This window comes from Oerskovia sp. NPDC060338 (assembly GCF_042726295.1).
GTDB classification, from domain to species: Bacteria; Actinomycetota; Actinomycetes; order Actinomycetales; family Cellulomonadaceae; genus Oerskovia; species Oerskovia merdavium.
Genome location: NZ_JBHXCQ010000007.1, coordinates 187,044 through 244,714 on the forward strand (window position 1 = coordinate 187,044; position 57,671 = coordinate 244,714).

Annotated in this window: 45 protein-coding genes, 1 tRNA gene and 1 pseudogene (1 of these 47 only partly in view); 36 read left to right on the top strand and 11 right to left on the bottom strand. The window is 72.3% G+C overall.

Going from position 1 to position 57,671, the window contains the following annotated elements:
* Positions 1-61: 61 nt before the first annotated feature.
* On the bottom strand, positions 62-976 hold the full coding sequence (locus ACFWGN_RS10680) for an aldose 1-epimerase family protein (RefSeq protein ID WP_377616824.1): 915 nt from the start codon (positions 974-976) through the stop codon (positions 62-64).
* 146 nt (positions 977-1,122) lie between these two features.
* Between ACFWGN_RS10680 and ACFWGN_RS10685 the strand changes: the two genes are divergently transcribed.
* On the top strand, positions 1,123-2,118 hold the full coding sequence (locus tag ACFWGN_RS10685) for an aldo/keto reductase (RefSeq protein ID WP_377616826.1): 996 nt from the start codon (positions 1,123-1,125) through the stop codon (positions 2,116-2,118).
* A gap of 83 nt (positions 2,119-2,201) precedes the next feature.
* Here ACFWGN_RS10685 and ACFWGN_RS10690 read toward each other — a convergent pair whose 3' ends face one another.
* The 3 genes from ACFWGN_RS10690 to ACFWGN_RS10700 form a co-directional block, all read right to left on the bottom strand.
* Positions 2,202-6,047: a multifunctional oxoglutarate decarboxylase/oxoglutarate dehydrogenase thiamine pyrophosphate-binding subunit/dihydrolipoyllysine-residue succinyltransferase subunit gene (locus ACFWGN_RS10690; RefSeq protein WP_377616827.1), complete on the bottom strand. Its 3,846-nt coding sequence runs from the start codon at positions 6,045-6,047 to the stop codon at positions 2,202-2,204.
* 253 nt (positions 6,048-6,300) lie between these two features.
* Positions 6,301-7,467 (bottom strand): ATP-binding protein, encoded by a 1,167-nt coding sequence (locus ACFWGN_RS10695; protein ID WP_377616828.1) that lies wholly within the window; start codon positions 7,465-7,467, stop codon positions 6,301-6,303.
* A complete protein-coding gene (locus ACFWGN_RS10700; protein WP_225219744.1) occupies positions 7,464-8,228 on the bottom strand; it encodes a response regulator transcription factor in 765 nt (254 codons plus the stop codon). Before ACFWGN_RS10700 ends, ACFWGN_RS10695 begins: the two co-directional genes overlap by 4 nt.
* Before the next feature lie 183 nt (positions 8,229-8,411).
* On the opposite strand from ACFWGN_RS10700, the gene ACFWGN_RS10705 reads away from it, so the two are divergent.
* From ACFWGN_RS10705 to ACFWGN_RS10715, 3 genes are all read left to right on the top strand, one after another.
* On the top strand, positions 8,412-9,905 hold the full coding sequence (locus tag ACFWGN_RS10705; RefSeq protein WP_377616829.1) for a hemolysin family protein: 1,494 nt from the start codon (positions 8,412-8,414) through the stop codon (positions 9,903-9,905).
* Positions 9,902-10,996 carry a hemolysin family protein gene (locus ACFWGN_RS10710; protein WP_377616830.1) on the top strand — a complete coding sequence of 365 codons (1,095 nt, stop codon included), beginning with the start codon at positions 9,902-9,904 and terminating at the stop codon, positions 10,994-10,996. Before ACFWGN_RS10705 ends, ACFWGN_RS10710 begins: the two co-directional genes overlap by 4 nt.
* 205 nt (positions 10,997-11,201) lie before the next feature.
* Positions 11,202-11,996, top strand: coding sequence for a M15 family metallopeptidase (locus ACFWGN_RS10715; protein ID WP_377616831.1), 795 nt, complete (start codon positions 11,202-11,204; stop codon positions 11,994-11,996).
* Between the two features lie 72 nt (positions 11,997-12,068).
* On the opposite strand, the gene ACFWGN_RS10720 is transcribed toward ACFWGN_RS10715, so the two are convergent.
* The gene (locus ACFWGN_RS10720) at positions 12,069-13,769 is read right to left on the bottom strand and encodes a cation:proton antiporter (RefSeq protein ID WP_377616832.1); all 1,701 of its coding nucleotides are present in this window, start codon (positions 13,767-13,769) and stop codon (positions 12,069-12,071) included.
* A 201-nt stretch (positions 13,770-13,970) separates the two neighbouring features.
* Here ACFWGN_RS10720 and ACFWGN_RS10725 point away from each other — a divergent pair, with 201 nt between their 5' ends.
* Entirely contained in the window at positions 13,971-14,615 is a 645-nt protein-coding gene (locus tag ACFWGN_RS10725) for a hypothetical protein (protein WP_377616833.1), read from the top strand.
* A gap of 72 nt (positions 14,616-14,687) precedes the next feature.
* Here ACFWGN_RS10725 and ACFWGN_RS10730 read toward each other — a convergent pair whose 3' ends face one another.
* The 3 genes from ACFWGN_RS10730 to ACFWGN_RS10740 form a co-directional block, all read right to left on the bottom strand.
* Entirely contained in the window at positions 14,688-15,314 is a 627-nt protein-coding gene (locus ACFWGN_RS10730; protein WP_377616834.1) for a CYTH domain-containing protein, read from the bottom strand.
* Positions 15,315-15,336: 22 nt separating this feature from the next.
* Positions 15,337-16,500 carry a N(5)-(carboxyethyl)ornithine synthase gene (locus ACFWGN_RS10735; RefSeq protein WP_377616835.1) on the bottom strand — a complete coding sequence of 388 codons (1,164 nt, stop codon included), beginning with the start codon at positions 16,498-16,500 and terminating at the stop codon, positions 15,337-15,339.
* Between the two features lie 147 nt (positions 16,501-16,647).
* Positions 16,648-16,720: transfer RNA gene (locus tag ACFWGN_RS10740), tRNA-Arg, on the bottom strand.
* Positions 16,721-16,906: 186 nt separating this feature from the next.
* On the opposite strand from ACFWGN_RS10740, the gene ACFWGN_RS10745 reads away from it, so the two are divergent.
* From ACFWGN_RS10745 to ACFWGN_RS10875, 27 genes are all read left to right on the top strand, one after another.
* Entirely contained in the window at positions 16,907-18,193 is a 1,287-nt protein-coding gene (locus ACFWGN_RS10745) for a CynX/NimT family MFS transporter (protein ID WP_377616836.1), read from the top strand.
* 152 nt (positions 18,194-18,345) lie between these two features.
* Entirely contained in the window at positions 18,346-20,040 is a 1,695-nt protein-coding gene (gene argS, locus ACFWGN_RS10750) for an arginine--tRNA ligase (RefSeq protein ID WP_377616837.1), read from the top strand.
* Positions 20,037-21,503, top strand: a complete 1,467-nt coding sequence (lysA, locus tag ACFWGN_RS10755) for a diaminopimelate decarboxylase (protein ID WP_377616838.1) — start codon at positions 20,037-20,039, stop codon at positions 21,501-21,503. Before argS ends, lysA begins: the two co-directional genes overlap by 4 nt.
* 231 nt (positions 21,504-21,734) lie before the next feature.
* Positions 21,735-23,093: a homoserine dehydrogenase gene (locus ACFWGN_RS10760; RefSeq protein ID WP_377616839.1), complete on the top strand. Its 1,359-nt coding sequence runs from the start codon at positions 21,735-21,737 to the stop codon at positions 23,091-23,093.
* Complete coding sequence (gene thrC, locus ACFWGN_RS10765; RefSeq protein ID WP_377616840.1) at positions 23,093-24,196, top strand: threonine synthase; 1,104 nt, start codon at positions 23,093-23,095, stop codon at positions 24,194-24,196. The genes ACFWGN_RS10760 and thrC overlap by 1 nt, the downstream gene beginning before the upstream one ends.
* A gap of 103 nt (positions 24,197-24,299) precedes the next feature.
* Positions 24,300-25,265, top strand: a complete 966-nt coding sequence (gene thrB / locus ACFWGN_RS10770; RefSeq protein WP_377616841.1) for a homoserine kinase — start codon at positions 24,300-24,302, stop codon at positions 25,263-25,265.
* A gap of 364 nt (positions 25,266-25,629) precedes the next feature.
* Positions 25,630-27,714 carry a transcription termination factor Rho gene (gene rho / locus ACFWGN_RS10775; RefSeq protein WP_377616842.1) on the top strand — a complete coding sequence of 695 codons (2,085 nt, stop codon included), beginning with the start codon at positions 25,630-25,632 and terminating at the stop codon, positions 27,712-27,714.
* A gap of 162 nt (positions 27,715-27,876) precedes the next feature.
* A complete protein-coding gene (rpmE, locus tag ACFWGN_RS10780; RefSeq protein WP_056646165.1) occupies positions 27,877-28,095 on the top strand; it encodes a 50S ribosomal protein L31 in 219 nt (72 codons plus the stop codon).
* Positions 28,096-28,302: 207 nt separating this feature from the next.
* The gene (prfA, locus tag ACFWGN_RS10785) at positions 28,303-29,391 is read left to right on the top strand and encodes a peptide chain release factor 1 (protein ID WP_377616843.1); all 1,089 of its coding nucleotides are present in this window, start codon (positions 28,303-28,305) and stop codon (positions 29,389-29,391) included.
* A 47-nt stretch (positions 29,392-29,438) separates the two neighbouring features.
* Positions 29,439-30,428 carry a peptide chain release factor N(5)-glutamine methyltransferase gene (prmC, locus tag ACFWGN_RS10790; protein WP_377616864.1) on the top strand — a complete coding sequence of 330 codons (990 nt, stop codon included), beginning with the start codon at positions 29,439-29,441 and terminating at the stop codon, positions 30,426-30,428.
* Positions 30,429-30,433: 5 nt separating this feature from the next.
* A complete protein-coding gene (locus tag ACFWGN_RS10795) occupies positions 30,434-31,249 on the top strand; it encodes an L-threonylcarbamoyladenylate synthase (protein ID WP_377616844.1) in 816 nt (271 codons plus the stop codon).
* Entirely contained in the window at positions 31,246-32,535 is a 1,290-nt protein-coding gene (locus tag ACFWGN_RS10800; protein WP_377616845.1) for an MraY family glycosyltransferase, read from the top strand. Before ACFWGN_RS10795 ends, ACFWGN_RS10800 begins: the two co-directional genes overlap by 4 nt.
* Positions 32,532-33,038 carry a hypothetical protein gene (locus ACFWGN_RS10805; protein ID WP_377616846.1) on the top strand — a complete coding sequence of 169 codons (507 nt, stop codon included), beginning with the start codon at positions 32,532-32,534 and terminating at the stop codon, positions 33,036-33,038. Before ACFWGN_RS10800 ends, ACFWGN_RS10805 begins: the two co-directional genes overlap by 4 nt.
* A 290-nt stretch (positions 33,039-33,328) precedes the next feature.
* A complete protein-coding gene (atpB, locus tag ACFWGN_RS10810) occupies positions 33,329-34,075 on the top strand; it encodes a F0F1 ATP synthase subunit A (protein ID WP_377616865.1) in 747 nt (248 codons plus the stop codon).
* A gap of 117 nt (positions 34,076-34,192) precedes the next feature.
* Entirely contained in the window at positions 34,193-34,420 is a 228-nt protein-coding gene (atpE, locus tag ACFWGN_RS10815) for an ATP synthase F0 subunit C (RefSeq protein ID WP_030149959.1), read from the top strand.
* Positions 34,420-35,013, top strand: coding sequence for a F0F1 ATP synthase subunit B (locus ACFWGN_RS10820; protein ID WP_377616847.1), 594 nt, complete (start codon positions 34,420-34,422; stop codon positions 35,011-35,013). The genes atpE and ACFWGN_RS10820 overlap by 1 nt, the downstream gene beginning before the upstream one ends.
* Positions 35,013-35,828, top strand: coding sequence for a F0F1 ATP synthase subunit delta (locus tag ACFWGN_RS10825; RefSeq protein WP_377616848.1), 816 nt, complete (start codon positions 35,013-35,015; stop codon positions 35,826-35,828). Before ACFWGN_RS10820 ends, ACFWGN_RS10825 begins: the two co-directional genes overlap by 1 nt.
* 134 nt (positions 35,829-35,962) lie before the next feature.
* Complete coding sequence (atpA, locus tag ACFWGN_RS10830; RefSeq protein ID WP_377616849.1) at positions 35,963-37,594, top strand: F0F1 ATP synthase subunit alpha; 1,632 nt, start codon at positions 35,963-35,965, stop codon at positions 37,592-37,594.
* 1 nt (position 37,595) lies between these two features.
* A complete protein-coding gene (locus tag ACFWGN_RS10835; RefSeq protein WP_056646186.1) occupies positions 37,596-38,492 on the top strand; it encodes a F0F1 ATP synthase subunit gamma in 897 nt (298 codons plus the stop codon).
* Between the two features lie 85 nt (positions 38,493-38,577).
* Positions 38,578-40,059 carry a F0F1 ATP synthase subunit beta gene (gene atpD / locus ACFWGN_RS10840; RefSeq protein ID WP_191800002.1) on the top strand — a complete coding sequence of 494 codons (1,482 nt, stop codon included), beginning with the start codon at positions 38,578-38,580 and terminating at the stop codon, positions 40,057-40,059.
* Between the two features lie 88 nt (positions 40,060-40,147).
* Entirely contained in the window at positions 40,148-40,432 is a 285-nt protein-coding gene (locus tag ACFWGN_RS10845) for a F0F1 ATP synthase subunit epsilon (RefSeq protein ID WP_056646193.1), read from the top strand.
* Positions 40,433-40,450: 18 nt separating this feature from the next.
* On the top strand, positions 40,451-40,867 hold the full coding sequence (locus ACFWGN_RS10850) for a DUF2550 domain-containing protein (RefSeq protein WP_191799999.1): 417 nt from the start codon (positions 40,451-40,453) through the stop codon (positions 40,865-40,867).
* Positions 40,868-41,062: 195 nt separating this feature from the next.
* The gene (gene nucS, locus ACFWGN_RS10855; protein ID WP_056646199.1) at positions 41,063-41,758 is read left to right on the top strand and encodes an endonuclease NucS; all 696 of its coding nucleotides are present in this window, start codon (positions 41,063-41,065) and stop codon (positions 41,756-41,758) included.
* A 97-nt stretch (positions 41,759-41,855) separates the two neighbouring features.
* Positions 41,856-42,518, top strand: coding sequence for a TetR family transcriptional regulator (locus ACFWGN_RS10860; RefSeq protein ID WP_377616850.1), 663 nt, complete (start codon positions 41,856-41,858; stop codon positions 42,516-42,518).
* 1 nt (position 42,519) lies between these two features.
* Entirely contained in the window at positions 42,520-43,509 is a 990-nt protein-coding gene (locus ACFWGN_RS10865; RefSeq protein WP_377616851.1) for a YndJ family protein, read from the top strand.
* Positions 43,506-44,030: a DUF1990 family protein gene (locus ACFWGN_RS10870; RefSeq protein ID WP_377616852.1), complete on the top strand. Its 525-nt coding sequence runs from the start codon at positions 43,506-43,508 to the stop codon at positions 44,028-44,030. Before ACFWGN_RS10865 ends, ACFWGN_RS10870 begins: the two co-directional genes overlap by 4 nt.
* Positions 44,031-44,115: 85 nt before the next feature.
* Positions 44,116-45,414: an N-acetylglucosamine-6-phosphate deacetylase gene (locus tag ACFWGN_RS10875; protein WP_377616853.1), complete on the top strand. Its 1,299-nt coding sequence runs from the start codon at positions 44,116-44,118 to the stop codon at positions 45,412-45,414.
* Between the two features lie 22 nt (positions 45,415-45,436).
* On the opposite strand, the gene ACFWGN_RS10880 is transcribed toward ACFWGN_RS10875, so the two are convergent.
* Positions 45,437-48,445 carry a glycoside hydrolase family 3 C-terminal domain-containing protein gene (locus tag ACFWGN_RS10880; protein ID WP_377616854.1) on the bottom strand — a complete coding sequence of 1,003 codons (3,009 nt, stop codon included), beginning with the start codon at positions 48,443-48,445 and terminating at the stop codon, positions 45,437-45,439.
* Positions 48,446-48,723: 278 nt separating this feature from the next.
* Between ACFWGN_RS10880 and ACFWGN_RS10885 the strand changes: the two genes are divergently transcribed.
* The 3 genes from ACFWGN_RS10885 (at position 48,724) to ACFWGN_RS10895 (ending at position 52,468) form a co-directional block, all read left to right on the top strand.
* A complete protein-coding gene (locus tag ACFWGN_RS10885) occupies positions 48,724-50,385 on the top strand; it encodes a sugar ABC transporter substrate-binding protein (RefSeq protein ID WP_377616855.1) in 1,662 nt (553 codons plus the stop codon).
* Between the two features lie 107 nt (positions 50,386-50,492).
* Positions 50,493-51,446 carry an ABC transporter permease gene (locus ACFWGN_RS10890; protein ID WP_377616866.1) on the top strand — a complete coding sequence of 318 codons (954 nt, stop codon included), beginning with the start codon at positions 50,493-50,495 and terminating at the stop codon, positions 51,444-51,446.
* Positions 51,443-52,468, top strand: a complete 1,026-nt coding sequence (locus ACFWGN_RS10895; protein ID WP_377616856.1) for a carbohydrate ABC transporter permease — start codon at positions 51,443-51,445, stop codon at positions 52,466-52,468. Before ACFWGN_RS10890 ends, ACFWGN_RS10895 begins: the two co-directional genes overlap by 4 nt.
* A gap of 28 nt (positions 52,469-52,496) precedes the next feature.
* Here the strand turns inward: ACFWGN_RS10895 and ACFWGN_RS10900 are convergent, their stop codons facing one another.
* Positions 52,497-53,501: a LacI family DNA-binding transcriptional regulator gene (locus tag ACFWGN_RS10900; protein WP_377616867.1), complete on the bottom strand. Its 1,005-nt coding sequence runs from the start codon at positions 53,499-53,501 to the stop codon at positions 52,497-52,499.
* 207 nt (positions 53,502-53,708) lie between these two features.
* Positions 53,709-56,381, bottom strand: a pseudogene (locus ACFWGN_RS10905) (glycoside hydrolase N-terminal domain-containing protein); the annotation flags it as partial.
* 148 nt (positions 56,382-56,529) lie between these two features.
* On the opposite strand from ACFWGN_RS10905, the gene ACFWGN_RS10910 reads away from it, so the two are divergent.
* Positions 56,530-57,671 carry the 5' portion of a beta-galactosidase gene (locus ACFWGN_RS10910; protein WP_377616857.1) on the top strand. It continues 1,036 nt past the right edge of the window, so the window shows 1,142 of its 2,178 coding nt (coding positions 1-1,142); the start codon lies at positions 56,530-56,532; its stop codon lies off the right edge, out of view.

Genomic DNA, 57,671 nt, shown 5'->3' on the forward strand with positions numbered 1-57,671 from the left:
CAACTGGTGCCGGAGGCGACCATGAGGGCGGCCGCCGCCGGCACCTGTCGGGCCCGACGGTTCAGAGCAGCGTGGCGCCCCACGTCGCCTCGTGCGACGCGCCCGGGGCGAGTCGCACCAGGCGGTCGCCCGAGCGGAACGCGTCCGCGATGCAGCTCATGGGCTCGGCTGCGACGCCCGTGCGGCGGTACGCCGTGGCCGACACGTGGTCGCCCGTGCAGACCTGCCACGTGTCCATCGAGGAGTCCATCCAGACCGCGGCCGTCCGGCCGTCGGGTGCGCCGAGCCGCATCCAGGACAGGCCGTCCTCGTCGCGCAGGACGTCGACGTAGGCGTCGTCGAGGTCGATCCCGGCCAGCAGCCGCGGCTCGCGCAGGTCGAAGTCGCCGGCCGCGGGCTCGGTGCCCGTGGGCAGGAGCCGCTCGTCCGTGGTGACCCGGGTGCTCGCGTCGAGGCGCAGCGTGCACTCGTCGACCGACGCGTCGCCGGGCGAGAGCCACGGGTGGAACCCGACGCCGTAGGGGGCGTCGGTGCCGCCCACGTTCGTCGCACGGGTCGTGACGCGCAGGCCCGTGTCGGTCAGCGCGTAGGTCACGCGTGCGACGAGGTCGAACGGGTAGCCGGGGGTCGGGACGAGGTGCAGCTCGAGCGTCACGGCCGACGCGGACTGCTCGACGACGTCCCAGCGCTCCCAGCACACCAGGCCGTGGATCGCCGTGTTCCGCGGTACCTCGGTGATCGGGAGCTGGAGCTCGGCGCCGTCGAACTCGTACTGCCCGTCACGGAGCCGGTTGGGCCAGGGGAGCAGCACCGCTCCGTGGGAAGCGGGGGCGAGCTCGGCCTCCGAGAAGGGGGTGAAGACGTCGCGCCCCCCGACCGTGTACTCGCGGATCGCCGCGCCGACCTCCGTGACGGTGACGTGGTGGTCTCCGTGCTCGATACGGATCTGGGCGCCCGAGGGTGGTTTGATGTTCACGATCACATACGTTACTGGGTGCGGAACACCGCGCGAGCAGCCACAGTAGAACCCGGTCGTGCTGCCCGCAGGGGCAGCCGACCGAGCGACGCACCGTCCCCGGCCCCCGGGCGACGGGAGCACCACCGCAGGACGAGGAGGAACACATGGAACGAGGAGTGCTCGGACGCACGGGAAGGCTGGTCTCGGTCGTCGGGCTCGGCACCTGGCAGCTCGGCGCGGACTGGGGAGAGGTCAGCGAGGACGACGCGCGCGCCGTCCTCGACGCCTCGGCCGAGTCGGGCGTGACCTTCTTCGACACCGCCGACGTCTACGGAGACGGCCGCAGCGAGGAGATCATCGGCTCCTACCTGGCGGACAACCCCGGCGCGGGGATCACGGTCGCGACCAAGATGGGCCGTCGGGCACCGCAGGTGCCCGAGAGCTACACGCTCGCGAACTTCCGCGAGTGGACCGACCGGTCGCGACGGAACCTGCGGACGGACCGGCTCGACCTCGTCCAGCTCCACTGCCCGCCCTCCTCGGTCGTCGACGACGACCAGGTCTACGACGCGCTCGACACGCTCGTGGCCGAGGGCGCGATCGCGGCCTACGGCGTGAGCGTCGAGACCGTCGACGAGGCGCTCGCGGCGATCGCCCGGCCGGGGACCGCGACCGTGCAGATCATCCTCAACCCGTTCCGGCTCAAGCCGCTCGACGAGGTGCTCCCCGCGGCCTCCGACGCGGGCGTCGGGATCATCGCCCGCGTCCCGCTCGCCTCGGGCCTGCTGACCGGCAAGTACACGCGCGAGACGACGTTCGCGGAGAACGACCACCGGAGCTTCAACCGGGACGGCTCGGCGTTCGACGTCGGCGAGACCTTCTCCGGGGTCGACTTCGAGACCGGGGTCACGGCTGCGGGGGAGTTCACCGCGCTCGTGCACGACGTGCTCGGCCCGGACGTCAGCCCCGCGCAGGCAGCGATCGCCTGGATCTGGCAGCAGCCGGGGGTCTCGACCGTGATCCCCGGTGCGCGCAACGTCCAGCAGGCCACGGCCAACGCGGCGGCGGGGTCGGCCGAGGTCCTCGGTCCGCTCTTCACGTCCGGTATCCGCGAGATCTACGACCGCTACCTGCGGGAGTCGATCCACGCGCGCTGGTAGGTCCGGGCCCCCGCGACGACGAAGGCCGCCTCCCCGTCCGGGGAGGCGGCCTTCGTCGTGCAGCGCTCAGCGAGCGCGTCCGGTCAGCGGGCGAAGGCCTGCTCGACGAGGACGGCCTGCTGGGCCTGGTGCTTCTTCGCGGTACCCGCGGCGGTCGAGGCCGAGGCGGGGCGCGAGACGACGCGCACGCGCGGCAGGTCCTCGGGCAGGTTCAGGTGGACGAACGACCACGCACCCTGGTTCTCCGGCTCGTCCTGGACCCACACCACGTCGGCTCCCGCGTACTTGGCGAGCTCCGTGCGGATGCCGTCCACGTCGAGCGGGTAGAGCTGCTCGAGGCGCACGATCGCGGTCCTGTCGTCACCGCGCTTGGTCCGCTCGGCGAGCAGGTCGTAGTAGACGCGACCCGTGCAGAGCAGGACCCGGTCCACGTTCGCCGGGTTCACCGAGGCGTCCCCGATCACGGGCTCGAACGTGCCCGTCGTGAAGTCCTCGACCGCCGAGGCAGCGGCCTTGAGGCGCAGCAGCTGCTTGGGCGTGAAGACCACGAGCGGGCGGCGCGGGCGAGCGTACGCCTGCTGACGCAGCAGGTGGAAGTACGACGCGGGCGTCGACGGCTGGGCCACCGTGAGGTTGTTCTCGGCGCACAGCTGGAGGAAACGCTCGATGCGGGCCGACGAGTGGTCGGGTCCCTGGCCCTCGTAGCCGTGCGGCAGGAGCATGACGACCGAGGAGTTCTGCCCCCACTTCTGCTCGGCCGACGAGATGAACTCGTCGATGACGGTCTGGGCGCCGTTGACGAAGTCGCCGAACTGCGCCTCCCACAGCACCAGGGCGTCGGGACGCTCGACCGAGTAGCCGTACTCGAAGCCCAGGGCCGCGTACTCGCTCAGCGAGGAGTCGTAGACCCAGAACTTCGCCTGGTCCGCCGACAGGTACAGCAGCGGGGTCCACTCGGCGCCGGTCTCGCGGTCGTGCAGCACCGCGTGACGCTGCACGAACGTGCCGCGACGCGAGTCCTGCCCGGCCAGGCGCACCGGGGTGCCCTCGACCAGGAGCGAGCCGAACGCGAGCAGCTCGCCGTAGCCCCAGTCGATGCCGCCGTTCGCGGACATCTGGTGGCGCTTCTCGAGCAGCTGCGCGAGCTTGGGGTGGACCGTGAAGCCCTCGGGCGGGGCCACGTGCACCTGGCCGACCCGCTCGATGACCGACTGGTCGATCGCGGTCTTCCAACCGACCATGGTGCCGGCGTCCTCGCGCTGGGACTCGGGACGCTCGAGGCCCGCGACGGGCTCCGAGGACGGCGACGGGGTGAAGCCGCCCTCCTTGGTCTCGGTGAACACGCGCTCGAGCTGGGCCTGGTAGTCCTGCAGGACATGCTCCGCCTCTTCGAGCGTGATGTCGCCGCGAGCGACCAGGTTCTCGGTGTAGAGCTTGCGGACCGAGCGCTTGGCCTCGATGAGGTTGTACATGAGCGGCTGCGTCATCGAGGGGTCGTCGCCCTCGTTGTGACCGCGGCGGCGGTAGCAGATCATGTCGATGATCACGTCGCGGTCGAACTGCTCGCGGAACGCGAAGGCGAGCTCCGCGACGCGCACGCAGGCCTCGGGGTCGTCACCGTTCACGTGGAAGATCGGGACCTGGTAGCCCTTGGCGACGTCCGTCGAGTACAGCGTGGAGCGCGACGAGGACGGGCCCGTGGTGAAGCCGACCTGGTTGTTGATGATCACGTGGATGGTGCCACCGGTGCGGTAGCCGCGCAGCTGTGCGAGGTTCAGGACCTCGGGGACCACGCCCTGGCCCGCGAAGGCCGCGTCGCCGTGGATGAGGATCGGCAGCACGGAGAAGCCGTCGCCACCCAGGTCGATGCGGTCCTGCTTGGCGCGCACGATGCCCTCGAGCACCGGGTCGACCGCCTCGAGGTGCGAGGGGTTCGCCGCGAGGTAGACGCGCGTCTGCGCACCCGACTCGGCCGAGAACGTGCCCTCGGTGCCGAGGTGGTACTTGACGTCACCCGAGCCCTGGACGCTCTTGGGGTCCTGGTTGCCCTCGAACTCCGCGAAGATCTGCGCGTAGCTCTTGCCGGCGATGTTCGCCAGGACGTTGAGGCGACCGCGGTGGGCCATGCCGATGCAGACCTCGTCCAGGCCGCCGTCGGCAGCCTTGGACAGGACGGCGTCGAGCAGCGGGATGACGGACTCGCCGCCCTCGAGCGAGAAGCGCTTCTGGCCGACGAACTTGGTCTGCAGGAACGTCTCGAACGCCTCTGCCGAGTTCAGGCGGCGCAGGATGCGCAGCTGGTCCTCGCGCGGCGTGCGGGCGTAGCCCGACTCGAGGCGTTCCTGGAGCCAACGACGCTGGGCGCGGTCGGCCAGGTGCATGTACTCGATGCCGATCGAGCGGCAGTAGGAGTCGCGCAGCAGCCCGAGGATGTCGCGCAGCGTGGACTTGGTCTTGCCGCCGAACCCGCCGGTCGGGAAGGTGCGGTCCAGGTCCCACAGCGTGAGGTCGTGCGTCTGCACGTCCAGGTCGGGGTGCTTGCGCTGACGGTAGGCGAGCGGGTCCGTGTCGGCCATGAGGTGGCCGCGCGAGCGGAACGAGTGGATGAGCTCGGCGATCTTGGCGGGCTTGGCCGCCTCGATCTCGGCGTCCGTCGTGTTGTCGCGGGTCCAGCGGACCGGCTCGTAGGGGATCCGCAGGGCGGCGAAGACGCGGTCGTAGAACCCGTCCTCGCCGATCAGCTTGGTCCCGAGGATGCGCAGGAACTCACCGGACTGCGCGCCCTGGATGATGCGGTGGTCGTAGGTCGAGGTGATCGTCAGGACCTTCGAGACGCCCAGGCGGGCGAGCTGCTCGACCGAGGCGCCCGCGAACTCCGCGGGGTAGTCCATGGCGCCGACGCCGATGATGGTGCCCTGACCCTGCATGAGGCGGGGGACCGAGTGCACGGTCCCGATCCCGCCCGGGTTGGTCAGCGAGATCGTGGTGCCCGCGAAGTCGTCGACCGTGAGCTTGTTGCCGCGGGCCCGTCGCACGAGGTCCTCGTAGGCGGCCCAGAACTGCGCGAAGTCCATCTGCTCGGCGCTCTTGACGCTCGGCACGAGGAGCTGGCGGGTGCCGTCCGGCTTGGCGAGGTCGATCGCGAGACCGAAGTTGACGTGCGCGGGGTTCTTGACCGCCGGCTTGCCGTCGATCTGCGTGTAGCTCGCGTTCATCGCGGGCATCTCGGTCAGCGCCTCGACGAGCGCGAAGCCGATCAGGTGCGTGAACGAGATCTTGCCGCCGCGCCCGCGGGCGAGGTGGTTGTTGATGACGATGCGGTTGTCGACCATGAGCTTGGCCGGCACGGCGCGCACCGAGGTCGCCGTGGGGACCTCGAGGCTGGCTTCCATGTTGACCACGACGCGGGCGGCCGGGCCGCGGAGCTTCTGCACGTCGTCGCCGGTCTCCGGCGAGTCGGAGCGGGACGGCGCGGTGGCGACCGCTGCGTACGGTGCGGTCGCAGGCTGCGCCGTGGCGACCGGGCGCGTGGCCTTGATCGCGGCGATCGCCGCGTTGACGGTCGGGTCCGCGGGGACGACGGGCGACCGGCGTCGCTGAGCCGACTCGCCGGCTGCCGAGCCGTCGGTCGCGGGGGTCGGGATCGCTGCGGCGACCGGCGGCGCTGCCGGGGCCTTCGCGGGGATCTGGACGGCGGGAGCAGGGCCGTCCGCGGCGGGAGCCGGCGCACCGTTCACGGGAGCGGGGCTCCCGTTCGCCTCGGGCGACTTCTCCCCGGGACGGTAGTCCGCGAAGAAGTCCCACCACGCGGGGTCGACCGCGTTCTTGTCCTGGAGGTATTGCTCGTACAGCTCGTCGACAAGCCATTCGTTGGCGCCGAACACAGAACTAGCTGCGCTGATCGACTCTGACTCAGCCTTCGGGGACACGCGAGGATCGCCCACTTTCACCACTGATCGTCATTGGATACCGGGTACCTAGTCGGCACCGGACCCGTCAAGCCTAGGCCCTCGGGAGTGGTGTTGGGCGCCCCTGGACCCCAGTCGGCGCAAGGCGTCCGGTCGTTCTTCACCGGATGTCTACCTGAGGCAAACGGGGGGCAACGACGACCTGTTCACCGGCCAAAGACGAGGCCGGTTAGGCCATCGCCGGGTATGCACCGCGACCGATGTGACGAAGGTCTCACTTGCCGGCGACGGGCCCGTGGTCGTCGTCGACGTCGCGTCCGGGGGCACGGGGCTCACCCAGCGCCGTGCCCAGGATCTCGGGCAGGTCGTCCGGGAGGCCCGTCGTGTGCGGGTGGGAGGTGGCAGGGAACGTCAGGCGCATGGTCGCCCCCTGCTGCGAGTCGGCGACCTCGATCCGGCCGCCGTGCAGGTCCACGGCCCAGCGGACGATCGCCAGGCCGATCCCCGTGCCGCCCGTCGAGGTGTGCCCGTGCGAGGGGGCGTTGCCGCGCGCGAACCGCTCGAAGATCCGCTCGCGGTCCTTCTTGGCGATGCCGGGCCCCTGGTCGATGACCTCGATGACGACGTCGTCGTCCACGGGGTAGGCCTCGAGCCGGATCTCGCCGTTCTGCGGGGAGTGGCGGATCGCGTTCTGGAGCAGGTTCGTGACGATCTGGCGCAGCCGCTCGGGGTCGGCCGGGAGCGTCAGGTCCTCGGGTGTCACGTCGATCACGTACTGGAGGTGCTTGCCGGCCTCGACCATGGAGACCGCGTCGGCGTTCTCCTCGAGGAAGTCGCCGAGCGGGACGTCCTGGATGTTGAGCGCCGCGGCTCCGGCCTCGATCCGGGACAGGTCGAGCAGGTAGGTCACGAGCCGGGTCAGGCGCTCGGTCTGCGCGAGGGCCATCTCCATGGTCGCGGGGTTCGCCTCGCTCACGCCGTCGACCACGTTCTCGAGCTGGGCCTGGAGCGCCGCGATGGGGGTCCGCAGCTCGTGCGACACGTTGGCGATGAGCTCGCGCCGCATCTGGTCGGACGAGGCGAGGTCCTCGGCCATGATGTTGAACGCGACCGCGAGCTGGCCCACCTCGTCGCGGCTCGTGGCCCGCACGCGGCGCGTGTAGTCGCCGTCGGCCATCGAGCGTGCGGCGGCCGTCATCTCCCGCAGGGGCGAGGTCATGCCGCGCGCCAGGATCTGGGTGAGCAGGAGCGACAGCACGATCGCGAGCGGGAACGTCCGCGTGGGGCCGAGCTTGTTCTGCTGGCCCAGCCACGTGATGAGGACCGCGAGCGTGACGGTCGCGAAGACCAGGACGCCGAGCTTGATCTTCAGCGACCGGAACGAGTCGAGGGGCCGGACGTCCGGGAGGTGGGGGCGCAGGGTCCGGGGGCCTGAGGTCACGCGACCGGGGGCTCGAACGCGTAGCCGACGCCGTGGACCGTGCGGATCAGGTCCGGGCCGAGCTTGCGGCGCAGCGCCTTGATGTGGGAGTCGACCGTGCGGGTCCCGCTCGCGTCGGCCCAGTCCCAGACCTCGGCGAGGAGGCGCTCGCGCGTCAGGACGGTCTTGGGGGAGCTGGCGAGCATGACGAGCAGCTCGAACTCGGTGGGGGTCAGGTGCACCTCTTCGCCGGCCCGGTGCACGCGGCGCTGGGCGCGGTCGATCACGACGTCGCCCACGACCATGGGCGGGTCCGTGGGGGTCGACGTCGCGGCCTGGGCCGCGCGGTCCACGCGCCGCAGGAGCGCCTTGACCCGGGCGACCAGCTCGCGCATCGAGAAGGGCTTGGTCATGTAGTCGTCGGCCCCCACGCCGAGCCCGATCAGCATGTCGGTCTCGTCGTCGCGTGCGGTGAGCATGAGGATCGGTACGGGCTGCTCGGCCTGGATGCGGCGCGTGACCTCGAGCCCGTCGATCCCCGGGAGCATGACGTCGAGAACGATCACGTCCGGGCGCAGGCGGGTCGCCGCCTCGACTCCCGAGAGACCGTCGCGCGCCACCTCGACGCGCCAGCCCTCGGCGCTGAGCCGCTGGGCGATCGCGGTGGCGATCGCCGGCTCGTCCTCGACGACGAGGATGTTCGCGGCCTGCTGCGCGGGCGTACCCGCAGGTCCGGCCCCGCTCGTCGCGCCGCTGCCGGTGGGGAATGCGCTGGCTGTCATGGCACCAGCGTGGCACAAACCGGCCGGTGATGGTCGGAGGTCGCGGCGAGACCGGGGGATGTCGGGCATCCGTCCCGTCTCGAGGGCCGGTCCCGGGTGCGCTTTCCGGATGGACGGTGGCCCGGCGGCGGATAACATCGTTGCCACGATGAAGAGCAAACCCCGATATCTGTGGAGCACCCCGTGGTAGGCGACTGGTTGATGGTCGCGCTGGGGGTGCTCCTGACCGCAGGGACCGCCGTCTTCGTGGCGAGCGAGTTCGCCCTCGTCACCCTGGACCCCGCCGTGCTGTCCAAGACCGGTGACGGGGAACGGGACGGCGAGGGGGCCACGGCCGCCGAGACGCGCAGCAGCCGGCGCGACCGCAGCGTCCGGGCCGGCCTCAAGCACCTGTCGACCGAGCTGTCCTCGGCGCAGGTGGGCATCACCATCACCACGATCCTGCTGGGCTACACGGCGCAGCCCGCGCTGGCGAACCTGATCGGCGACGCGCTGGGGAGCACTGCGCTCGGCGCCGGCGCTGCCACGGTCCTCGCCGTGGTCCTCGCGCTGGTGGTCGTCAACCTCTTCTCGATGCTGTTCGGCGAGCTCATCCCCAAGAACTTCGCGCTCTCGCTCCCGTACCAGACCGCGCGGCAGGTCGTCCCGGTCCAGCGCCAGTTCACCAAGCTCTTCCGGCCCGTCATCTCGGTGCTCAACGGGTCGGCCAACGCGATCCTGCGTCGCCTGGGGGTCGAGCCGCGCGAGGAGCTGTCGGGCGCCCGGTCGGCCTCCGAGCTCGCGGCGCTCGTCAAGCGCTCCGCCCAGGAGGGCACCCTGAACACGTCGGTCGCCACGCTCCTGACCAACTCGATCGAGCTCGACGAGCTCAGTGCCGTCGATGTCATGACCGACCGCATGCGCATGGTCGTGCTGCGCCGCGAGGACACGGCCGAGGACGTCGTGGCCCTGGCCCGCACCTCGGGGCACTCGCGCTTCCCGGTGATCGGGGAGGACCGCGACGACGTCGTCGGGCTGGTGCACCTGCGCCGCGCGATCGGCGTGCCGCACGAGCGTCGCTCCGAGGTCCCCGCGGCCGCGCTCATGGTCGACGCGCCGCGCGTCCCGGAGACCGTCGCGCTGGGCCCGCTGCTGGTCGAGCTGCGCGGCTTCGGCCTGCAGATGGCCGTGGTCGTCGACGAGTACGGCGGCACCTCGGGCGTGGTGACGCTCGAGGACGTCGTCGAGGAGCTGGTCGGCGACGTCGCGGACGAGCACGACCCGCGGCGGGCGGGGGTGGCGCGCAGCGCGGACGGCTCGTGGATCGTGCCCGGTGTCCTGCGGCCCGACGAGCTCGTCGAGTCGACGGGGCTCGAGGTCCCCGAGGACGGTGCCTACGAGACGCTCGGCGGCCTCGTCATGGCGGACCTCGGGCGGGTGCCCGTGGCCGGCGACGAGGTCCGCGCGGGCGACGTGGTGCTGCGCGTCGAGGCCATGGAGGGGCGCCGCGTCGAGCGTCTGCGGGTCCGGCTCGAGTCGCCCGGCGGCGACCTGGACGGCGCCCCTGACGACGGTCCCGCGCAGGGGCCGGGGAGCGAGCGGCCGGGCACGACCCGCTGGCCCGCTCCCGAGCGACCGCCGGGTGCGCGCCCGCGTTCGGGTGAGCAGGGCTCCGAACCTGCCGGAGGTGCACGATGAGCACGACCGCAGCACTGATCCTCGCCGTCGTCCTCCTGGCGGCCAACGCGTTCTTCGTGGGCGCGGAGTTCGCCATCCTCTCGGCCCGTCGCAGCTCGATCGAGCCGCTCGCCGCGCAGGGCAACCGGCGCGCGCAGACGGTCCTGTGGGCCATGGAGCACGTCTCGCTCATGCTCGCGTGCGCCCAGCTGGGCGTCACGGTCTGCTCCGTGGGCCTGGGTGTGGTCGCGGAGCCCGCGGTCGCGCACCTTCTCGAGGTGCCGCTGCACGCGCTCGGCGTGAGCCAGGCGTTCGTCCACCCGATCGCGTTCGTGGTCGCGCTCGCGATCGTCGTCTACCTGCACGTGGTCCTGGGCGAGATGGTCCCCAAGAACCTCGCGGTCGCCGGGCCGGAGAAGGCCGTCATGTGGTTCGGCCCGCCGCTCGTGGTCCTGGGGCGTGTCCTCAAGCCCATCATCGTCGCGCTCAACTGGCTCGCGAACCACGTGGTCCGCTGGGCCGGGGTCGAGCCCAAGGACGAGGTCGCGTCGGTCTTCACGGCCGAGGAGGTCCAGTCGATCGTCGAGCACTCGCAGGCCGAGGGCCTGCTGCGCGACGAGCAGGGGCTGCTCTCGGGCGCCATCGAGTTCTCGGAGCGCACGGCCGCGGAGGTCATGGTCCCGGTCGACCGGCTCGTGACCGTGGTCGAGGGCTGCACGCCCGACGAGATCGAGCGCCTGGTCGCGAAGACCGGTTTCAGCCGGTTCCCCGTGGCCGACGCACGGGGCGAGCTGGTCGGGTACCTGCACCTCAAGGACGTGCTCTACGCGAGCGGCGAGGACCGGTTCCGGCCGGTCCCGTCCTGGCGCGTGCGTGCGCTCGCGACGGCCGAGCCGGGCGACGAGATCGAGGACGCCCTGCGCGCCATGCAGCAGTCGGGGGCGCACCTGGCCCGCGTGGACGCGGTCTCCGTCCAGGGCTCCGCGGGCTCGGTGCCCGACGACGGGGCGTCCGCGGGTGCGCAGGGCGCCGTGGGAGTCGTCTTCCTCGAGGACATCCTCGAGGAGCTCGTGGGCGAGGTGCGGGACGCGATGCAGCGCCGCGTGCACTGAGCGGCGCTCCCTCCGGGCCCCTGAACTGGGGACTTGGTTTCCCCGTCACCCGCCGTTATTGTTTCGTTGCTTCGTTCGCACGGTTCCTCCTGCAACGGGAGGGTCGTCCGGTCTGCGAGGCTGGGCGCGGTCCACGCGCTCGTCGGTCCTGGTCGTCCAGGGGCCGCCTGCGGGCGGCCGGGCGGTCGCTCGGAGTGGAGGCTTGGTGGAGTCGTCGTCCTCGACCTCCGACTCACGCCGCTCCCGACGCGAGGCGGAGACCGGTCACAAGGGCCGTCGTCGGGCCGAGGTCCCCTCCCACCAGCGCTGGGCGCCCCGCATGGCCGTCCTCGGGACCCTGGCGGTCGCGACGATCGCCATGCCCCTCTCCGCGGGGGCTCAGGACGGCCCGGTCTCTCCCTATGCCCCGGACGGCAAGCCCGTCGGGCCCACGGCCCTTGACCTGGTGAGCGCGCCCGTCGCTGCTGAACCCACGTCCGAGTACGTGGCGTCGGCGCCCAAGATCGAGGGCCGGGCCCAGGCCGCGAGCCGTTCGGTCGAGCGCGCGCCGCTCCCGAACTGCGACCCGAGCGTCGAGGTCACGAGCAGCAACGGCAAGCTCACGGGGCACGAGCTGTGCGACCTGTGGCAGGCGGGCGAGTCGCTGCGTCCGGACGCCGCGGTCGCGCTGTCCGCCATGAACGAGTCGTTCCGCGCGACGTTCGGTCGGGACATCTGCCTCGTGTCGAGCTACCGGACCCTGGCGTCCCAGGTCTCGCTCAAGGGCACGCGGGGCGGCTTCGCGGCCAAGCCGGGCACGTCGTTCCACGGCTGGGGCCTGGCGATCGACCTGTGCTCGACCGAGACGGGCAACCGGGAGGTCTACTCCTGGATCAACAAGAACGGCGAGCTGTACGGCTGGGCCAACCCCTCGTGGGCCAAGCGCGGCGGCGGCGGAGCGTACGAGCCGTGGCACTTCGAGTTCACCGAGGGCGTCGTCGCGCTCGGCGGCCTCACCTGAGCCGTCCCGCCTGAGCGGCGCGTGCCGTGCGCCCGCCGCGTGCCCGTGACGGACACTCCCGCGCGCGGGCCGTCAGATCCGGTTGACCCACGACTCGGCCAGCGCCTCGGCCTCGATGTCCAGCTCGCGCAGGATCCTGCGCATCACGGCCTCGTTGAGGCGACCCGCGTCCCGTTCGTCGACGAGCACCTGACGCTGGGCCCTGTTCATGTCGGCACGCAGGGCGTTGAGCCGGCGCAGGTCCTCCGAACCGTCGCCGGGCCGGGCCACGGGATAGGCGCGACCGCCCGTGGGGTGAGCGCGGACCGGGACCAACTCGACCGGCTCCTCGGCCTCGGACTCGGGGGACAGGAGCCGGGCCGCGGCCTGGGCGCGGCCCAGGATCGCGGCGGACATGGCCGCACGCGTCGCCTCGGCCTTCTCCTCGCCGATCGCGGGAGCCCATGCCTTCGTGGCGCGCGAGATGGCCTCGGCCTGGGCCTCGGCCATGAGGCGTCGGACGCGCGCCTCCTCCGCGGCGTCGCTCGCGGCCTCGTCCTCCCCGCCGACCCCCAGCCTCCGAATGACCCAGGGGAGGGTCACGCCCTGGAGCAGGAGGGTGCCGATCGCTACCGTGAAGGCCGCGAGCTGGATCGTGGCACGGCCGGGGAACTCGGCGCCGCCGAGCGTCACGGGGATGGCGGCCGCGGCGGCGAGCGTCACGACGCCGCGCATCCCGGCCGCCGACACCACGAGCGACTCGCGCCAGCCGAGCTCGTCGGCCCGGGAACGTTTGGACCCGGGCAGGTGCACGCGGTCGAGCCAGGACGTGGCGAACACGTACACGGGACGGATCGCCATGGTGACCGCGAGGGCGGCGAGGGACACCCAGACGGCCGTGCGGAGCCCTTCGTCGGACGTCACGACCGTCTCGACCACGAACTTGAGCTGGAGGCCGATGAGCGCGAACGTGATGGCCTCGAGCAGCAGGTCGAGGCTGTCCCACAGCGGCTCCTCGACGAGACGGGTCTCGTAGCCCGCGGTCGGCGCGGTGTGCCCCAGGTAGAGGCCTGCGGCCACGACCGCGAGCACGCCCGAGCCGCTGAGCTCCTCGGCGATCCAGTAGGCCGCGAACGGGAGGATGATGCCTGCGACGCTCGTCAGGAGCGGGTCGGCGAGCCGTAGCCGGGCGGCGTGCATGCCGATGCCCATGACGAGCCCGATCCCCACGCCGACCACGACCGCGAGCGCGAAGACCCCGATGCCCTCGGTCCACACCCAGGCTCCCGTCGCGACCCCCGCGAGGGCGACCTTGTAGAGCGTGAGCGAGGTCGCGTCGTTGATGAGGCTCTCGCCGCCCAGGAGCGTCATGACGCGGCGGGGCAGGCCGAGCCGCCGGCCGACCGCGGCGGCCGAGACCGCGTCGGGCGGGGCGACCACGGCGCCCAGGACGAGCGCCGCGGCGAACGGGAGGTCGGGGAGCAGGATCGTCGCGACCCAGGCCACGGCGAGCGCCGTGACGACCACGAGCCCGACGCCCAGGCGCACGATCGCGTTGAGCGACGTGCGGAAGTCCTGGTACGAGCTCCCGTTGGCCGCCGAGAAGAGCAGCGGCGGGAGGATGATGCCCAGCAGCACCTCGGGGGGCAGCTCGATGTGGGGGACCACGGGGATCAGGGAGACGCCCAGGCCCACCACGACGAGCAGGAGGGGAGCGGGCAGGTCCCAGTGCCGCGCGACGGCCGTGACGGCCAGGGCACCGGTGATGACCAGGAGTACGACGGCCTCGTCCATGCCCTGCATTCTCCGCCCGGGTGGGCGGGGAGGCGCGGGGGACGGCCCGACGGCGTGTCCCCGCCGGTCCCGCACCGAGCCGGAGTGTCAACTACCTCTTGACAGGACAGTGGTGTCAAGCCAGGGTTGACGCATGGTGAACAGGCGAGCAGAAGGCCCGACCGGCGCTCCGGCGTCGGGCATCGACGAGAGCCGCGCGCGGTGAGCGGCGCACCCGCCTGGGGCAGCCTCGAACCGCGCGACCCCCGGTCGCTCGACGACCTGCTCGCCGAGGCCGTGGCGGCCGCGGACCCCGGTATCGGCGACCGCATCGCGACCCAGCCCGCCGCGCACCTCGAGCTCGTCGCCCTCACGGCCCGCGCCCACCTCGCGACCGAGGAGCTGCTCGCGACGGCCGTGTCGTCGGCCCGCTCCGCGGGGCACAGCTGGGAGGCCGTGGGGTCGGCCCTCGGTATCACGCGACAGGCGGCCCAGCAGCGGTTCGGGCGACCAGCCGGCCCTGGTGACGGGGCCCCGGGCCTCGTGGGCGACCTGGTCGCCGGGGCCGTCCCCGGGGACACCCGGACCCTGGCCCCCGTCACGGCCGTGACCGAGATGGCCGCGCTCGACGCCTACGGGCGGCACGGGTGGCGCTCGATCGGGTTCGGTGCGGCGTTCCACACCATCGAGCGGACCACCCAGCAGTGGGAGCACAAGCGCGTCTACGTCCTGGGGGCGAGCAGGTTCGGGCTCGAGGCCGAGGGGTGGGAGCGGATCGGGACCTGGTTCCCGTGGGTCTACTACGCGCGCGGCCTGGGGACCGCACCCGTCGGTGACCGCGGACCGGTCGCGGACGACGTGCCCTGAGCGGCGAAGGTCCGTGCACGGGCCGCGCTCGCCCCGTGCGCGGCCCAGGCGCCGTCGCCCTGGCCTGCCCGGCTACTCGCCGGGCAGGCGTGCGTTGTGCCCGAAGTCCTGGCGGAAGCGCGGCCCGGACACCGCGAGCTCGGCCGCGAAGGAGGCCGCCCACCCCGAGTACGGGGTGTGCGAGAGGTAGTCGTTGGAGAAGCGGCGGTCGTCGGTGATCTCGGTGAGGCAGAACGACGGGATCTGCAGGTCCACGACCGGCCCCGAGCGCTCGCACTCCGCGATGACCAGGGGATGGTTGGCGCCGCCGAACACGTCGATGACCCAGCCGTCCGCGCCCAACCAGGCCGAGTAGCGCGTCTTGACGATGCGACCGCCGCCGCGCCGGATCATCTCGACCCCGACGTTGACGTCGATCTCGCGCTCGGCCTCGTACCGGGTGCCGCCGTTCGTGGGGCCCTTGACCGTGAGTGCGCAGAAGTCGAACGAGTGCTCGTCCAGGACGTGCAGCGGGGAGGTGCTTGCGGCGAGCGTCGCGTCGGTCGCGCTCGCCTGGACCCGCAGGCGGATCGCGTAGCCGTCCTGCGCCAGGAAGTAGCTCTGCACGATCAGGGCAGGCGCGTCGAGCAGGTCGACCGGGACGTCCTTCACGAGGAAGCGACGCTCGAACTCGAAGTCTCCGTTACCGCCGTCGGTCATGGGACATACCGTACGCGCTCGCTCACGCGGGGTCCGTGACCGGGCGGTGCGGGTACGCGGCCTCGCGGTGCTGGAACTCGAGCACCGCCGGGTTGAGGACCACCCCGTCGCGGATCTCGATCGCGCGGCGGACCGTCTCGTTCTCGTCCCAGCCCGCGGGTCCGGCCATGACGGCCGGGAGGAACGGCAGCACGGCAGAGCTGATCTCCCAGGTCGCCGAGTTCCACAGGTAGGACGGGCTGTGGTCGACCGCGTAGTAGTTGATGCTCTCGCCGACGGTGACGAGCGGCTCGGCGAACGTCGTGGAGCGCGCCCAGTCGAACGCCATGCCGTCGTCGCACGAGACGTCGACGATCAGGCTGCCGGGCCGGAAGGCGCCCAGGTCCTCGGTGCGCAGGTACAGCAGGGGCGCGTTGGGGTCCTGGAGCGTGCAGTTGACGACGATGTCGCTCTCGGCGAGGAACGGCGCGAGCGGGAGGCGGCCCTCGTCGGTGAGGACCTCGCTGAGGTACGGCTCGTCGTCGTGGTCGAACTGGACGATCTGCGCCGAGTGGATGGGCGCGGCGACAGCGGCGACCCGGCGGTTGGTCAGCACGCGGACGTCGTGGATGCCGTGCGCGTTGAGCGCCGTGACGGCCCCGCGCGCCGTGGCGCCGAACCCGATCACGACCGCGGTCAGGCGCCGGCCGTAGTCGCCCGTCGAGCCGCACAGCTCGAGCGCGTGCAGCACCGAGCAGTAGCCGGCCATCTCGTTGTTCTTGTGGAAGACGTGCAGGCCGAACCCGCCGTCGGCGGCCCAGTGGTGCATGGCCTCGAACGCGACGAGCGTGAGCCTCTTGTCGATCGCGAGCTGCGTCAGCTCACGGTCCTGGACGCAGTGCGCCCAGCCCCAGAGGGTCTGGCCGGGTCGCAGGTCCTCCAGGTCCTCGAGCTGCGGCTTGGGCAGCAGGACCACGTCGGCGGCCTCGACGACCTCGGCGCGCGTGCCCAGCGCTCGCACCCAGGGCGCGATCTGCTCGTCGCTCACCCCGAAGCGCTCGCCGTAGCCGCGCTCGACGACGATCCGGGCCCGCAGCCCGGGTGCGATCCGTTCGAGGTGGTCCGGATGGAGGGGGAGCCTGCGCTCGTCGGGCTTCCGTGACGCTCCGAGGAGGCCCAGGATGGAGTCGTTCGATGCTGTTGTCACGCTTGTCCCGTCAACGAGACCACGGTGGCCCAGTAGTGCGGACGTTACACGGGTGCCGGCGGGGCAGGGACCACCCGGGTGGTGGGCTCGGTGGTCCCGGGCACGACGAAGCCCCCGGACCCGAGGGTCCAGGGGCTTGGTCTGCGGTGCCCTCGATAGGACTCGAACCTACGACCTTCTGCTCCGGAGGCAGACGCTCTATCCACTGAGCTACGAGGGCAACATGCGTTCGCTCTGACGAGCATCCGGCACGGTGCACGAGACTACCAGCCTCCGACGGGTTCGTGCTCCCACCTGCCCGGATCTGCAGGTTCTGCCCTCCCGTCAGGGCGGGGTGACCGGACTCACCTCCCCAGGAGCCCCCTCGGGACGGATGCCCGGGGCGACCGGTGCGTACCCTCCTTGAGTGGATCGCCAGGACTCGAGCTCGACCCCCGACAGCACCCTCCGGCCGTGGAGAGGTCGGTTCGTCGTCCTCGCCGGGATCGTCCTCGCCGCGTTCAACCTGCGGATCGCCGTCGCCGCGGTCTCCCCGATCCTCGACGTCGTCCGGGTCGACATCGACCTGAGCGACCAGCTTGCGGGGCTGCTCGGCACGGTCCCCGTGATCGCGTTCGCCGTCTTCGGCTCGCTCGTGCCCGCTCTCTCCCGCCGGTTCGGGCTCGAGCCCACGCTCGTCGCAGCGCTCCTGATCAGCGCGGTCGGCGAGATCCTCCGCTCCGTCTCGACGTCGGCCCCCGGCTTCCTCGTGTGGACCGCGGTGGCGCTCGCGGGCATGGGCATGGGCAACGTGCTGCTCCCGCCGCTCGTCAAGAGGTACTTCCCCGACCGCATCGGGGCCGTGACCGCCGCCTACACCGTGACGCTCTCGCTGAGCACCGCGATCCCGCCCCTCCTCGTGGTCGGCATGGCGTCCTCGCTGGGCTGGCGTCCGGCACTGGGCGGGTGGGCGCTCGTGGGGCTGCTCGCGGCCGTGCCGTGGACCGTCGTCATCGCGCGCTCGGCGCGCGCCCGGGCCGAGCTCGCGTCGGTGCTCGAGCACTCGCCCGAGCACACCGTGGGCCTCGACGGGCGCCACCGCCACGAGGGTCGCGCCTGGCGCAGCCCGCTCGCGTGGGGCATCGCGGTCATGTTCGGGCTCAACTCGCTCAACACCTACGTGATGTTCGCGTGGCTGCCGCACGTCCTGATCGACTCGGGCATGTCCGAGCCCGTCGCGGCGAGCGCGCTCGCGCTCTACGCGTTCGTCGGCATGCCCATGTCGATCGTCACGCCGCTGCTCGCGGCCCGGATGCGCAACCCGTACCTGCTGGTCGTGCTCTTCGTCGCGATGCTCGCGGTCGGCTACGCCGGGCTCATGGGGGTCCAGGCCGGTCCCGCCACGTGGGTGTGGGTCGTCCTCGCGGGGCTCGGGGCGTCGACGTTCCCGCTGGGCCTCGCGCTCATCAACCTGCGCAGCCGCACCTCGGCCGGGGCCGTCGCGCTGTCCGGGTTCGTGCAGGGCGTCGGCTACCTCGTCGCGGGGGCCGGGCCGCTGACCGCGGGGATCCTCTACGGGCGCAGCGGGACGTGGACCAGCACGTTCGTCTTCCTGTTCGGCACGCTCGTGGTGATCCTCGTCGCCGCGGTCGCGGGCTGCCGCCCGTCGATGATCGAGGACTCGTGGGGACGCAGGACGCGCACGGGGGAGTGACGCCCCGGGAGGCCCACGACGCGCGGCGGGCGACGCCGTCGGGCCGGTGGGACGGGGCAGCGCGGCGACGCCGCAGCACGCACCCGTGGCCGCCCGACCGCCCGCCGCGGACGGCGACGCAAAGCCCTGGCGTCCCTCGCTAGAATCGTCGGGTGACCCCCAACGAGCTCTCCGAAGCGCTGAGCGCTGCCCTGGCCTCCGCCGTCGCCGACGGCACCCTCGCCCTGCCCGCCGACGCGGTCCCCGCGTCGGTCCACGTCGAGCGACCCCGCCAGCGCGAGCACGGCGACTGGGCCACGAACGTCGCGCTGCAGCTCGCGAAGAAGGCCGGCGTCGCCCCGCGCGTCCTGGCCGAGGACCTCGCGCAGCGCCTCGCCGCGCACCCGGGCATCAAGTCCGTGGGCATCGCAGGCCCGGGCTTCCTGAACATCACGCTCGACGCGGCCGCCGCGGGCGAGCTCGCCCGCACGATCCTCGCCCAGGGCGCGACCTACGGGAACAACGACTCCGAGGCCGGCACGCGCATCAACCTCGAGTTCGTCTCGGCGAACCCCACGGGCCCCATCCACATCGGTGGCGTGCGCTGGGCCGCGGTCGGCGACTCGCTGGCGCGAGTGCTGCAGGCCTCGGGGGCAGTGGTCGAGCGCGAGTACTACTTCAACGACCACGGCGCGCAGATCGACCGCTTCGCGCGCTCGCTGCTCGCGCGCGCCAAGGGTGAGCCCGCTCCCGAGGACGGCTACGGCGGCCAGTACATCTCGGACATCGCGGAGGCCGTGATCGCCGACGCGATCGCGGCGGGCGACCCGGACCCGCGCACGCTGCCCGACGCCGAGGCCCAGGAGGTCTTCCGGGCGCGCGGCGTCGAGCGCATGTTCGACGAGATCCGTGCCGCGCTGCACGACTTCGGCGTCGACTTCGACGTGTACTTCCACGAGGACTCGCTGCACGCGTCGGGCGCGGTCGAGCGCGCGGTCGAGCGCCTGCGCGAGGGCGGCCACGTGTTCGAGGCCGACGGCGCGACCTGGCTGCGCACGACCGACTTCGGTGACGACAAGGACCGCGTCATCATCAAGTCGGACGGCGAGGCCGCGTACATCGCGGGCGACATCGCGTACTACCTCGACAAGCGCGAGCGCGGCTTCGACGACGTCATCATCATGCTCGGCGCGGACCACCACGGGTACGTGAGCCGCATGATGGCCGTCTGCGCGGCGTTCGGCGACCAGCCGGGCAAGAACCTCCAGATTCTCATCGGCCAGATGGTCAACCTGGTCAAGGACGGCCAGCCGGTCCGCATGTCCAAGCGTGCCGGGACCGTCGTGACGCTCGAGGACCTGGTCGACGCCGTGGGCGTGGACGCCGCGCGCTACTCGCTCGCGCGCTCCTCGACCGACTCGAGCATCGACCTGGACCTCGACCTGCTGTCCAGGGCGACCAACGAGAACCCCGTCTTCTACGTGCAGTACGCGCACGCCCGCACGGCGAACGTCGCGCGCAACGCGGAGGCGCACGGGGTCTCGCGGTTCCGTGAGGACGGGAGCGACGCGTTCGACCCGTCGCTCCTGACGCACGAGACCGAGTCGGTCCTGCTCGGTGCGCTCACCGAGTTCCCGCGCGTGGTCGCCCAGGCGGCCGAGCTGCGCGAGCCGCACCGCGTCGCGCGCTACCTCGAGGCTCTCGCGGGCGACTACCACTCCTGGTACCACGAGTGCCGCGTGACGCCGCTGGGCGACGAGGAGGTCACGGACGTGCACCGCACGCGCCTGTGGCTCAACGACGCGACGCGTCAGGTCCTCGCCAACGGTCTGGGCCTGCTGGGCGTGTCCGCTCCGGAGCGCATGTGAGCGCGTCGGCAGGCCCGACGACGCCGCCCGCCTTCTCGCCGACCGGCACCTTCGTGCCGGGCGAGCCGTGGTCGAGCGGCGTGCGCCGCGGGCCCGACGGCGCGCTGAGCGTCGCGGGGGTCGACGTGCGTGAGCTCGCGGTCGCCCAGGGGACCCCGGCCTACGTGCTCGACGAGGCCGACCTGCGCGAGCGGGCGCGGTCCTACCGCCGTGCGTTCGAGGCAGCGTTCGCCGAGGTCGGCGCGGGCGTCGACGTGTACTACGCGGGCAAGGCGTTCCTGTCGGTCGCCGTGGCCCGCTGGGTCCACTCCGAGGGGCTGCGCGTCGACACCGCGACGGGTGGCGAGCTCGCGGTCGCGCTGCGCGCGGGCGTGCCCGGCGAGCACATCGGCCTGCACGGCAACAACAAGTCGGACGCGGAGATCGCGCGCGCGCTCGACGCGGGCGTGGGCCGGATCATCGTCGACTCGCTCGCCGAGGTCGAGCGCGTGGCCGCTGCGTCGCGCGCACGCGGCGGGGCTCCGGCCCCCGTCATGATCCGCGTGACCACGGGCGTGCACGCGGGCGGGCACGAGTACATCTCGACCGCGCACGAGGACCAGAAGTTCGGGCTGTCGCTCGCGACCGGTGGCCAGGGCGCGACGGCCCCGGGTGCGCAGGACGAGGACAGCCCGGCCATGACCGCGCTCCTCGCGGTGCTCGCGCACCCCGAGCTCGAGCTGCTCGGCATCCACTCGCACATCGGGTCGCAGATCCTCGACCCCTCGGGCTTCGAGGTCGCGGCGCGCAAGGTCCTCGAGCTCCGCGCGGCGCTCGCTGCGCGCACGGGTTTCCTCGTCCCCGAGGTGGACCTGGGTGGCGGGTACGGCATCGCCTACCTGCCGGGCGAGGTCGCGCTCGACCCGGACCGCATCGCGAAGGACGTGGCGGCCTCGGTCGCGGCCTCGTCCGCGGACCTGGGGACACCCCTGCCGCGCTTCTCGATCGAGCCGGGCCGGGCGATCGTCGGGCCTGCGGGCCTGACGCTCTACACGGTCGGCACGGTCAAGCCCGTGCGGGTCGGCTCGGAGGCCGCTGCCGGCGTGGCCGGCGACGAGACCCTCGTGCGGACCTACGTCTCGATCGACGGTGGCATGAGCGACAACATCCGCCCCTCCCTGTACGGCGCGGCCTACCACGCCGAGCTCGCGAACCGGCTCTCGGACGCCGAGCCCGTGCTCGCGCGCGTGGTCGGCAAGCACTGCGAGAGCGGTGACATCGTGGTCCACGACGTGCTCCTGCCGGGGGACGTCCGGGCGGGCGACCTGCTGGCCGTCCCGGCGACGGGTGCCTACGGGCGTTCGATGGCCTCGAACTACAACCACGTGCCCCGGCCTCCGGTCGTGGCGGTGACCGACGGCGAGACCAGGGTCCTGGTCCGTCGGGAGACCGAGGACGACCTGCTCGCGCTCGACCTGGGCTAGCCGGCGGCTCTCGCCGGGCCCGTGCCTGGCACCCGTATCCTGAGACGGGCGCCCAGGATCCGGGCAGCAGAGCGAGGATCGACACGCTCGGGATCGACCGGTCGGGAAGCGGCGCGCGGCGTCGGGACCCGTCCGGACCGAGCGGCCACCTCCGACGCGACCGCGTCCGGCAGGGGCCGAGAACGACGGCACCGCTGACCGTGCGGGCCGGGGTGATGGAGGAGGAGCTTCGTGGGAGCCAGCCAGCAGGAGCAAGGTCCGCTGCGCGTCGCGCTGCTCGGGTGCGGCGTCGTGGGGTCCGAGGTGGCCAGGCTGCTGACGCAGCAGGCGGCGGACCTGGCCTCGCGCGTCGGGGCGCCGCTCGAGCTCGTGGGGATCGCGGTGCGCGACGCGTCCGCGCCCCGCCCGCTCGCCGCGTCGGTCGACCGCTCGCTCCTCACGGAGGACGCCGAAGGGCTCGTCGCGCGCGCCGACATCGTCATCGAGGTCATGGGCGGGATCGAGCCCGCCCGCACGCTGCTGCTGCGCGCGATCGAGTCGGGCGCCGCGGTGGTGACCGCCAACAAGGCGCTGCTCGCCGAGGACGGCCCCACGCTCTACAAGGCCGCGGACACCGCGGGCGTCGACATCTACTTCGAGGCAGCCGTCGCGGGAGCCATCCCGATCGTCCGCCCCGTCCGCGAGTCGCTCGCAGGCGACCACGTGCGCCGCATCCTGGGCATCGTCAACGGCACCACGAACTACGTCCTGGACCAGATGGCCAGCACGGGCATGTCGTTCGACGCCGCGGTCGAGCAGGCCCAGGACCTCGGCTACGCCGAGGCCGACCCCACGGCCGACGTCGAGGGCTTCGACGCCGCGGCCAAGGCCGCGATCCTCGCGAGCCTCGCGTTCCACACGCGCGTCTCGCTCGAGGACGTCGCCCGCGAGGGCATCACGAGCATCACGGCCGACGACGTCGCGTGGGCCGCGCAGACCGGTCACGTCATCAAGCTGCTCGCCATCGCGGAGTCCGTCATGGGCGAGGACGGCGCGCACGGTGTCTCGGTGCGAGTCCACCCCGCGCTCGTGCCGCTCACCCACCCGCTCGCCGGGGTCCGGGGAGCCTTCAACGCGGTGTTCGTCGAGGCCGACGCCGCGGGCGAGCTCATGTTCTACGGCCGCGGCGCGGGCGGTGCCCCGACGGCCTCGGCCGTGCTGGGCGACGTCGTGTCGGCGGCCCGGCACCGCGTCCTGGGTGGCAAGGGCCCCGAGGAGTCCACCTACGCGGCCCTGCCGATCCTGCCGGCCAGCACCGCGATCACGCGCTACCAGGTGCGCCTCGCGGTCGACGACCGTCCCGGCGTCCTGGCCCAGGTGGCCCAGGTCCTGGCCTCGAAGGGGGTCTCGATCGAGGCCGTCCGCCAGCCGTCGGAGCCCTCCGTCCCCGGCGCGGACGGTGCGGAGGCCGCCGGGGCGACCGGCGTCGCCCACCTGGTCATCACGACCCACGCCGCTGCGGAGGCCGCGCTCGCCGCGACGGTCGACGCGATCGCGGAGCTCGAACCCGTCCAAGAGATCACGTCCGTCCTGAGAGTCGAGGGAGCCTGATGGCCCACCAGTGGCGAGGCATCATCGCCGAGTACGCCGACCGCCTGCCCGCCCACGTCCAGGAGCGCATCGTGACGCTCGGCGAGGGCGGCACGCCCCTCGTCGAGGCGCCCGCGCTCTCGGCCCGGACCGGGGCCCAGGTCTTCCTCAAGGTCGAGGGCATGAACCCGACCGCCTCGTTCAAGGACCGCGGCATGACGGCCGCGATCTCCTCGGCCGCGGGCCGCGGGGCGAAGGCCGTCGTGTGCGCGTCGACGGGCAACACGTCGGCGTCGGCCGCCGCGTACGCGACCAAGGCCGGCATGGTCTGCGCCGTCCTGGTCCCGGACGGCAAGATCGCGATGGGCAAGCTGAGCCAGGCGATCGCGCACGGCGCCAAGCTGCTCCAGGTCGACGGCAACTTCGACGACTGCCTGGTCGCGGCGCGCAAGCTCGCCGAGGCCTACCCGGTCGAGCTCGTGAACTCCGTGAACCCCGACCGCATCGAGGGCCAGAAGACAGGCGCGTTCGAGATCGTCGACGCGCTGGGCGACGCCCCGGACATCCACGCGCTGCCCGTGGGCAACGCGGGCAACATCACCGCGTACTGGAAGGGCTTCCGGGAGTACGCAGGCCTGGGTGCCCCGGACGCGCCGGGGGCCCACCTGCCTGCGGTCAGCACCAGGACCCCGATCATGTGGGGCTTCCAGGCCGCCGGCGCGGCCCCGATCGTCGCGGGCCACCCCATCACGCACCCCGAGACCATCGCGACCGCGATCCGGATCGGCAACCCCGCGTCGTGGGCGCAGGCGGAGGCCGCGCGCGACGAGTCGGGCGGCGTCATCGAGGCAGTGACCGACGAGCAGATCCTGGCCGCGCACCGCATCCTGTCGGCCGAGGCCGGCGTGTTCGTCGAGCCCGGCTCGGCGGCGGGTGTCGCGGGCATCCTCTCGCGCGCCGAGCGTGGCCTCGTCCCGGCCGGAGCCCGCATCGTCGTGACGGTCACGGGCCACGGCCTCAAGGACCCGCAGTGGGCCCTCAAGACGCTCGACGGCGCAGACGTGACCCCGATCCGGGTCAGCGCCGACGTCGTCTCGATCGCCGACGCGCTCCAGCTCGGCTGAGCACCTCCCACCCCCGCTCGTCCTGTTCCTCGCCCCGGCCGTGAGCCGGGGCGAGGCAGGCACGGCAGCCTCCCCACCCCTTACCTGACGAGAGGTCACCGCGATGCAGCTCGGAGCCGACCATGTGCGCGTGCGCGTGCCTGCCACGAGCGCGAACCTGGGGCCCGGGTTCGACGCCCTGGGCCTGGCGCTCGCACGCTACGACGTGCTCGAGGTCCGTGCCCTGGGGAACGGCGACGTGGTCGTCGACGTAGAGGGCGAGGGGGCCGGCGAGGTCCCGGGGGACGAGCGGCACCTGGTGGTGCGCGCGCTGCGCGCGGCGCTCGAGCTCGTCGGGGCTCCTCAGACCGGGCTCCACCTGACCTGTACCAACGCGATCCCGCACGGACGGGGGCTCGGTTCGTCCGCGGCCGCGGTGGTCGCGGGCATCGCGGCGGCCCGGGCGCTCGTCGCGGACCCTGCGGCGCTCGACGACGCGGCGGTCCTGCAGCTCGCGACCGAGTTCGAGGGGCACCCCGACAACGCGGCGCCTGCGATCTACGGCGGCGCGACGATCGCCTGGACCAGCACGGTCGAGGGACGCGAGGGTGCGCACGCCGTGCGCCTCGACGTCCACCCGGACATCGAGGCCACGGTCCTGGTCCCCTCGACGCGGCTCGCCACGAGCCGTGCTCGCGGTGTGCTGCCGGAGACCGTCCCGCACGCCGACGCGGCGCTCAACGCGGGTCGCTCGGCGCTGCTCGTCGACGCGTTGACACGCTCGCCCCAGCACCTGTTCGAGGCCACCGAGGACCGACTCCACCAGGAGTATCGCGCGGGCGTCATGACGGCGTCGTGGGAGCTCGTGCGCGCGCTGCGTCTGGACGGGCTCGCGGCGACCATCTCGGGCGCCGGTCCGACCGTCCTGCTCCTGGGGCGTGCGCAGGATCGCGAGCACGCCGACGGGGTGCTGCGAGAGCTGCTGGAAGGCCCGGACCTGTGGCGTGCCTACCGTCCGGGCATCGACCAGGAGGGCGTCCGCTCGGAGCGGGTCGTGGGCAGCGCGGGCCTGTCCGCACGGTTGCGCTGACCGCCGTGCAGGGCGACCGGCGGTCCGCGCGCCTGCCGGCTCGTCGACCGACGCGCTGAACGGTGCGGCGACTGGTGTTCGCAGGGGCTACGGATGGTAGAATCCATTGAGCCTTCGCAGGTTCGTGATGATGCCTCGGTGATTCCTCGACGAATCTCCGCCGAGTCCCCGGGCATCGGCAGAGCAACGACTGACTGCGCCTCACACACCCCGCGAGAAGGCAATCCAGCCCACGTCAGCTGACGTCGTCGTACCACTGACGCGTGGTTCCACTGCGTTCCGGCCGTCACGTGCCGAGCGTCGATCACCCGCGGCCCACCCTTCGCACAGAGCAAGTGGGCGCAAACGAGGGGAAGGGTCCTTCGTGACAGACACCACCGACACCGCCCGTGCAGGCGCACTCTCGACGCTGCGCCTCCCCGAGCTGCAGGCACTCGCCTCGCAGCTCGGTGTGAAGGGCACGTCAAAGATGCGCAAGAGCGATCTTGTCGACGTCATCCGTTCCACCTCCGGCGAGACGAGCGCCTCCGGGCGCCCCGCCGGAGCGTCCACTCCTGCGCGTCGCGCGCCGGAGAGGGACACCTCGGCCGAGAAGGTCGTGCTGCCCGCCGTCGAGGCGCCCGCACGTCAGGCGACCGAGAACATCGAGCGTCCTCGCCGCGAGCGAGGCGCACGCGCCGAGCGCGCCGGCAAGGGCGAGAGCAGCGACAAGGCTGCCGACATCATCGCCCCGCTGCTCGAGCAGACCGCGCGTGCGGCCCGCGACGGCGGCGACCGTTCGGTCGCCGGCGAGACCCCCGACGAGCGCGCCGCGCGCGCCGCCGCCGCGGTCGGTCTCGTCACGGGCTCCGAGCGTGGTTCGCGTCGTTCCGGTCGGGGCGCCGGTGCCCCGCGCGGCGGCGAGGCCGAGCAGGCTCGTGAGACGGCTCCCGAGGCGGGCGCTGCCCGCCAGGGCGGCGAGCGTCAGCAGGGTCAGCGCGACCAGGCGCAGGGCAACCAGCAGGGCGACCGCCAGCAGGGTGGCCAGCGCTCCGAGCGTCAGCAGGGGCAGGGCAACCAGCAGGGCGACCGCCAGCAGGGTGGCCAGCGCGCCGACCGTCAGCAGGGTCAGCGCGACCAGCAGGGCGGCGACGACTACGACGAGCGCGGCGGACGCCGCCGTCGGGGCCGTGACCGCAACCGCGACCGCGACCGCAAGCGCGGACGCACGCGTGGCGGGAACATCGACGTCGCGGGCCTCGACGAGATCGAGGTCACCGAGGACGACGTCCTGCTGCCCGTCGCGGGCATCCTCGATGTCCTCGACCAGTACGCGTTCGTGCGCACGAGCGGCTACCTGCCCGGACCGAACGACGTCTACGTCTCGCTCGGCCAGGTCAAGAAGGCGGGACTGCGCCGTGGCGACGCGATCATGGGTGCGGTGCGTCAGCCCCGCGACGGTGAGAGCTTCCAGCAGACGGGGCCGCGCAACCAGAAGTTCAACGCGCTGGTCCGTCTCGACTCGGTCAACGGCATGGCCCCCGAGGCCGCGCGCAACCGCGCCGAGTTCAACAAGCTCACCCCGCTCTACCCGCAGGAGCGTCTGCGTCTGGAGACGGGCGAGGTCGGTCGCCTCACCCCGCGCGTGATCGACATCGTCGCCCCGATCGGCAAGGGCCAGCGTGGCCTGATCGTCGCGCCGCCCAAGGCCGGCAAGACGATCATCATGCAGCAGATCGCGAACGCGATCACGACGAACAACCCTGAGGTCCACCTCATGGTCGTGCTCGTGGACGAGCGACCCGAAGAGGTCACCGACATGGAGCGCACGGTCAAGGGCGAGGTCATCGCCTCGACCTTCGACCGTCCGGCCTCCGACCACACGATCGTCGCCGAGCTCGCGATCGAGCGTGCCAAGCGCCTCGTGGAGCTGGGCCAGGACGTCGTGGTGCTGCTCGACTCGCTCACGCGTCTCTCGCGTGCGTACAACCTCGCGGCCCCGGCCTCGGGACGCATCCTGTCGGGTGGTGTCGACGCCTCGGCGCTCTACCCGCCCAAGCGCTTCTTCGGCGCGGCGCGCAACATCGAGAACGGTGGCTCGCTCACGATCCTCGCCTCGGCGCTCGTCGAGACCGGCTCCAAGATGGACGAGGTCATCTTCGAGGAGTTCAAGGGCACGGGAAACATGGAGCTCCGGCTCTCCCGCTCGCTCGCGGACAAGCGCATCTTCCCGGCCGTGGACGTCAACGCGTCCGGCACGCGCCGCGAGGAGATCCTCATGCCGCAGGACGAGCTCCGCATCGTCTACAAGCTGCGCCGCGTGATGGGCGCGCTCGATCAGCAGCAGGCCATCGAGCTGCTGCTTGGCAAGCTCAAGGAGACCAAGTCCAACGTCGAGTTCCTGCTCCAGGTGCAGAAGACGACGCCGGGCGGTATCCACAACGACGAAGAGGTCGGCCGCGCCGTCTGACCCGTCCTGCGGGTCGGTCGGCCTCCGTCCTGACGGCCGGCCGACCCGCTGATTTTTCGTGTGCCGGACCCGTCTGGCACAATGTCCTGTTGGTTTCCCGTCCCCGGTTCACGGCTGCTGTCCAGGCAGGCGACCCGGGGGCACCCCACTGAGGAGAGTCCTGTGAAGGCTGATATCCACCCCACGTACGTCGTGACCGAGGTGACCTGCACCTGCGGTTCCACGTTCGTCACGCGCAGCACCGAGACGTCCGGGCGCATCTCGTCCGACGTCTGCTCCGCCTGCCACCCGTTCTACACGGGCAAGCAGAAGATCCTCGACACCGGCGGCCGCGTGGCTCGCTTCGAGGCTCGTTACGGCAAGAAGGCCGCCGACAAGTAGCGACTCTCCAGCGCCGGTGGTCCGAGCACCCGTCCAACCTCTCCAGGGGCAGGCGGCGTGCTCGTTCCACCGGCGCTGTCGTCTTTTCCGGTGCGCGGGTGCCCGGCGCAAGAGTGCCGGAGGTTCCCGCACCGAGCAGCCGCACCCAGCCACGCCGGCCGCACGCAGCCAGACAGCCCTAACCATCCCTCTCGTCAGGACACCCTCGTGACCGAGTCCTTCGCCGCCGTCGAACACCTGCTCGCCGAGCACGCCGAGATCGAGTCGCTGCTCGCCGACCCCGCGGTCCACGCGGACGCCGGTCGGGCGCGCACGCTCGGGCGCCGCTACGCCGAGCTGGGCCAGGTCGTCGCGGCCTACCGCGCGTGGCGTGATGCGACCGACGACGTCGAGGCCGCGGCCGAGCTCGCTGCCGAGGACGCTTCCTTCGCCGCCGAGCTGCCCGCGCTCCGGGAGACGGCCGCGGCCGCGACCGAGAAGCTGCGCCGGGTCCTCGTGCCGCGCGACCCCGACGACGGGCGCGACGTGATCCTCGAGATCAAGGCGGGTGAGGGCGGCGAGGAGTCCGCGCTGTTCGCGGGGGACCTGCTGCGCATGTACCTGCGCTACGCCGAGCGCCGGGGCTGGAAGACCGAGATCATCGAGGCCACGGACTCGGACCTCGGCGGCTACAAGGACGTCCAGGTCGCGGTCAAGGCGCGAGCGGGCGCCACGGACCCCGCGGACGGCGTCTGGGCCAACCTCAAGTACGAGGGCGGCGTCCACCGCGTCCAGCGCGTGCCCGTGACCGAGTCGCAGGGTCGCATCCACACCTCGGCCGCGGGAGTGCTCGTGTTCCCCGAGGTCGAGGACGCGGGCGAGATCGAGATCGACCAGAACGAGCTGCGCATCGACGTGTACCGGTCCTCGGGACCTGGCGGCCAGTCGGTCAACACGACGGACTCCGCGGTGCGGATCACGCACCTGCCCACCGGGATCACGGTCTCGATGCAGAACGAGAAGTCCCAGCTCCAGAACCGCGAGCAGGCCATGCGCGTGCTGCGTGCCCGCCTCCTGGCCGCGCGCCAGGAGGAGGAGGCGGCCGCCGCGAACGACCTGCGCCGCTCCCAGGTGCGCACGGTCGACCGCTCCGAGCGCATCCGGACCTACAACTACCCGGAGAACCGCATCGCGGACCACCGGACGGGCTACAAGGCGTACAACCTGGACCAGGTGCTCGACGGCGACCTGGAGCCCGTGATCCGTTCGGCCATCGACGCCGACGAGGCGGCGCGCCTCGCCGCAGCGGCGTCGTGACGTCGGTCGGGGTCCCGGGCACGGGCGGGCGCGCGCTGCCCCCGGCCCTGCCCGACGACGTCTCGCGCCTCCTGCGGGAGGCGGCAGCCCGTCTGGCACAGGTGGGCATCGAGTCCCCGCGCGTGGACGCCGAGCTGCTGCTCGCGCACGTCGCGGGCGTGCCGCGCGAACGGGTCGTCTCCGCGGCCGTGCTCGGTCGGCCCGTCGCGTCGCTGCTGACGGCCGGGGACGCACCGGGTGCCGACCGGACGGCCCAGGAGGTGCTCGACGAGCTGTCCCGACTCCTCGCGGCCCGCGCCGAGCGCGTCCCGCTCCAGCACCTGACGGGCTCGGCGCCGTTCCGGCACCTCGAGCTCGTCGTGGGCCCCGGCGTGTTCGTCCCCCGCCCCGAGACCGAGCAGGTCGCGCAGGTCGCGATCGACGCGGCCCGCGAGGTCGTCGTGCGGCGCCCCGGTGCGCCGGTCGTCGTCGTGGACCTGTGCACGGGCTCGGGCGCGATCGCCCTGGCCGTCGCGACCGAGGTCCCCGGCGTCCAGGTGCACGCGGTCGAGCTCGACCGCGACGCCCACGCCTGGGCCGAGCGCAACGTGACGCGCACGCGGGCGGCGGGCGGCGCCGTCGTGCACCTCGTGCGAGGGGACGCGCGCACGGCGTTCGCCGACCTCGACGGGACGTGCGACGTCGTCGTGTCCAACCCGCCCTACGTCCCGCCGGGCGCCGTCCCGCGCGACCCCGAGGTCGCGCTGCACGACCCGCAGGTCGCGCTCTACGGGCTGGGCGACGACGGCCTCGAGGTGCCGCGCGGCGTGACGCTCGCCGCGGCCCGGCTCCTGGTCGACGGCGGCCTCTACGTCATGGAGCACGCCGAGGTCCAGGCCGAGGCCGCCCGTGACATGGTTGCCCAGGTCGGCGGGTTCGACGAGATCAGGACCGTCGCCGACCTGACCGGCAGACCCCGCATGGTCGTCGCGCGCCGCGTGCGCGCGACGAGCGACGCACCGGCCGCACAAGCGGACCCTTCGGACATGGAAGACTGAGAACCGTGAGCTCTGTGCACCCCGTCACCGACCCGAACGCCTGGGGATCGTCGATCGACGAGGCGGTGAACGCCGTCTCGCGCGGCGGGCTGATCGTCCTGCCGACCGACACCGTCTACGGGATCGGCGCCGACGCGTTCGACGCCCAGGCCGTCGCGGCCCTGCTCGCCGCGAAGGGACGCGGACGGCAGATGCCCCCGCCCGTCCTGGTCCCGGACACGCGGACCCTCGACGGCCTCGCGACGGACGTGTCCGCGGACGCCCGCGCGCTCGTCGAGACGTTCTGGCCCGGCGGCTTCACCATCATCCTGCCCGCCCAGCCCTCGCTCGCCTGGGACCTGGGGGAGACGCACGGGACGGTCGCGCTGCGCATGCCTGACCACCCCGCGGCCCTCGCGCTCCTGCGCCGCACGGGACCCCTCGCGGTCTCGAGCGCGAATGCCACGGGTCGCCCCGCGGCGCTCGACGTGACCACGGCCCAGGAGCAGCTCGGGGACTCGGTCACCGTCTACCTCGACGGCGGCGACGCGACCGGGGGAGTGGCCTCGACCATCGTCGACGCGACGGGCCCACACCTGCGCGTCGTGCGCGAGGGCGCCGTCTCGCTCGAGCGCATGCGTGAGATCGCGCCCGTTCTCGGGCTCGGCGAGGAGCCCCAGGAGGCCGACGAGGAGCCGCAGGCTCCGGTGCCGGGCGACGCCGGCGCGACGGCCGACGTCGCGGCGACGGACGGCGCGACCGCCACCGGCGACGTGACCGAAGCGTCCACAGACACCGTCCCCACCGCTACGACGAGCGACCCGGAGGCGAACGACGGGTGAGGGTCTATCTGCTCGTCCTCCTGATCGCGGCCGCGGTCACGTACCTGCTGACGCCCCTCGCCTACTGGGTCGCCGCGAGGACGGGCGCCATCACGGCGGTGCGCGACCGCGACGTGCACACCGTCCCGACGGCGCGCCTGGGAGGGCTCGCGATGACCGCGGGACTCGTGGTCGCCGTGACGTTCGCGTCCCAGATGCCCTTCCTCAGCGGGGTCTTCGCGACCGACCAGCAGGCGTGGGCCATCGTCGGCGGTGCGGTCATCGTGTGCCTGCTCGGTGTCGCCGACGACATCTGGGACCTCGACTGGATGACCAAGCTCGCGGGCCAGGTGCTCGCGGCGCTCTTCATCGCCTGGCAGGGCGTGCAGCTCGTGACGTTCCCCATCGGCGGGCTCACGATCGGCTCTCCCCGGCTCTCGCTCATCGTCACGGTGCTCGTGGTCGTCGTGGTCATGAACGCCGTCAACTTCGTCGACGGGCTCGACGGGCTGGCCGCGGGGCTCATCGCGATCGGCGGCACGGCGTACTTCGTCTACACGTACAGCCTGACCGTCGCGGCGAGCCCCACCGACTACTCGAACCTCGCCACGCTCGTCATGGCTGGACTCGTCGGCATCTGCCTCGGGTTCCTGCCGCACAACTTCTACCCGGCCCGGATCTTCATGGGGGACTCGGGCTCCATGGTGCTGGGGCTCGTGCTCGGCGCGGCGGTCATCGTCGTCACGGGCAACATCGACCCGGGTGTCGCGGTCGACCCGAGCAAGCAGCGCACGCTCATCCCCATCCTGCTGCCCCTGGCCGTGATCCTGCTCCCGCTGCTCGACATGGTCCTCGCGGTGCTCCGCCGTGTCGGGACGGGGAAGTCGCCCTTCCACCCGGACCGGCTCCACCTGCACCACCGGCTCCTCGCGCTGGGGCACTCCCACCGCCGCGCGGTCATCATCATGTACCTGTGGACCGCGGTCTTCGCGTTCGGTGCCGTGACGCTCGTGTGGTGGCCCGCGGAGACCGTGGCGATCGGGCTGATCGTGGCGATCGTCATCGCGCTGCTGCTCACGCTCGGACCCCTGCGGACCCGTGGCCGGTTCCTCGACGACGACGCGGTGACTGCTCCCGAGGGCATCCCGACGACCGTCCCGCGCCGCACGGCGGTGCCGAGCGGCGCCTCGCCCGTCGTCCGCAGCCCCGCCACGGGCTCGGAGCCGAGCACTGCCCCGCCCGTACCAGATCCTGATCACCGACCGGCCCGTCCGGGCCCGGCCCACCCTGAAGGAACCTCCCGATGACGACTCCCACGCCCCCCGGCGCCGACGACCCGACGACCCCGCAGGAGCAGCCGACCTCGGAGGCCCGCCCCGGCGAGGTCACGGCCGACGCGGTCGGTGACGCGGTGAGCGCCGTGTTCCGCACCGCGCTGCGCGACACCCTGATCCTGCTCGTCGGGCTGCTCGTCCTGGGCGTCGCGCTCGGCGCGCTCCTGGCGGGGACGGCGGGCGTGTGGGGGGCGCTCATGGGTGTCGCGATCGCGCTCGTGTTCTCCGGGACGACGATCGTCGCCATGGCGCGCACGGCTCGCTCGACCCCGACGACCACGGCTGCCGTGGTGCTGGGCAGCTGGCTCGTCAAGATCGTGCTGCTCGGGATCGTCCTCGCGGTCCTGCGGAACTACGAGTTCTACGACCGGGTCGTCTTCGCCGTCGTCCTCCTCGTGGGAGTGATCGGCTCGGCGCTGCTCGACTACCGCGCGGTCGACCGTGGCCGCATCCCGTACGTGACGCCCAAGTCCTGACGTCGCGAGCCCGCCGGGCCGCGGGCGCAGGATGCCCGCGGCCCCGCGTCTCGCGGGCATCGCCGGGGCATCCTAGACCCACGTCACGCAGGTCTGCGGGACGTGAGTGACCTGTGAAGGTCCGAACATGCGTTAGGCTATCGGCGAATCCATGAAGGCCTGGTCCGACGGCGTGCCCGCGCACGGCCCCGGAAACCGACGACCACTGGGAGTCCACCCTGTTCACGCTCGCGACCCCCTCTCCCTTCGTTGCCGCAGCAGAAGGCGAAGGCGGCTTCCACGCGCCGACGATCGGTGAGTTCTTCCCCGACGCCATCCTCTTCGCCGGCACCCCGTTCGAGTTCAACCGGTTGCAGCTCATCCGGGTGATCGCGACGATCGTCGTGCTGGCGATCTTCCTCATCGCGGCCCGGCGCGCCAAGCTCGTGCCCGGCAGGTTCCAGAACGGCGTCGAGATGGTCCTCGACTTCGCTCGCGTGAACATCGTCGAGGAGATCATGGGGACCGAGCGCGCTCGCCGCTACGTCCCGATGATCACGACGATCTTCGTGACGATCCTCGCGTTCAACCTGACGGGTGTCGTGCCCGGACTGAACCTCTCGGGCACCTCGGTCGCCGGCGTGGCGATCCTCCTGGCCCTGTGGGTCTTCGTGGCCTACTGGGCCGCGGGCATCCGCCAGCACGGTCTGTGGGGCTACATCCGGGCGAACCTGTTCCCCCCGGGCGTGCCGTTCCCGATCTACTTCATCCTGGCGCCGATCGAGCTGCTCCAGCTCCTGATCATCCGCCCGGCCTCGCTGGTCATCCGACTGACCGCGAACATGGTCGCCGGCCACATCATGCTGGTCCTGTGCTTCGCAGCCACGAACTTCCTGCTGCTCGAGGCCGCACCGGCACTCAAGGCGATCAGCGCGCTGACGCTCGCCGGCGGCATCGCGATCACCCTCTTCGAGGTCTTCGTCGCCGGCCTGCAGGCGTACATCTTCGCGCTCCTCGCCACGGTCTACATCAACATGTCGATCGAAGAAGAGCACTGACCAGCACCGCAGACCCTGGTTCCGCCGCCTCGGCGTCGGCGCCGTCCCTGAGCTCCACCTGACGCAACGCACCTGACGCCCGTTCGCACGACCGGGCGCCCAACGGAAGGAAACACCGTGGACGTCACCACCCTCGCCGCTGTCGAAGGCAGCATCAACACCATCGGCTACGGCATCGCCGCGATCGGCCCGGGCATCGGCCTCGGCATCCTGATCGGCAAGACGGTCGAGGGCATGGCCCGCCAGCCCGAGGTCGCCGGCCAGCTCCGCGGCACCATGTTCATCGGTCTGGCCTTCGTCGAGATCCTCGCCCTGCTCGGCTTCGTCGCTGGCTTCATCTTCTGATGTCGACCATCGGCCCCCAGGCGGTCCTCGCCGCAGAGTCTGGCGAGGTCGACCCCATCCAGCTGTTCCTTCCGCCGATGTACGACCTCTTCTGGTCGGCGGTCGTCCTGATCATCATCGCGGTCGTCTTCTACAAGATGGTCCTTCCCAAGTTCCAGGCGGTGCTCGACGAGCGCACGGCCAAGATCGAGGGTGGCCTGGCCAAGGCGGAGTCCGCTCAGGCCGAGGCAGCGGCAGCGCTGGCGGAGTACCACCAGCAGCTCCAGGAGGCTCGTACCGAGGCCGCGAAGATCCGTGAGGACGCGCGCGCCGAGGGCACGGCCATCGTGGCCGACCAGAAGGTCAAGGCCGGCGAGGAGGCCGCCCGCATCGTCGAGACGGCCCACCGTCAGATCGAGGCCGAGCGCCAGCAGGCGTCGGTGTCGCTGCGCAACGACGTCGGGACGCTCGCGACCCAGCTCGCGTCGAAGATCGTCGGCGAGTCCCTCGAGGACTCCGCACGTCAGTCGCGTGTCGTGGACCGCTTCCTCGACGAGCTCGAGGCTGCGGGAGCCGGGGCTGCCAGCGCGGCGGCCAACGGCAAGGAGGGCTGATGCGCGGGACGAGCGGAGCCTCCCTCGCGCAGGCTCAGGAGCGTTTCGAGCCGGTGCTGCGTGCGGCGGGCGAAGGAGCCTTCGCCCTGGGCGAGGAGCTCCTCACCGTCGCCGCGGCGCTGGACGCCTCGGTGCCCCTGCGTCGCGCCCTCGCCGACCCGTCGCGGTCGGGCGAGGACAAGGCGGCCCTGGCCGCCGACCTCCTCCGGGAGGGCTTCGACGGCCGTGTGGTCGACCTCGTCTCGGGCGTCGCCCGGGGACGCTGGGCGCACGACGCGGACATCGCTGACGCCGTCGAGCACCTCGGCGTCGACGCGATCCTGGCCTCGGCCGAGGCTCGCGGAGCCCTCGAGCGCGTCGAGGACGAGCTGTTCCGCATCACGCGGTCGCTCGTCGGCGAGCGAGAGGCACGTCGAGTCCTCACCGAGACCTCCACGGACCCCGCTCGTCGCAAGGCGTTCGTCGACGCGCTGCTCGCGGGCAAGGTCGACCCGGTCACCCAGTTCCTCGCGGAGCGCGCGACCATCGCACCCCGTGGGCGTCGCTTCGTGGCCACCCTCGTGTGGCTCGGGGAGGTCGCCGCACAGCGTCGTCGTCGTCTCGTCGCCTCGGTGACGACCGGTGCGGTGCTCAGCCAGGCACAGCAGGACCGTCTGTCCGCGCTCCTCGAGCGCGCGTACGGCCGGGCAGTCCAGCTGAACGTCACCGTGGATCCCGAGGTCCTCGGCGGCCTGCGCGTCCAGGTCGGAGCGGACGTCGTCGACTCGACGGTGCTCTCCCGCCTGGCCGATGCACGCAGACGACTGGTCAGCTGACCTGTTCGCCCGAACACTGAGGTCCTCGCGGCCCCCGGTGTCGTCGACACCCTGCCGGCTCCCGAGCCGGCGAACTGACAAGAACGTTCGACCGTTCCCGCACCTCGCGGGGCGGCCACGACAGGAGAAGAGCAATGGCTGAGCTGACGATCCGGCCCGACGAGATCAGGGCCGCGCTGGACAGCTTCGTGAAGTCCTACGAGCCCCAGGGTGCGGTGACCGAGGAAGTCGGTCGCGTCACCCTTGCCGCTGACGGCATCGCCCAGGTGGAAGGCCTTCCGGGCGCAATGGCCAACGAGCTGCTGTGCTTCGAGGACGGCACCCTCGGCCTTGCCCTGAACTTGGACGTTCGCCAGATCGGTGTCGTCGTCCTGGGTGAGTTCACCGGGATCGAGGAGGGCCAGGAGGTCCGCCGGACCGGCGAGGTCCTCTCGGTCGCCGTCGGCGACGGCTACCTGGGTCGCGTCGTCGACCCGCTGGGCCAGCCGATCGACGGTCTCGGTGAGATCGCGACCGAGGGCCGCCGCGCCCTCGAGCTGCAGGCCCCCGGCGTCATGGACCGCAAGTCGGTCCACGAGCCGCTGCAGACCGGCCTCAAGGCGATCGACTCGATGATCCCGGTGGGCCGCGGTCAGCGCCAGCTGATCATCGGTGACCGCCAGACCGGCAAGACCGCGATCGCGATCGACACGATCATCAACCAGAAGGCGAACTGGGAGACCGGCGACCCGACCAAGCAGGTCCGCTGCATCTACGTCGCGATCGGCCAGAAGGGCTCGACCATCGCCGCCGTCCGCGGCGCGCTGGAAGAGGCCGGAGCGCTCGAGTACACGACGATCGTCGCGGCTCCCGCCTCCGACCCGGCAGGCTTCAAGTACCTCGCGCCCTACACCGGCTCGGCCATCGGCCAGCACTGGATGTACGGCGGCAAGCACGTCCTCATCGTGTTCGACGACCTGTCGAAGCAGGCCGAGGCCTACCGTGCCGTGTCGCTGCTCCTCCGTCGCCCGCCGGGCCGCGAGGCGTACCCCGGTGACGTCTTCTACCTGCACTCCCGTCTGCTCGAGCGTTGTGCGAAGCTCTCGGACGAGCTGGGTGCCGGCTCCATGACGGGCCTGCCCGTCATCGAGACCAAGGCGAACGACGTGTCGGCGTACATCCCGACCAACGTCATCTCGATCACCGACGGCCAGATCTTCCTCCAGTCGGACCTCTTCAACGCGGACCAGCGCCCCGCGGTCGACGTCGGTATCTCGGTCTCCCGAGTCGGCGGTGCCGCACAGGTCAAGGCCATGAAGCAGGTCTCCGGCACGCTCAAGCTCGAGCTCGCCCAGTACCGCTCGCTCGAGGCCTTCGCGATGTTCGCCTCGGACCTCGACGCTGCCTCGCGCGGCCAGCTGACCCGTGGTGCTCGCCTCATGGAGCTCCTCAAGCAGGGTCAGTACTCGCCGTACCCGGTCGAGGACCAGGTCGCCTCGATCTGGGCCGGCACCAAGGGCAAGCTGGACGACGTGCCGCTCGAGGACGTTCGCCGCTTCGAGAGCGAGCTGCTCGACCACCTGCGCCGCAACACGGACGTGCTCGGCACGATCGCCTCGACCGGCAAGCTCTCGGACGAGGTCGAGTCCGCGCTCGCTCAGGGCGTCGACGACTTCCGCAACGGCTTCCTCAAGGGCGACGGTTCGCCGCTCGTCGGCGGAGAGGCTGACGAGGAAGAGGGCGTCGTCGTCGAGCAGGAGCAGATCGTCCGGCAGAAGAAGTCCTGACATGGCCGGATCCCAGCGCGTCTACAAGCAGCGGATCAAGTCGACGCAGTCCCTGAAGAAGATGTTCCGCGCGCAGGAGCTCATCGCGGCGTCGAGGATCGGGCGCGCTCGCGCCCGGTCCGCCGAGGCCGGCCCGTACGCCCAGGCGATCACGCAGGCCGTCTCGGCGGTCGCGACGCACTCGACGACACGGCACCCGCTGACGTCCGAGCGCACCGACACTAACCGTGTCGCGGTGCTCGTGGTCGCCTCGGACCGCGGCATGGCCGGCGCCTACTCGGCGTCGATCATCCGCGAGACGGAGCGCCTCGTCGAGCGCCTCACGCACGAGGGCAAGGAGGTCGCTCTCTACGCCGCCGGGCGTCGCGCGGTGACCTACTACACGTTCCGTCACCGTGAGCTCGCCCAGTCCTGGACCGGCGGTTCGGACGCACCCACGGCGGACGTCGCCCGCGACATCGCCGACACCCTGCTGGAGGCGTTCCTCGCCCCCGCGGACGAGGGTGGCGTCGGCGAGCTGCACATCGTGTACACGCAGTTCGTGAACATGGTGACGCAGCGCCCCCGGGTCGTGCGGATGCTCCCTCTCGAGGTCGTCGAGGGTGTCGCTCCCGCGGGCCAGCACGACGTGCTCCCGCTCTACGACTTCGAGCCCTCGTCCGAGGCCGTCCTCGACGCACTGCTGCCGCGCTACGTGCGCAGCCGCATCTACAGCTGCCTCCTGCAGGCGGCCGCGTCGGAGCTGGCTGCCCGCCAGCGCGCGATGCACACCGCGACGGACAACGCCGAGGACCTGGTCCGCATGTACACGCGACTTGCGAACCAGGCACGACAGGCCGACATCACCCAGGAGATCAGCGAGATCGTCTCGGGTGCCGACGCCCTGGCGGCGTCGTGAGGTACCGCACGACGAACACGTCGATCTCCATCACCTGCACCGAACCTGCCGGAGCTCTCTCCGGCCCTGCGAAGCGAGGCCAGTAATGACCGCCACCACCGTGGAAGCCCAGGTCGAGCACCAGAGCGGACCCGGCGTGGGCCGTGTCGCCCGCGTGATCGGCCCCGTCGTCGACATCGAGTTCCCGTCCGACGCCATCCCCGAGATCTACAACGCACTGACCGTGGACATCGACCTGTCCGGTCAGGGCGAGGGGGAGAAGTCCTTCCGACTGACCCTCGAGGTCGCACAGCACCTGGGTGACTCGCTCATCCGTGCGATCGCCCTCAAGCCGACCGACGGCCTGGTCCGTGGCGCGGTCGTCACCGACACCGGTGCGCCGATCAGCGTCCCCGTCGGCGACATCACCAAGGGCCACGTGTTCAACGTGACCGGTGACGTGCTCAACCTCGCGGAGGGCGAGAAGCTCGAGATCACCGAGCGCTGGCCCATCCACCGCAAGCCCCCGGCATTCGACCAGCTCGAGTCGAAGACCAACATGTTCGAGACCGGCATCAAGTCGATCGACCTCCTGACGCCGTACGTGCAGGGTGGGAAGATCGGCCTCTTCGGTGGTGCGGGCGTCGGCAAGACGGTCCTCATCCAGGAGATGATCCAGCGTGTGGCGCAGAACCACGGTGGTGTCTCGGTGTTCGCCGGTGTCGGCGAGCGCACGCGTGAGGGCAACGACCTGATCGTCGAGATGGAGGAGGCGGGCGTCTTCGACAAGACGGCACTCGTCTTCGGCCAGATGGACGAGCCGCCGGGCACGCGTCTTCGCGTCGCGCTCTCCGCGCTCACCATGGCGGAGTATTTCCGTGACGTCCAGAAGCAGGACGTGCTGCTCTTCATCGACAACATCTTCCGCTTCACGCAGGCCGGTTCCGAGGTCTCCACGCTGCTCGGGCGCATGCCCTCCGCGGTGGGCTACCAGCCGAACCTGGCCGACGAGATGGGTCTGCTCCAGGAGCGCATCACCTCGACGCGTGGTCACTCGATCACGTCGCTCCAGGCGATCTACGTCCCTGCCGACGACTACACCGACCCGGCGCCTGCGACGACGTTCGCCCACCTGGACGCGACCACCGAGCTCTCGCGAGAGATCGCCTCGAAGGGTCTGTACCCGGCGATCGACCCGCTGACCTCGTCGTCGCGCATCCTCGACCCGCGGTACGTGGGCCAGGAGCACTACGACGTCGCGACGCGCGTCAAGTCGATCCTGCAGCGCAACAAGGAGCTCCAGGACATCATCGCGATCCTCGGTGTGGACGAGCTCTCCGAGGAGGACAAGACGGTCGTGGCGCGTGCGCGCCGCATCCAGCAGTTCCTCTCGCAGAACACCTACATGGCCGAGAAGTTCACGGGTGTCGTGGGTTCGACGGTTCCGCTGACGGAGACCATCGAGGCGTTCAAGAAGATCGCGGACGGCGAGTTCGACCACATCTCGGAGCAGGCGTTCTTCAACATCGGTGGCCTCGAGGACCTCGAGCGCAACTGGGCCCGCATCCAGAAGGAGTACGGCGTCTGATTCGACGTGAGCGCGCCGCGCGCTCGGCCCACCGGCCGAGCACGCGGCGCGCTTCGTCAGACCCGTGCACCGACATGAAGGAGTTCAAGTGGCACAACTGAACGTCGACCTCGTGGCGGCGGACCGCAAGATCTGGTCCGGGACCGCGCGCGCTGTGAGCGCGCCGGCCGCCGACGGTGAGATCGGGATCCTCGCGGACCACTCACCGGTCCTGTCCGTCCTGGAGGCGGGCACCGTCCGGATCACCGGGGTCTCCGGCGAGAAGATCGCCGTCAAGGTCACCGGTGGCTTCCTCTCGGTGGACTCCAACCAGGTCATGCTCGTGGTCGACGACGCCGAGGTGCTCGACGCCTCGGCCGTCTCCGGCCACTGACGGGACCAGGTAGCACACGTGCCGCTCCCCGCCTGGATCGCGATCGGACTCCTTCTGGTTGTCCTGGTCGTGGTCGGGCTGGGAGCGTTGCGTCTTCGGGCCATCGCCCACCGGGTGGGCTCGTTCGAGTGCAGCGCCCGCCCGGCGGGGGCCGAGCAGGCCTCCTGGTCGCTCGGCATCGCGCACTACGGCGTCGGTCGCATCGACTGGTGGCGCTGCTGGTCCCTGTCCCTGCGCCCTGCGAGGTCCTGGCGCCGCCAGGACCTCGTGATCGTGTCCCGCCGCCCCGTCGAGGCCCCTGAGCGCGACCTCTTCCTGGTCGAGTGCTCGTACGAGGGCATGCGGTTCGAGCTGCTCATGTCGAGCGGTGCCTACGCGGGTCTGGCATCGTGGCTCGAGGCGGCCCCGCCCGGGCGCCGCGGTGTGGTCGTCTGAGGCTCTGTCGGCAGCCTGCTCGTCCGCCGCGACGGCCTGTCCGTCCTCCCGGCCAGCACCGACCCGCCCGTCCGTCCCCGGCGCCGCCCCCCAGGGGAGGCCGCCCCACCCGCTCGTCCCCCGGTCGGCGCTGCGCAAGCGTCGCTCTCCGTCGTCGTCCCCGGTCTTGCACCATCCCGGTCTGAGGAGTTCTTCGTGCGTCTCGTGGTTGCCCAGTGCTCGGCCCACTACACCGGTCGGCTCTCGGCCCATCTCCCGCTCGCGACCCGTGTGCTGCTCGTCAAGGCCGACGGCAGCGTGCTCCTCCACTCGGACGGCGGCTCGTACAAGCCGCTCAACTGGATGAGCCCTCCGTGCTCCATGGCGGTCACCGAGCCCGACGAGACGGCACGGGAGCGCGGCGTGACCCAGGTGTGGGCCGTGCAGCACGCCAAGAGCGACGACCGCCTCGAGATCGAGCTGCACGAGGTGCTGCACGACTCGGCCCACGACCTCGGCATCGACCCGGGTCTCATCAAGGACGGCGTCGAGGCCCACCTGCAGGAGATGCTCGCGGCACAGATCCAGCTCCTCGGCACGGGGCACACCCTGATCCGCCGGGAGTACCCCACGGCGATCGGTCCGGTCGACATCCTGGCCCGCGACAAGGACGGCGCGACGGTCGCGGTCGAGATCAAGCGCCGCGGTGACATCGACGGCGTCGAGCAGCTCACCCGCTACCTCGACCTGCTGAACCGCGACCCGCTGCTGGCCCCGGTGCGCGGAGTGTTCGCGGCGCAGGAGATCAAGCCTCAGGCGCGGGTCCTGGCGACGGACCGGGGGATCGGTTGCCTGGTCCTGGACTACGACGCGATGCGCGGGGTCGACGACGTGGACTCGCGCCTCTTCTGACCCGGAGCCCGCACGCCCGCCCGCGTGCGGGCTTCTCTCGTGCTAGATTTTTGAACATGTTCAAAAAATCCTCCGGCACCACGACCGAGGCGGCCCCGTGAGCCCCACGCCCAAGTCGGAGGAGACCCGGGCCAAGGTCCTCGGGGTGGCCCTCACGATGCTGCGCGAGCAGGGGTACGAGGCCACGACCATGCGGGCCATCGCGGTGGCGGCGGGCGTGAGCACGGGCAACGCCTACTACTACTTCCCGTCCAAGGACCACCTGGTCCAGGAGCTGTACCTCGACGTCCTGCGCGCCCACCGGGCCGCTGCCGACGAGATCCTCGCGCAGGGTGGTTCTCTCGCCGAGCGGCTGCGGCGCGTGCTCGACGCGTCGGTCGACGTCTTCGCGCCGTACCACTCGTTCGGTGCGGAGTTCGTCTCGGTCGCGATCCGGCCGGGTGCGGCCGCCAACCCGTTCAGCGAGGCGTCCCGCGAGGCCCGCGAGCTCTCGCTCGGGATCTTCGAGGACCTCGTGGCCGGGGCCTCGCCCGCGGTGCCGCCCACCTTGCGGGCACAGCTTCCCGAGCTGCTCTGGTTCGCCCAGCTCGGGGTGACGCTCTTCTGGGTCCAGGACTCGTCGTCGGGCACGGCGCGCACGCGGCGCCTGGTCGCCGGGGCGAGCCCCGTCGTGGGGAAGCTCGTGCGCCTGTCGCGCCTGCCCGTCGCGCGCGGGGTCGTCGACGACGTCCTGCGCCTGACCTCGTCCCTGCGAGGCTGAGGTGTCCCCGGCGACGGCCCTGCTCGTCGACCTCGTGGTCGCGCTCGGGCTCGTCGTGGTCCTCCCGCTCGGGCTGTCGCTGCTCGGGTCGCGCGTCGTGCCCGGGGCGGGCGGTCCGTGGTGGCCTGTGGCCGGGGCCGCCGCGGCCGCGGGAGCCTGGCTCCCGCACGGCCCGGCTGCGCAGCTCGCGACGGTCCCCTTCCTCGGGGGATCGGCGGTCCTGCTCGTGGCCGCGGTCCGCGGGGCCCTTCCCGGCCCGACGGCGCCGCGACCGCTCGCCGTGCGGCTCGCCGTGGGCGTGGCGCTCGCCCTGCCGAGCGTCGGTGCCGCTGCGATGCTCGCCGATCGCGGGGGCTGGGGTCTGCTCGGCTTCTCGGGGACCTATCTCGCGCTGACCGTCCCGCACATGCTCTTCGCGGGTTTCGCGGCGGCCCTGGTCGCGGGGCTCGTCGTCGGGATCGACGAGTCTCGCTCTCCCGGTTCTCCCGAGCACATGGTGAGCCGGGACCGCGGCCGAACCCGAACCCGGAGCCGCGCCGCACGCGCCGGCGCGTGGGGCGTCCCGGTCGGCACGGGACTGGTCCTCGTGGGCTACTTCGTGGGCGACGTGGCCGAGCTGGCGGGTGCGCTCGTGCTCACGGGGGCGCTGTGGTGCACCGCGTGGGCCGTCCTCGGGCTTGCGGCACGGGGCTGGGCACGCAGACTGCTCGTCGCCGGATCCGTCGCGGTGGCGTGCTCGATGCTGCTCGCGGTGTGGTGGGCCGTGGGTGAGGCGACCGGGCTGCCGCACCCGCGCATCGGGCAGATGGCCGCGATGCACGGCGTGGCCAACGCGGTCGGGTTCGCGCTGTGCACGCTGCTGGGGCTCCGGACGGTCCGGGGCGCGCCGGGGCGGCGGCTCGGGCGCTCGAAGCCCGGCGGCCCCGCGCTGCAAGGAACAGCCACCCGGCCACACAGACCCAGCAGGACCCCAGGACGGAGACAGGCATGACGCAGAGCCGGACGACCTACCCCGAGGTGGGCGCGACGCGCGCCGCGGAGCTGCCCCCGGGCTACGCCCACCTCCGCCTGCGCCACCGGCTGTCCGAGCGCCCGTGCTCGGTCGCGGAGCTCGGGCGCCTGGGCGAGCAGCTCCTGACCTGGCAGGTGCACGCGGCGGCGCGCGTGCGGATCGAGACGTCGGCCCCGGTCGCCGAGCCCGGTGGGCGGGTCGTCACGCAGCTCGGGGTGGGGAGGGTGCGGCTGAACGAGCCCTGCGAGATCGTGTGGGTCGAGCGCGAGGAGCAGCGCATCGGGTTCGGCTACGGGACGCTCCCCGGGCACGTGTTCGTGGGGGAGGAGGCGTTCGTGCTCGAGCGGGACGCAGCCGGGGACGTGTGGTTCGTGGTGGACGTCTTCAGCAACCCCGCGGCACGCTGGGTCTCGGCGCTGCGCCCGTTCGTCCCGACCTTCCAGCGCCTGTACATCGCGCACCTCGCCCGGGCGGCGCGTCGGCTCCTGCGCGACGGATGAGCCGTCGTCTCGGCCCTCGACCGCTCCGCGGTGGGCACCGTGACCATTCGTGCGTCGTCCGAACGAAGTGCGCAAGAATGAGGACATGACGTCGAACGCCTCCCCGCAGCCCACCGTCCCGTCGTCCGCCGGAGCCGCGCGCTCCGCACTGCGTGGGCGCGTGGTCACCCCGCAGGAGGTCGTCGAGGACGGCGTCGTCGTCCTCGACGGGGCGACGATCGCGTGGGTCGGCGACCGCCGGGACGCCGCAGCCGCCGGGTACGGCGTCGAGGTCGAGGCGGCCGAGGCTCCGGTCGACGGTCAGGTCGTCCTGCCCGGGCTCGTCGAGCTGCACAACCACGGTGGGGGCGGCGCGAGCTTCCCGGACGCCGAGGACGCCGAGCAGGCGCTCGTCGCGGTGCGCGAGCACCGGCGCCACGGGACCACGAGCCTGGTCGCCTCGCTCGTGACGGCCGAGCGCGAGACGCTCCTGCGCCGGGTCGCGACGCTCGCCGACCTGGGTGACGCGGGCGAGATCGCGGGCATCCACCTCGAAGGTCCGTTCCTGTCGGAGGTGCGCTGCGGGGCGCAGAACCCGCACGACATGCTCGCGGGGGACGCCGAGCTGGTGCGGGCCATCGCCGAGGCCGGGCGCGGACACTTCCGCACCATGACGTTCGCGCCCGAGGTCCCGGGCAACACGGGTCCCGGGGGCGTCGTCGAGACGCTCGTCGAGGTCGGTGCGGTCCCCTCGATCGGGCACACCGACGCCTCGTCCGAGCAGACCGACGCCGCGATCGCCGAGGGGGTCGCGGCCCTCGCGGCGCGCCGGGCGGCGCAGGCCGCGGCGGGCGAGCCCGTCGGTCCGGCGCCGCGCCTGACCGCGACGCACCTGTTCAACGGCATGCGGCCCCTGCACCACCGGGCGCCGGGCCCCATCGCAGCATGCCTGGCGGCCGCGGCGCGCGGTGAGCTCGTGGTCGAGCTCGTGGCCGACGGCACCCACCTCGCGGCCGGGACCGTGCGCAGCGTGTTCGAGCTCGTCGGGCCCGACGCGATCGTGCTCGTCACCGACGCGATGGCCGCCGCAGGCATGGCGGACGGCACCTACCAGCTCGGCCCCATGGCCGTGACGGTCGCCGACGGCGTCGCACGGCTCGACGACGGCACGCCCGAGGGGTCGATCGCGGGCGGCACGTTCCACCTGCTCGACGTGGTGCGGGCGACGACCGGGTTCGGCATCCCGCTCGTCGACGCGGTCAAGGCCGCCTCGTACACGCCCGCAGGCGTCCTGGGGCGCTCGGACATCGGAGCGCTCGAGGCCGGGCGCCGTGCCGACGTCGTCGTGACCGACGCCGACCTGACGCCGCTCGCGGTGTGGCGTGGGGGCCTGCCGGTCGTCTGACCGGAGCCGGTCGCTGCTCGCCTCAGAACCGGATCGAGGCGAGCCGTGCGGCGCCCTCGACCCGGGCGAGGAGGTCCACGGCGCCCGTGATCGTGTCCGGGACGTCGAGGGCGGCGTCCCGCCACGAGTAGCGGCCCGACGCCCCGACCTCGACCCGGCCCACGGGCTCCCAGGTGCCGGCGCGGTCCCCGGCGCGACGGACCAGGAGCTCGACGGTCCCCACGGACGGGCCGTCCGGTGTCCCCGGGCCGCCGGCGCCGGAGCCCGGCCCGTCCCCGCCCGCACCGGGCGCGTGGCCCGTACGGGGCCCGGTCGTCGAGGCGACCGACAACGTCGCGCGCGGCCCGCCGTCGAGCACGAGGCCGTCGTAGCGCGCCCAGCCCGACGTCCGGCCGGCCGCGACCTCGATCGCCGAGCCCTCCTCGGGGGTGCGGTCGCTCGTGAGCACGCCGTCGTACGCGTCGAACCCGTGAGCGAGGAGCGTCACCCCGTCGAGGGGGCGGGCGGGGCGTGGTGTGCCCGTGACCCGCAGGGGAGCGCGGACCGGGAGATCGACGCTCGACGGCCCCGTGCCGATCTCGTAGCCGCCCGGCTGGAGGTGAAAGGCCCCGGGCGTCGACGTGCCCGGACCCTGCGTGCTCACGCCCACGTCCCAGACGGCGAGCCGCGAGACGTCGATCGCGAGGTCGACGCTCGCGGCCTCGCCCGGCGCGAGGTGGACCCGGGTGCGGGCCACGAGGCGACGGCGTGGCGCGGCCACCGGCAGGTCCCAGGTGACCCCGTACAGGGCCACGAGCTCGTCGACCGGTCGGGCCCCCGTGTTGCGCAGGCGCACGGTCGCGGTCAGGGGCGCGACCCGGGCGGTCACCTCCTCGGGGGTCGTCCCGGTCGCGGACGGGAGCTCGGGGGTCGAGAGCGTGATCGCGTCGTACGCGACCGTGGACCAGGACAGGCCGTGCCCGAACGCGTACAGGGGGTCGGCGTCGCTGTACCAGTAGGTCGTGCCGGCCGACACGACGTCGTAGTCGAGGATCTCGCCCGCGTCCCGGGTCTCTCGCCACCACGTCTGCGCGAGGCGTCCGGTCGGCTCGAGGTCGCCCGAGAGCACGTCGACGAGTCCCGGACCCAGCTCCTGCCCGCCGTGCGACGTCCACACGACCGCGGCGGCCTCGTCGGCGACGGACCCCAGGGCGTAGGGGTAGCTCGAGACGACCACGAGCACGGCGGGTCGACCCGACTCGTGCGCGACCTTCCAGATCTCCTGCGCGCCCGTGGGCAGGTCGAGGTGCGGGCGGTCCTCGGTCTCCCGGCCCAGCACGTGCGGGTCGTTGCCCACCGCGACGAGGACGACGTCGGCCTCCGCGGCGACCCGGGCGACCTCCGGGGCGCCGGCCCGCACGGTCCGCACCGTGAACCGCTCGGCGGCCGCAGCGTCGTCGGCGTCGGCGACCAGCAGGCCGCTGCCGTGCTGGACGCGCACCCACCGGCGGCTCCCGACGTGCTGGAGCGACCAGGACCCGTCGGCGTGGCGGTGCGAGCGGAAGGTCTCCTGCGCGACCCAGCCGCCGATCCGCTCGGCGTCCGCCGCGAGGATCCACGAGGACCCGGTGAGCAGGCGGCCGCTCGCGACCGAGCGCAGCGTCAGGACCCCCTCACCCCAGTCGGTCACGTCGAGGTGGGTGCTGCGCGTCGAGGTCGGGGACGTCGCGGTCAGGACCGACGCGTCGTCGCTCACCTCGACGTACGCACCCGTCGAGCGGGAGCGCAGCGCGACCCGGTCGGCGCCGTCGGCGACGAGGACCTCCGCTCCCGGGTAGCGCGCGACGAGAGCTGCGGCGATCGACGTGGTGTACGGCGGTGTGCCCGAGTACCAGTCGTGGACCACCCGGTCGGCGTGGGGGCCGACGACCGCGACCCGGGTCGGGGCGGCAGGGAGCGGCAGCGCCCCGCGGTTCGAGAGCACGACGACGCCGCGCGCGACCGCCTCGCGCGCGAGCGCTCGGTGCTGGGGCAGGTCGATCGCGTCGGGGCCGATCGACCGGTAAGGGTCCTGGTCGGGTGGGGAGAGCTCGCCCGTCCGGGCGCGCAGGACGAGGAGGCGCAGGACCGCGCGGTCGACGTCGGCCTCGCTGACCAGGCCGGCGGCGAGCGCCGTCGTGACGCGCTCGACCGTGAGGCGGGGGTCGGCGTCGTTGTCGGTGAACGAGTCGACGCCGGCCCGCAGCGCGGCGGCGTGCGACGCGGTGTGCGTCGGGAAGTAGCGCTCGGACTCGACCAGGTTGGTGGGGGCCGCGGCGTCGGAGACCACCGCGATCGAGCCCGGGGCCCAGCCCCGCAGCTCGTCCAGGAGCTCGCGGGCGACGTGGTTGGGACGCCCGTTGACGAGGTTGTAGGACGGCATGACGGCTCCGACCGCGCCGGAGGCGACCGCGCCCCGATAGGCGGGGAGCTCGTACTCGCGCAGCGCCTGGGGTGGGAGGTGCGAGCTCGTGACCGACCGGTCGACCTCGTTCGAGTAGCCGAGGAAGTGCTTGAGCGTCGGCACGGTCTTCCAGACCGTCGGGTGCGTGCCGCGCAGCCCCCGGGCGTAGGCCGTCGCGAGCTCTGCGGTCAGGTGAGGATCCTCGGAGAACCCCTCCTCGCCGCGGCCCCAGAGGGGGTGGCGCAGCGGGTTCACGACCGGTGCCCAGACGTTGAGGCTCACCGTGGGGTCGGCCGCGTGCTTGGCCCGGACCTCGGTCGCGACCGCGTCGCCCACGCGGGTGAGCAGGTCCTCGTCCCACGAGGCCGCGAGCCCCACGGGCTGGGGGAAGACCGTCGCGGTGCCGAGCCACGAGACCCCGTGCAGGGCCTCGGTGCCGGTGCGGAACGGGGCGAGGCCCAGCCGCTCGACGGCCGGGGCCGCCTGGTGCAGCATGGCGATCTTCTCGTCGAGCGTCAGGAGCGCGAGGACCGCGCCGGCCCGGACCTCGACGGGGTCGAGATCAGGGGCGTCCTGGGCCAGGTCGGGGGCGTCGTGGAGAGAGTGCATGGCTCCTCGTTCTTCGAAACGGTTCGACAATGAACCGGGTACGTACAGGCCAAGAGGGGTGTCGGTATCGTCCACCAGATCGCGCAGCGAGGCAAGGTGGTCACGTTTCCACGGTTGCTATTGCTTCACCCGGTGTGCGTGCCATAGAGTCCTGGGCGTCGAACCGCTTCGACGTTCTTCGAGGCTGACGACGAGCATCCACGAACGGTCTGGCTCCGCCGGCCCGCACCATGGCACGATGCCGTGCCGCGTTATCCACGAAGGAGTGAAGAACGCCCATGAAGAGGCAATCAGCTACCTCACCGATGCAGGGCACGCTCAACCGCCGCTCGTTCCTCGGCCTGCTCGGCGCCGGGATCGCCGTGGTCGGCGTGCCCTCGCTGCTCTCGTCGTGCAGCACCGCGGGCGCCGGGGTGAACGCCGGCACGGCCGGCAAGGTCAGCGCGGGCGTGCTCCCGGGGTACTTCCCGGTCGAGTACGTCTCGCCCGACTTCCCGAGCGTCAACGGATCGACGGCGGGCTACGCCTCGATCCCGAAGGAGCTCGTCAAGGCGTTCCCGAAGCCGCCCGGGAGCGGCGGGACCTACACCGCGATGACGCCGCTGTGGGGCACCATCCCGCCGACCAAGGGCAACCAGTACTTCGACGCGGTCAACGAGGCGTCGGGGACCACGCTCGCGTTCCAGATCAGCGACGGCAACACCTACGGGGACAAGCTCGCGGCCGTGCTCGCGTCCGCGAAGGACGTCCCGGACTGGGTCTCGATCCCCTCCTGGAACGTGCCGCCGCGCTTCGGTCAGGCCGTCGACGCGCTGTTCGAGGACCTCACGCCGTTCCTCGCCGGGGACGCCGTCAAGAAGTACCCCAACCTCGCGAACATCTCGACCGACACCTGGAAGTTCTGCGTCTTCAACGACAAGCTGTACGCGCTGCCCTTCCCCGGCGAGATCATCACCGACGCCACGTTCTACCGTGCGGACGTGTTCGACGAGCTCGGCATCACGGCGCAGCCCACGAACGCCCAGGAGCTGCTCGACCTCGCCAAGGAGGTCACGGACCCTGCGGCCAAGCGGTGGGGGGCCAACGACCTGTGGGTCACGGCCACGCAGATGTACTCCGTCCCCCCCAAGTGGAAGGTCGACGACGCGGGCAAGCTGGTCCACCGGGTCGAGACCGACGAGTACCGAGCGGCGCTCGAGTGGCAGTCCAAGCTCTACGCGCAGGGCTCCGTCCACCCCGACGCGGTCGCGGACAACTCCGGCGACGCCAAGCAGCGCTTCGAGTCGGGCCAGGTTCTCATCTCGAGCGACGGCCTGGGTGGCTGGCACGAGGCGCTGGGACGCAACCTCCCCATCAACGCCGCGTACTCGCAGCTGCCCTTCGCCCCCTTCGCGGCCGACGGCGGCAAGGCCACCCTTTTCAAGGGCAACCCCGCGAACATCTTCAGCTTCCTCAAGAAGAACTCCGACAAGGCCAAGATCGAAGAGCTGCTGACGGTCGCGAACTTCCTGGCGTCCCCGTTCGGCACCGAGGAGTTCGCGCTCATCAACTACGGGGTCGAGGGCGTCCACTACGACCTGGACGAGAACAACCTTCCCGTCTCGACCGACCGGGCGGCGACCGAGCTCCAGCCGACCTTCATCTTCCTCACCGACCCGCCGGTCGTGAACGCCAAGGTCCAGTACCCGGGCTTCGTCGAGGCCTTCTGCACCTGGATGGCCGACGCCGCGAAGACGACCGTCGACCCGGTCTTCTACGGTCAGCAGATCACCGAGCCCAACCAGTACGCCTCGATCGCCCAGCCCTTCGAGGACCTCGAGAAGGACATCGCGCGCGGCCGCAAGTCCATGACGGACCTCGACGCGGCGATCACCACGTGGAAGTCCGCCGGCGGTGACGAGCTGCGCGCGTTCTACCAGGACATCCTGGACGCGCAGTGACGCTCCACGTCGGAGACCGCGACGGGGCGCCCACCGTGGCCACCGCCGACGGCGAGGTCCCGGGCCCGACGGACGCGACGCCGTCGGGCCCGGGAGGGGGCGCCGCCGTGGTGGCGGACCCCACCGCCCCGTCCGTCCCCGCGGTCCGCAAGATCCCCTGGCGGGTCCGCCTCCGGCGCGACCGGTCGCTGATCCTCATGACGCTGCCCGCGGTGATCCTGCTGGTCGTCTTCGCCTACGTCCCCATGCTCGGCAACGTCGTCGCGTGGCAGGACTACTCGCCCTACGTCGGGATCGGCGGCAGCCCGTTCATCGGGTGGGCCAACTTCGAGCGCATCTTCACCGACCCGCTCTTCCTCGACGCGATCGTCAACACCCTGACGATCACGGCATTCCAGCTCGTGTTCTTCTTCCCCGTCCCGATCGTCCTCGCGCTCCTGCTCAACAGCGTCGTGACCCCGGGTGTGCGGACCATGATCCAGTCGATCGTCTACCTGCCGCACTTCTTCTCCTGGGTGCTCGTCGTGACGATCTTCCAGCAGATCTTCGGTGGGGCCGGCTTCATCAACCAGCACCTCGCGGCGGCCGGTCACCAGGGCTTCGACCTCATGACGAACCCCGACACGTTCCTGCTGCTCATCACGGCGCAGTCGGTCTGGAAGGACGCGGGCTGGGGGATCATCATCTTCCTCGCCGCGCTCAGCACCGTGGACCCGGCGCTGTACGAGGCCTCGGCCATGGACGGCGCGGGCCGGTGGCGCCGCATGTGGCACATCACCCTGCCCGCGTTGCGGCCGGTCATCATCCTGCTGCTCATCCTGCGCCTGGGCGACGCGCTCACGGTCGGGTTCGAGCAGCTCATCCTCCAGCGAGGAGCCGTCGGGGCGGGCGTGTCCGAGGTCATCGACACGTTCGTCTACTACCAGGGCGTCGTCAACGGCGACTGGGCCTTCGCGGCTGCCGCGGGGCTGGTCAAGGGGATCGTCTCCCTGCTCCTGGTCCTCGGCGCGAACAAGCTGGCGCACGTCTTCGGAGAAGCGGGAGTGTACAAGCGAGCATGAGCACCACGACGAACGCGGACCGGGTCCCGCGCAGCGGGCCCGACAGCACAGGCGTGCCGGGCGTTCCCGGCCGAGCGACCCCCGGCTCGTCGGGAGGCGCCCCCGCCGCCAGGCGGCGCCGACGGTCCAAGCACCGCGCCCCCTGGGAGGGCGACCCGCACCCCGTGGGGGCAGTCGCCAAGGTGGTGATCCTCGCCGCGATCGTGTTCGTGGTGGTCTTCCCGCTCTACACGATCATCCTCACGTCGCTGTCCTCGCAGGCCGACATCACGCGCTCGGGAGGCCTGGTCACGATCCCCGGGTCGCTGAGCCTGAGCGCGTACTCACAGATCCTCGCGGGCGGGATCGTCACGCAGGCCGCGCTCGTGAGCATCGGCGTGACGCTCGTGGGCACGCTGCTGTCCACGTCCGTCTCGATCCTCGCGGCCTACGGTCTGAGCCGTCCGGGCTCGTTCGGGCACCGCCCGCTGCTGTTCACGCTGCTCGTGACCATGTTCTTCGGGGCGGGCATGATCCCGACCTACCTGCTGGTCAGTGCGCTCGGGCTCATCGACACCTACTGGTCGTTGATCCTGCCGGGCGCGGTGTCGGCGTTCAACGTGCTCATCCTGCGGGCCTTCTTCATGGGCATCGACCGGAGCATCACCGACGCCGCGCGCATCGACGGCGCGGGGGACTGGCGCATCCTGGGCCGGATCGTCATGCCCATGTCCAAGGCGTCGATCGCGGTCGTCGCGCTGTTCTACGGCGTCGGGTACTGGAACGCGTTCTTCAACGCCATGCTCTACATCAACGACAACGCCAAGTGGCCGCTGCAGCTCGTGCTGCGCTCGTACGTGCTCCAGGGCGTGACCCTGCCGGGCAGCGGGGTCAACCAGGTGGACGTCGCGGCGGGGGCCGTGACGGGGCTGCCGGTCAAGATGGCCGTCATGGTCCTGGCCGTGATCCCGATCCTGGCGATCTACCCGTTCGTCCAGCGGCACTTCACCAAGGGCGTGATCTTCGGGGCCATCAAGGGGTGACCTGAGGGCTCCGACGACCGACCCGCAGCTACCGTGGCGCCCCGCGGGTGCTGCCCCGGTCGGTCAGCACGGGGGCGAGCAGCCTGGTCTCGGCCGGCTGGTCGCCCCCGAGGCGCGCCACGACCATCTCGACCGCGACCCGGCCGATCGCCTCGGCCGGGATGTCGACGCTCGTCACGGGGGACTGCATCGCGAGGGCGACGTCGGTGGGGCACACGGCCACGACCGAGACGTCGCCGGGCACGGACTTGCCGCGCTCGCGCAGGTGCGCGAGCACGTGCGGCAGCGCGACCTCGTTGTGCACGACGACGCCTGTGACCTCCGGCATCGAGTCGAGGAGCCGGTCGACCGCGTCGTAGGCGCCCGCCACGGACGACTCGGCAGGCTCGACCGCGAACGTCGCACCCGCCTGCTCGCACGCCGTGGTGAAGCCTCGCAGCATGCGTTCGGCGTAGGACGTGTGCCGCTCGAGCACCGCGGGCGGCGAGCCGATCAGCGCGACGTGCCGGTGCCCCCGGTCGAGCAGGTGCCGGACCGCGGTGCGTCCCGCGGCCTCGAAGTCGAGGTCCACGCAGCTCAGGCCCGCGGGGTCGCGGGGGAGCCCGATCAGCACGGTCGGCTGCTTGAGACCCACGAGGACCGGGATGCGCGGGTCGTCGTCCTCGACGTCCATCATGACCAGGGCGTCGACCATCGAGCCGCTCGCGACCCGGTCGAGGCCCGTGGTGTCGTCCTGGGTCAGGAGCAGGACGTCGTGGTCGACCGCCCGCGCGCTCGTCACGACGCCGGCGACGAACTGCATGATGACTCCGACGTTGACGCCCACGCGCAGCGGTGCCATGAGCGCGATGACGTTGGTGCGCGCCGAGGCCAGGGCACGCGCCCCCGCGTGCGGCCGGTAGCCGAGCTGCTCGATCGCGCGCTCGACGCGGTGCCGCGTCGCCGCCGAGATCGGGCGCTTGCCCGACAGGACGTAGGAGACGGTCGAGGCGGAGACCCCAGCGGTCTTCGCGACGTCATCGATCGTGGCCACGGTGTGCTCCTTCTCGAGCGGGGACGGCGGGGGACGGCGGACCCCCGGCGGATGGTCCGGCGGCATGGCGACGAGGTCCTGGGGGGCGGTCGGGTCCGTGACGGAGGACGTGCCGGACGCGCCGAGGGCCTCGTGCCCGAGGGCAACCCTAGCGCCGGGCGCGAGGTCGACGTCGGCGCGTCGTCCGTCCGCGGTGCGCAGCCTGGCGCGCACGGCGCGCGCCGGGGGAGCGGTCAGCCGGACCTCGGTCACGCGCAGGTCCCGCCAGGTGATCCCCACGAGGAGCCCGCCGCGCGCCCGCAGCCCGTCGACCTCGCCCTCGGGCCAGGCCGCGGGGAGCGCGGGGAGCAGGTCCAGGTGGTCGGTGTGGCTCTGGAGGAGCATCTCGGCGATCGCCGCCGTGAGGCCCAGGTTCCCGTCGACCTGGAAGGGCGGGTGCGCGCTGAAGAGGTTCGGGTAGAGCCCGCCGCGGTGCGGGGCGGGCTCGCCCTCCCGCGGGCCCGACGGCGCCTCGACCGTCCGCAGCGCGAGCTGCACCTGGTCGTGAGCCCGGTCGCCCCGCCCCAGCCGCGCCCACAGCGCGGCCCGCCAGGCGAGGGACCAGCCCGTCGACTCGGGGCCGCGCAGGTCGAGGCTGCGTGCGGCGGCACGGCACAGGGCGGGATCCTCGTCGGGCGTCAGGCTCCCCAGGGGGAACAGTCCCACGAGGTGCGAGAGGTGCCGGTGCGCGGGCTCGGCCTCGGGCAGGTCCTCGGCCCACTCGAGGAGCTCCCCCCGGGGGCCGACCCGCGGGGAAGGGAGGAGCGCGACCGCGGTCTCGAGGTCGGTCAGCCACCCGGGAGCCTCGCGCACCGGGCCGCCCGGTTCCACGAGCGCGTCGTACGCGGCGCGGCACGACGCCGCGAGGTCGCGCAGCAGGGCGACGTCCATGGTGACCGACGTCGCGACGGCGACGGGGACGCCGTCGGGCCCGACGTAGTGGTTCTCGGGGGACGTCGACGGTGACGTCCAAGCGCGGCGCGGCGCCCCGACGAACCCGTCGGCGTCGCGCGGGGCGTCGGTGCAGATCCAGTCGAGCGCGAAGAGCCCCGCTCCCTCGAGGACCGGCCACGCCACGTCGCGCAGGTAGTCCGGGTCGGGCGCGAACACGTAGTGGTCCCAGACGTGGCGCGCTAGCCAGGTCCCTCCCAGCGCCCAGCTCGCCCAGGCCGGGTCGCCGTGCCCCGCGCCCACGGGCCAGGTGTGCCCCCAGGCGTCGGTGTTGTGGTGCGCGACCCACCCGCGCGTGCCGTAGAGCGTCGCGGACGCCCGGGCCCCGGTGCCCCGGGCGATCCGTGCGGTCAGGTCGAGCAGAGGTACGTGGCACTCAGCGAGGCCCGCGGTCTCGGCCGCCCAGTAGTTCATGGGCGTGTTGACGTTGAGCGTGTAGCTGCTGCTCCACGGCGCCGGGAGCGCGTCGTTCCACAGGCCCTGCAGGGTCGCGGGGAGGCCCCCGGGTCGCGAGCTCGAGATCAGGAGGTAGCGGCCGTGGTGGAAGGCGAGCGCGGCCAGCGTGGGGTCCGCGGCGTCGACCGGTGTCGCCTCGCCGGCGGCAGGGCGCCGCAGGTGGTGCTCGGTCGTCGTGGTGCCCGTCGCGTCCTCCCGCGCGGGGGCCGGCCCGAGCCGGAGCCGGACCCGGTCGAAGAGGCGACGGTGCTCGTCGACGTGGCGGCGTCGAAGTCGTTCGACGATGCCTGCGACCAGGTCGTCCGTCGCCATGCCCGGCACCCCGGGGGCTCCCTGGTCGCCGAGGGCCGCGACGGCGCTCGCGGTCGCGCGGGCGGACGCCTCGGCTCGCGAGACGGGTCCCGCGGACGTCGGGTCCTGCGAGGTCGCGGTCGCGACGACGAGCACGTGCCGCCGCGCCGCGGGCAGGACGAGCAGGCCGTCCTCGACCCGCGCACCGGGGGCCGCGACGACCGCGACCGCGTGCCGCCCGCCGTCGGCGTACCGCACCGGGACCTCGACGCTCTCGTGGCCCGGAGCGACGTCGACCGGGAGCTGTACCTCGTGCCGCAGCACCCCGTCGGAGAGGTCGCTGCGGGCCTCGGCGAGACCGGGGCCCGCCCCGGGGGCGGGGTGCGGGCGGGGGGCAGCGACCGGCGCCGGCCGCAGGACGCTCGAGACGCGGACCGTGAGGATGCTCGGTGCGCTGGACGTGACCGTGTGGACGAGCACGTGGTCGGCGGCGCTGACCCACGTCTCGTGACGGACGTCGGGGCCCGGCCGCACCGACCCCGGCAGAGAGTACTCGTGCGACGCGACGGCCTCGTGCAGGTCGAGCCGTCGCGTGTAGCCGGCAGCCCGGCTCGTCGCGGGTGCGCCTGGCCCGCTGAGCGCGCTGAGCCCGCCGAGCCCGTCCGGCCGTCCTGCCTCGGCCGTCCGGCCGGCCCCGTCCGAGTCCTCACCCGCCCCGTCGGCGGCCTCGACGGTCACCCAGACGTCGACGAACGGGAGGTAGGCCTGCGCGTACGGGGTCTGCACGTCCTGCAGGAGACGCTCGGCGCGGTGGGTGTCTCCTGCTGCGACGGCCTCCCGGACCGCGGCGAGGTGCGCGGGTCCGTGGGCCCGTGGGGCGTCGGGCGTCCAGGCCGGGGGGCGTGCACCGGTGCTCGCGGCCCCGTCGCGGGGGAGAGGTTCGGTCCCCGTGCCGGACCACACGGTCGCGTCGTTGACCTGGAGCCGCTCGGTGCCGATCCTGCCGAAGCACATGGCGCCGATCCTCCCGTTGCCCACCGGAAGCGCTTCGACCCAATCCTCTGCGGGCCGGTCGTCCACGAGCGACCATCTGTCGAACGGGCCGCTCGGCGAGCCTCGATGCTCGTCTTGCCGCGCGATCATGCGGTTTGCCTCCTCGTGGCAGCAGGGTGGACACAGGCTGTCCCGGAGGCCGTGTTCGACGATGCGTCTCGCAAAGACGCTGGACAGGACCTCGGCGGTCAGACTAGCGTGTTGAACCGCTTCGATGAAGTGGAGACCAGGAGAGGCAATGACGCTACTGACCCCTGACCGCGCCGGCGGTCGCCCGTCCCCGGGCACGGACCCGGCCCTCGGGCTCGCCCCGCTGACGACCGAGCTCGGCGTCCTGTTCGGCGGCGACTACAACCCCGAGCAGTGGGACCCGTCCGTGTGGCGCGAGGACGTCCGGCTCATGCGGCAGGCGGGGGTCAACCTCGTGACCGTCGGTGTCTTCAGCTGGTCGCGCTACGAGCCCCAGCCGGGCGTGCGGGACTTCGCCTGGATGGACGAGGTCCTCGACCTCCTGCACGCGCACGGCGTCGCGGTGGACCTCGCGACACCGACGGCCTCGCCGCCGCCCTGGCTCGGGAAGCTGTACCCCGAGACGCTGCCGGTCGACGCGGACGGCGTGCGTCTGGGGTGGGGCTCGCGCAACCAGTTCAGCCCGGCCTCGCGCATCTACCGGGAGCGTGCGCTCGCGATCACCCGTGACCTCGTCGAGCGGTACGCCGCGCACCGGGCGGTCCGGATGTGGCACGTGGGGAACGAGTTCGGCCAGGTCTGCCACGGCGAGGAGTCGGCGGTCGCGTTCAGGGGGTGGCTGCGCGAGCGCTACGGCTCCCTCGCGGCGCTCAACGAGGCGTGGGGGACGTCGGTCTGGTCGCAGCACTACGGGCGGTGGGAGGAGATCACCCCTCCTCGCCGGGCGCCGTACCACCTCAACCCGACCCAGGTCCTGGACTTCCGTCGCTACTCGTCCGACGCCCTGCGGTCGTTGTTCCGCGAGCAGCGCGACCTGATCCGCGAGATCGACCCCGTGCGGCCCGTGACGACGAACTTCATGGGCTTCTTCCCGCTCGTCGACTACTGGTCGTGGGCCGAGGACCTGGACGTGGTCGCGGACGACGCGTACCCCGACCCGACGGACCCGCACGCCGCGAGCACGTCGGCGCTCACGCACGACCTCATGCGCTCGCTCGGGCGCGGTCGCCCCTGGGTCCTCATGGAGCAGGCGGCCGGCGCCGTGAGCTGGCGCCCGCACAACCTCACCAAGTCGCCCGGGCGCTCGCGCCTCGAGTCGTTGCAGGCAGTGGCCCGCGGGGCCGACGCGATCTGCTTCTTCCAGTGGCGGGCCGCGACCAAGGGGCCCGAGCGGTTCCACTCGGCCATGCT

Excerpts from the sequence above, each read along its gene's own strand:
- ACFWGN_RS10710 (WP_377616830.1), top strand. The coding sequence starts at position 9,902 with ATGAGCACGACCGCAGCACTGATCCTCGCCGTCGTCCTCCTGGCGGCC.
- thrB (WP_377616841.1), top strand. The coding sequence starts at position 24,300 with ATGCAGCTCGGAGCCGACCATGTGCGCGTGCGCGTGCCTGCCACGAGC.
- ACFWGN_RS10805 (WP_377616846.1), top strand. The coding sequence starts at position 32,532 with ATGACGACTCCCACGCCCCCCGGCGCCGACGACCCGACGACCCCGCAG.
- ACFWGN_RS10730 (WP_377616834.1), bottom strand. The coding sequence starts at position 15,314 with ATGACCGACGGCGGTAACGGAGACTTCGAGTTCGAGCGTCGCTTCCTC.
- ACFWGN_RS10875 (WP_377616853.1), top strand. The coding sequence starts at position 44,116 with ATGACGTCGAACGCCTCCCCGCAGCCCACCGTCCCGTCGTCCGCCGGA.
- ACFWGN_RS10870 (WP_377616852.1), top strand. The coding sequence starts at position 43,506 with ATGACGCAGAGCCGGACGACCTACCCCGAGGTGGGCGCGACGCGCGCC.
- ACFWGN_RS10825 (WP_377616848.1), top strand. The coding sequence starts at position 35,013 with ATGCGCGGGACGAGCGGAGCCTCCCTCGCGCAGGCTCAGGAGCGTTTC.
- thrC (WP_377616840.1), top strand. The coding sequence starts at position 23,093 with ATGGCCCACCAGTGGCGAGGCATCATCGCCGAGTACGCCGACCGCCTG.
- ACFWGN_RS10720 (WP_377616832.1), bottom strand. The coding sequence starts at position 13,769 with ATGGACGAGGCCGTCGTACTCCTGGTCATCACCGGTGCCCTGGCCGTC.
- atpD (WP_191800002.1), top strand. The coding sequence starts at position 38,578 with ATGACCGCCACCACCGTGGAAGCCCAGGTCGAGCACCAGAGCGGACCC.
- ACFWGN_RS10880 (WP_377616854.1), bottom strand. The coding sequence starts at position 48,445 with ATGCACTCTCTCCACGACGCCCCCGACCTGGCCCAGGACGCCCCTGAT.
- ACFWGN_RS10685 (WP_377616826.1), top strand. The coding sequence starts at position 1,123 with ATGGAACGAGGAGTGCTCGGACGCACGGGAAGGCTGGTCTCGGTCGTC.
- ACFWGN_RS10885 (WP_377616855.1), top strand. The coding sequence starts at position 48,724 with ATGAAGAGGCAATCAGCTACCTCACCGATGCAGGGCACGCTCAACCGC.
- ACFWGN_RS10835 (WP_056646186.1), top strand. The coding sequence starts at position 37,596 with ATGGCCGGATCCCAGCGCGTCTACAAGCAGCGGATCAAGTCGACGCAG.
- atpA (WP_377616849.1), top strand. The coding sequence starts at position 35,963 with ATGGCTGAGCTGACGATCCGGCCCGACGAGATCAGGGCCGCGCTGGAC.
- ACFWGN_RS10700 (WP_225219744.1), bottom strand. The coding sequence starts at position 8,228 with ATGACAGCCAGCGCATTCCCCACCGGCAGCGGCGCGACGAGCGGGGCC.
- ACFWGN_RS10895 (WP_377616856.1), top strand. The coding sequence starts at position 51,443 with ATGAGCACCACGACGAACGCGGACCGGGTCCCGCGCAGCGGGCCCGAC.
- ACFWGN_RS10820 (WP_377616847.1), top strand. The coding sequence starts at position 34,420 with ATGTCGACCATCGGCCCCCAGGCGGTCCTCGCCGCAGAGTCTGGCGAG.